Below are 56,984 nucleotides of genomic sequence, written 5' to 3'. Positions count from 1 at the left end.
TGCGCCGCCGTACCGCCCGCACCGCTGCCGTCGGCGCTCTCGCCGCCGCGGCCTGCGTCACGGTCATGGCGGGCAGCGCCGGTGCCATCGTCAACGGGTCGGACTCCGCCGAGAGTTACCCGTTCATGGCGGTCATCCCGGAGTCGGCCCCGGACCAGGGCCTGATCGATGGGAACTGTGGGGCGTCGCTGATCGATCGGCAGTGGGTGCTGACGGCGGCCCACTGTGTGAAGGGCGAGGGCCTCAAGCTGGACGGCATCGTGCGCATCGGCAGCAAGCACCGCAAGTCCGGCGGCACCGTCCGGAAGATCGACCGGACCTTCGTCCACCCCGGCTATGCGAACGGCGACAACAAGGTCGCCAACAAGAACGACATCGCCCTGATACGCCTGGACCGCCCGGTCGCCCAGCAACCCATCAAGATCGCCGAGCAGGTGGGGCGACCCGGCACGCCGACCCGAATCCTGGGCTTCGGCACCACCGTCGACACCGAATTCAGGTTCCCGGACCGGCTGCAGGAGCTGAACACCCGCAGGGGCGCCGCGTCCGAGTGCGCGCCCGGCTACGCGGACCGGACCCGGCTGTGCACGCTCACCACCGTGCCCAAGGCCATGGCGTGCTCCGGGGACTCCGGCGGGCCGCAGGTCCAAAAGGGCCAAAACGGCCGCTGGGAACTGATCGGCGTCACCTCGGGCCCCGGCGCCCCGAAGGTGCCGTGCTCGCAAGGCCCCGGCCTCTACACCAGCGCGCCCGCCTACGCGGGCTGGATCGCCAGGACCATGAAGACCAACAGCGCCCCGTCGACTGCGGCCAAGGACTCCGACCTCGCCGAAACCGGCACGAACGACAACACCGCGGCGATGGCCGGCATGGCTGCCGTGCTGATCGCCGCCGGTGGCGGCGCAGCCCTCGCAGTACGCCGCCGCGCGGCCCGCGACACCGCCTGAGCCAAGCCGTCACACCCAAAGGCGGCCCCCCGGTTACGGGGCCGCCGCCCTTTGCCGCGACACGGCACTGCCGTCATTTCCCGTGAACCTCCACGAGTCGGCTGGTGACCGGACAGCAGGTGGTCGGCTCACCGACCAACCACACCTTGACGTCACCGAAGTCGACCTCAGCCTCCTGCGGGGCTGGTGGGACTGAGGGACGAACGCCTCCGCCGCTGCCTTCCCGGACGCCGCCAGGAGCGCAGGCTTCCGGCCAGCCACGTAGCACCTGCTCGATCACCGACTGGTACGGATCGAGCGCGGTCGCACGCGACGGGAGCTTCTTCCGCGGCTCCGGCCATGCAAAATTCACCGCTTTCCGCACCGCCCGGTACGTCCCCCCGCACTTGCGCGGCCCGCATCGACATCCCAGCACGGTGGTCACGCCGGATCGCCGCATACCACTCGACCTACGACGTCTGCGGGGCCGCAGTGCTGATCCTCACCACCTTCGGGGAGCAGCAGAACGTGCTGCGCGCCCTGGCGGAGGGCAGTGCAGGCTTTCTGCTCAAGACGTGGACTCGCTGGCGTCCGGCCAGAGCGTGCGCCGTTCCGAGCAGGCCCGCCTTGAGTGGAGACCATATCGGACCGCGAGTTGGAGATGAGAAACGACGGCACTGCCGTGCTCAAGAACGCCGAAGGGGTCGTCCGCGGTCGGTCGGTGGGACGCTACGAAGGGCACAGGACACCTACGAATCTTGTCAGGGCGCCGTATCACGCAGGTCAGGGCGGCGGTCCCTGGGCAGTCCGAAGCCTGCGCTCTACGCGACATCCCGCCCTCCAGGCGAATCACGTCGAACGACTACCCAGCGATGAGGACACATCCCCGCTCGGGCCCGAATACGACCCACGCCGTCACTCATCCTCGCCCGAGCCAGGCGTGAACACCGTGCCGAGGTCGTACTGCGCGATCCCGAAAGGTTGAAAATCGGCATCGGCAAGGACGCGGTAGAGGAACTCCGAGGTGGACATGTCGTATCGGTGCCATGGGCCGCCGTCATGGGACCGCGCAAGGACGGGGTAGTCGCCAGGCCGCTCGGCATCGATCAGCCAGCAGTACTCGTCGGCCCACTCGGTGGAGCCCCACTCAACCAGTCCCTTGCCGCCCGGCGCGTAGACCGCATAGGGATCGACGGCGGAGACGCCTCCGAACGTGCTGTCCTGGTCGACCAACAGGTCGACCCGCCAGTGTTTCAGGAAGTCGAACGCCCCGCGGCCCTCGTCCCGCCCCAGAAAGTAGACGGAATCACTGAAGACGCCGCCGCCGAACGCCTCGTAGAGCTCCTTGTAGTCCGCCGGCAGCGGAACCCCCAGCTCTCCCTCGATCGCCGCCCAGTCTACGGAGATCCCGAGCGGCTCCCACCCGGTCAATTCGATCACTCGCTGAACCCACATGCACCCATCTTTTAGCACTGACCTTCCTTCCGCTGTCCTCCACGCCTACCACCGACACCCCTGACTGCGAAGAGCCGATGACCGTCGCCGATCAGTAAACGCAGACGTACTGATCGAGGACGTTGCTCGAAGGCGATGGATGGCTCTTACAAGCCATCTCAATTGGTAAGGCTGCCGTAGCAGATGAGGGTGCAGGAATGTACAAGACCGGCGTGCCAGTCCGGGCCAGTCCCTAGGGATCAACGCCCGAGGCTCCCCTCAACGACATCCCTTGAAGGCTTGAAAGAGGTCCACATGACCGTGCCCACTTCGCGCCCTACCTGTGTCGACGCGACTGAGGTCGACAGCCGCTATAAGTTCGTCGTCGCCCTCAAGGCGAAGCTTCCGCCCGGGGTGGCGGCCAACGCGGCGTCGCACCTGTGCCTGGGACTGGCCGCCAAGGCAGCCACCGAACAGCCGGAGCTGCTGCGCAAGATGTCGTTCCTTACGTTCTCGGACGCTGACGCCGGCAGCCACGCCCCCATTTCCGGGCTCTCCCTCGTGGTCCTCGAAGGGCGCCCGGCCTGGGTCCGGCGACTGCGCGACCAGGCCGACGCTTCAGGGCTGCTGTACACCGACTTCACCGCAGAGATGACCGGGGATACCTACGCAGAACAGCTCGACCGGATGAAGACCACGCCGGAGCAGGCGCTCGACTACTACGGAATCGCCGTCTTCGGGCAGCGCGATGTGCTGGATCCGCTGACCAAGAAGTTCTCCCTCCTGCGCTGACCTCCCGCCGAGCCCGACCACTTCGTCCAGTGCTCGCGCTGGACGAGGTGGCCTCGTCGTTGCCTGGACAAGCGCTCCGGCAAGGAGCCGCCGCGTCGTCGCGGGTCGCCTCAGCCGGCTGGCTGGGGCCGGGAGTCTCCTGCCGGATCGTACGCACTGGCAGGCACGAGAACTGGCGACAGTTGAAGAGGAGAGTCCACCAGTATCACGTCCGTTGCACACGCGTGGGCTGAAGTGCGGCTCAGCCGGCGGGGATCTTCGCGACGGCGGCCTCGATGTGCCCGTCGACCAAGGCGGGCGCACCCACAAGCGTCACCAGTACGTTGCCGCGGCGGACGGCGGCCGTCTTCAGCACTGAGGTCCCTGCCGGGCCGCTGAACGTGGTCGTGTACGCGTAGGCGTCGGGACCCGGGACGGGAGCGGCATCCTTGTGCACCGTGACGGTGACCGGGGTACTGCCTGAGGTCATGGTGTAGGTGGGACAGGCCGTCTGGGCATGCACGAGCCTGCGCAGCCCCGCCGACAGCTTGGACGGCGTATCGCTGTCCAACTCCTCTCCCAGCGTCGAATCCGCGCCGAACGTGAAGCCGGCGGAGGTCTTCGTCGCGAACTCGACTTCGTCGCTGTGTTTGCCCAGCTCTTCCAGAGCGGGGCACCCGCTCATGCCTATGTCGTCGTACCGATGAGGGTCGGCGGCCTTCTCATCCTCGGGTGTCTCGGTCTGGGTGTACCCCGGCCCCAGGTCACCAGTGGTCAGCAAGAGGTGACGCAGCCGTTGGCCCTGGACCGGCTTGAGGTTGGTGGAGGCACTCGGCGTGGCCGGGGAACTGGAATCTGCGGTGGCGGAGGCTGTCGGTTTGGTGTCGTGCTTGCCAGTGGTAGGAGTGTTGCTGCATCCGGACGCCAGGGCCAAGATTCCGCAGGCAGCCGCGGCTGCCGCCACGCTGATTCGACGCTTCTTGGTCTGCACTGGCCAACCCCCGTTATTCGACAACGGGCATGATCATATCGGCGTTCGATCATTCGACGATGCGAAGCCCAGTGAGGTGGCGTGATCATCGCTCTCCATCTGTCGAGATGTCGTGGCGAGCGGCTTTACGGCCCTCACCACCTCAGGGAGAAACGGGATCCACTTGCCGACGGCCTTGGTGGCTGTCTTGGACCGCCATGGTCGTCCCACCCCGCGCACCGAGCGGCGGCCCCCGCCCCCCCCGGCATCGCGCCGTCCGCCGCGCCAACCCTGCTTGGCTCCCTTGTGAAAGCCTGTGGATCAGTAGCTGTTCACGTTGCCTTGTGGTGCAGGGGGACGAGCCCTTCGATAGTGCCCAGCCAGGCCTGCAGAGCAGGGCTCGGGGCTGGGGTCGTGGTGAGCAACAGCGCCCGGGCCGCCGGATGTTCCGGAGCATAGAGGTCGTCTTCAAGGACTGTGAGCACACGCGTTGTGCTGGCGTGACGGCCAATGACCACATCACGGGAGTTGAGCCAGAACCTCTCTAGGAACAGCGTTGGCGACCGGTTCCTGAGGCAGTTGATGATCACCTGGCTCACGGATCTCGATGAGAAACGACGGCACTGTCGTGTTCCAAGAACGTGGGAAGGCCAGCCGTTCGTCAGAGCGACTGGCCGCCGAAGGCGTCGTCCGCGGGCGGTGGAACGCTGCGGAGGGGGACCGGACACCTACGAATCTTGGTCAGGGCGCCGGGTCACGCAGGTCACGGCAATTCCTGGGCACCCCGAAGCCTGCCATCTTCGAAGGTTAACGAACAACGGTGCAAAAACCGGCGCTTGTACTCTCCGTCACGATCCGCCCCGGGTACGACACACCGTCACTCACCCCTCGCCCGAGCCGGGCGTGAACGTCGTGCCGAGGTCGTACTGCGCGATCCCGAACGGCTGGAAATCGGTATCGGCAAGGACGCGGTAGAGGAACTCCGAGGTGGACATGTCGTACCGGTGCCATGCGCCGATGTCATTGGACCGTGCGAGGACGGGGTACTCGCCCGGCCGCTCGGCATCGATCAGCCAGAAGTATTCGTCGGCCCATTCGGTGGAGCCCCACTCAACCAGCCCCTTGCCGCCCGGCGCGTAGATCGCATAGGGCTCGACGGCGGAGACGTCTCCGAACTTGCTGTCTTGGTCGACCGACAGGGAGACCCGCCACTGTCTCAGGAAGTCGAACGCGGGGCCTTCGTCGCGCCCCAGAAAGTAGAGGGAATCACTGAAGACGCCGCCGCCGAACGCCTCGTAGAGCTCCTTGTAGTCCGCCGGCAGCGGAACTCCCAGCTCTCCCTCCATCGCCGCCCAGTCGACGGAGATCCCGAGCGGCTCCCACCCGGTCAGTTCGACCACTCGCTGAACCCACATGCAACGATCTTTTAGCACGGGCTTTCGTTCCGGTGTCCCTCAGCCCCCTCGTCGCTCACGTCAAGATCGGCAGCTATCGCAAGCAGCCGTCATCCTCGCATCGCTCCTGATGTGGGCGTGACATGTGAAGACAACTCCTAGTGGTCGGCGCCGGCACTGGGGCCGCCGTACTGGCTTTGATCTCAGCCGAGTTGGGGCGGCGCGGCATTGACCCCGTGTACGTGACCGCCCACCGCTTTCACCTCATCTACCTGTGCGGCGGGGCACTCCTGGTGGCGGCTGGCGGCCCCAGTCACCGGTGGGTGGCCGAGCCGTCCGCCCCGCTCCTGCTGGGCGTACTGGCGGTGGCTATCCCGCTGTTCCTGCTGCAGGCCGGTCTGCAGCGCGGGGATCCGATGGTGGCCATGGTGCTGCTGACCACCTGCCCGGCGCCACGTACCTAGCCGCGTCCGTTTTCCACGGCGGGTTCAACGTCACGTCGCTCGCGCTGATCTGCTGCCTGATCGCCGTGGCCCCGTGGTACGCCTGGCTGTCCAGGCAGGAAGCAACGGACCGCCGCGGTGGGGCTGTACAGCATTCGAAGTACAGCAACCATCGTGACCACAGGCACCTGAAGCCGACTGCCCGCAACGGCCCCGCCTCGCCCCTAACGGGCCATCTCAATTTGAGAGTCTGCGGTAGCAGATCAGGGTGCAGGCGATGCTGATGAAGGCCAGGAAGTGGTCGGCGTTGCGCTCGTAGCGGCGGTGGAGTCGGCGGCAGCCAGCGAGCCAGGCCATCGTGCGTTCAATGGTCCAACGGTGGCGTCCCAGCCGCTGTGAGGTCTCGATGCCCTTGCGGGCGATGCGGTGCCGGATGCCCCGCGTGGATAACCATCGCCGCAGGTGAGCGTAGTCGTAGCCCTTGTCGGCGTGGAGCTTGCCGGGCTTGCGCCGACGAGGACCTCGGCGCGAGCGGACCGGAGGTATGCCTTTCACAAGCGGGACCAGGGCCGGGCTGTCGTGGAGATTGGCACCTGAAATTCCGACGGACAGGGGCAGACCGTTCCGCTCGGTGATCAGGTGGATCTTTGAGCCGTACTTGCCTCGGTCGACAGGATTCGGACCTGTCAGCTCCCCCTTTTCAGGGCCCGCATATTCACCGAGCCGATCGCGCAACGAGACCAGTCCAGGTCGCCGCGGGAGCCGAGTTCGTCGAGGACCAGGCGGTGGAGCTTGGCCCACACGTGTGCCTTCGTCCACTCGGTGAAACGGCGGTGAGCCGTTGCCCCGGACGGTCCGAGAGACGCTGCGGGCAGCTGCTGCCACGTGCAGCCCGATGTGGCGACGAACACGATCGCGGCCAGAACCTCGCGGTCGCCGTGCCGACGTCGGCCGCCACCCTGAGGTCGCGTCGGCGCCTCAGGCACCACTCTCTGGAACAGCTCTCACAACTCGTTCGGCACCAGCCGCTCAACGATCCCCACCACAGCCGACAGCCTACCGAGCCAATTGAGATGACTTCTTAGTGGTGCCGTTGAGGTGCATCCAACGTGGCGGATGTGTCGCAGGCGTGGGGCTCACTGGGATGCACCGAGGTAACGATCACTCCGCTGATCTGAGGTTTTTGCGCTGGTTGGCGTGGAAGCGCGCTTTCTTCTGACGATTCCCGCACGTGTTCATGTCGCACCATTTGCGGGTGCGACTCTGGCTGGTGTCGAAGAAGGCGGCTTGGCAGGTCGGTGATGCACACAAGGCCAATTTTCCGTCTCGTTCGCCCGCGAGGATGCTGATCGCGTCGGCGGCGATCACGCTGAGGGCATCTTCGACGCGGGAAGCCGAGCTGAGCCGCCATTGCCGCTTGCCCTCGGGTGTCAGGATCGCTGCGGCCCGACCCTGAGCGCTGCAGTCATTGATGACTTGGACAGCAGACGCAGGGAGAGCGTCCTGGATCGCGGCCGCTGTCGCGGCGGCGTGAATCGACTCCCTCAGTTCCCGAGCGAGGTCGAGCTGGGCAAGGGTGCAGGAGTCCACGGCGAGGCCGTTCACCGCCAGCCAGTCGACGAGTCGGTGCGGCGTGGGAATGCGCTCCACGGCGTCGCCATGCCGCTCCGACAGGGTCCCCGTGAAGCTGGTTGCCAGCACCTTACCGAGGCGGAAGTCAGGGAACTCAGCGCGCATGGAACCACCTTAGCCGGTTGCGGCGTGGCTCGGAAACCTGCTAGAACCGGCTTAGCCGGTTCGCGATAGTTCGCAGCCGGTCCCGCGATGGCCAGGAGGTCTCATGCTCCGTCCAACCAGCGACGTGCAAGCATTTGAAGCCCACGCAACCGACGCCGATCTCGACGATCTACGCGCGCGATTGGCCGCGGCGCGACTACCGGAGGCCGAGACGGTCTATCGCGCCGCGCCCGACCCTCGCCGATGGGAACAGGGCGTTCCTCTCGCTGACCTCGTCGATGTCGTGAACTACTGGCGCACCGGGTACAACTGGCGGTCGTTCGAAGAGCGCCTCAACCGGATCGGCCAGTTCCGCACGACCATTGATGATCTGGGAATCCACTTCCTGCACTGCCGATCCCCGCGCGCGGATGCCACTCCTCTGCTCTTGACGCACGGCTGGCCAGACAGCATTGCCCGGTTCGTCGATGTAGTGCAGGAGCTGGCAGATCCGAAAGATGCAGACGCACCGGCGTTCCACGTCGTGGTCCCGTCGCTACCAGGCTTTGGTTACAGCGACAAGCCGGCCACCACGGGGTGGGGAACCGAAAAGATTGCGGCCGCATGGGTAGAACTGATGGGAAGGCTCGGCTACAGCAAGTTCGCAGCCCACGGCGGTGATTGGGGAGGTAATATCACCACGGTTCTCGGCGGCAGGTTCCCGGCGCACGTTCTCGGCATCCACACAACGTTCGCGGAGGGACCGCCCGGGCTGACAACGGACGGGCTGACGGCGGTTGAGCGTAAGTGGACCGAGGAAACCCGCGACTTCTGGCGCCACCGCGCGGCGTACGCGAAGCAGCAGGCGACCCGACCGCAGACCATCGGCTACTCGCTCGTCGACTCACCGGTCGGGCTTCTTGCCTGGATCCTCGACAAGTTCGCCGAGTGGTCAGACACCGAAGACAGCCCGTTCGAGACGATTTCCAGAGACCGCATTCTCGACAACGTCACCCTGTATTGGCTGACGCGGACCGGCGCATCGGCGGCCCGCATTTACTACGAAAGCCACAACTCGCTGGACCCCGAACTTCGGGTCGACGTCCCGTCGGCAATCACTATGTATCCCCGCGACGTCGAGAAGTGTCCGCGCGCCTGGGCACAGGAGCGGTACCGACAAATCGTCCGATGGAGGTCGCCCGAAAACGGGGGGCATTTCCCGTCGCTGGAGGTTCCCGACTATTTCGTCAAAGATCTACAAGAGGGCCTCGCGGCAGTGCTGGCCGCCAATCAGTGAACGCCGCTGGGTGCCAGCACTCGATCACCGCCTGATCCGCTCAAGGCGTTGCCCGACGGCCTCCAGACCGAGTTCACCGAGTTCACCGAGTTCACCGATTTCCTCGAGCCCATCGAGACGGCAGACGTGCACAGGCGTGCTCAGTGACTCTCCCACACACCGCGACACGAAGATCGGCAGTCACTCAAGGTAAGCGACCACCAGAAGTGGACCAGAGCCACTACTGCTCGATAAATCCAGACCCACCGTGGTGAGGTCGTAGATGGCGCTGCTGCTTGACGAAGTCCGTGGACTGACGCAACAGGTCCTTGGTTGCTCGTTTTTGCTGACCCAGGTCGCTGGTCACCTCGTCGTGGCCGGAGGCCAGATGCGGATCTTCCGGTGGATTTGGCGGTCATGGGCCGCGTAGGTGAGGGCGTCGACCGTCTGATGTACGAGGTCTGGGCCGAAGGGAAGGTCACCCAGCTCCGTGCGCTGCACGCCACATGCGTGGACGGTGACGACCTTGGCCGGGTCCAGGAAGCTCGTCCTCCACGGTGCTTGATGGGGGAGGGGCGGACGGAACGGTCGTGGAGACCTCTGCCCTGACCGGTGTGGCCGCCACCTGCGGCAATAGGGCAGAGGTCTGCACTGGCAGGGCAGGGCAGGGCAGGGTTCTGCACCGTCGGATGGTGGGGTGACGTTCTTCCTGCCCAACCTGGACCTCACTGCCCTGCGCCTGGAGCTGGGACGGTTGCGGGGCGAGCGCGGATGGATCCACGACGAACTCGCCCGCCGCAGTGGCCTGGCCAGACGCATTCTCATGCATCCTCATCGAAATCGAGCAGGGCTGCACCAACGGCCGCCTCAACACCTGGCACGCCTCGCTCACGCCCTCGACGTCCCCGTCGTCCCGTTTGAGAGACCGGGCTCCCGCCGCGACGGAAAGTCGGATGCGGGTGCTGCACTGCCACCCTAGGCTGCGCTCGCGGCAAGTGTGAGGAGCCGTGTGACCGCCGTGTGACCGTCAGTGGATCGGAGATGCTCGGGGTATGACCAGTCAACTGTTCGCGATCTGCTTCAATGCGACCCGGCCGGCGAGCCTGGCGCGGTTCTGGTCCGGGGTCCTGGGCTGGGCGTTGGCCGACGGTCCGGACGACGACATCGCGATCCTGCCCCCTGATGCCGCCGGGTTCCGCATCCGTTTCCTGCCGAGCCAGGAGCCGAAGATCGGTCAGAACCGAGCGCACTTCGACTTGACGAGCACCTCCCCGGAGGATCAGCAGCAGACGGTGGCCAGGGCCCTGGAGTTCGGCGGGAAACACATCGATGTGGGCCAACTACCGGATGAGGGGCACGTGGTGCTCGCCGATCCAGACGGCAACGAGTTCTGCGTCATCCAGGCGGGCAACAAGTTCCTCGCCGACACCGGCTTCATCGGAGCGCTGGCCTGCGACGGTACGCAGGAGGTCGGCTATTTCTGGAGCGAGGCGCTGGGGTGGCCGCTGGTCTGGGACCAGGACCAGGAGACGGCGATCCAATCGCCGAACGGCGGTACGAAGATCACGTGGGGCGGTCCTCCGGTGGCACCGAAGACGGGCACGAACAGGCTGTACCTCGAGCTGGCGCTCCCCACCGACGCCGACTGGGAAGCGGAGGTCGACCGCCTGGTCTCGCTGGGCGCGACGCGCACCGACACCGGTGCGGGCGACGGAGGCCGGGCGCTGCTGCTCGACCCCGACGGCAACGAGTTCTCTGTACAGAGGCCCCGGTAGCGGGACCGTTGTCCGGTGGGCTGTCGGGTTGGCGAAGCTGTGGAGGAAGTGAACCAGTACGCCGCGCCGATGAAGGACGCGACCGCGACCGGCGCCAGCTGCGCGCGGCCGACGCGGCCGAGATCGTAGATCAACAGAATCAGGCCGGCGGTGGCCACCAGCTCCCCCAGCCACAGGTGGCCGGCGAACCGGTCGTGGGTGGACCACTTCACCACTGGCTGGGCGAACATCGCGGAAGTGCGCCCCGGAGACCGGGCCGAGCAGAGCGATCAGCGTGCCAAGGCCGAAGAGGATCCCGGAGAAGACCGACAGTCAGGCTGCCCCGCTCGGGCCGGTCTGGGAGTGCCGTCTTATGGTTCCGGGATGAGTAACTCTGCTGCGGCTGCTGTCCTCACCACCGCTGACCTGCCTGAAGCGATACGTGCGGTGCGTACCTTGCTGGGCATGGCAGACATCGGTCAGGCAGAGGTCGACTTTGAAGCCGTGATCAGGTCTCCGGATGTCCTGGCGCAAGTACGTCACGTACTGCCTGACCTCGAATGGTGGGCGTCGGCCGGCAAGGAGCACGGTTCGTCGGAGGCCGGCGACAACCCTGCAGACTGCCTGCCGATCCAAGTGTTCGACTGGGGTCGTCCGCTGGACCGCGCCGAGCCCTTCATCGGCGCTCTGGGGCCAGATCCCGCGGCTGTTCGGTGGGATCTGAACGCATGGCCTGCGGTTCCCGAAGCGGGACTGGAGGCGATCTCGCAGAAGTACGCGTACCTCACCCTGACAGTGAATTCCCGGGACCTCTACCAGGACGAGCCGTCGCAGGACCACACCGTCCACGTGCACGTCCGGGACCGGAACGGCGACCAGATCGCCCGCGTCCATTGGCTCGCCGATCAAGTGGGTGGCCGCTTCGCAGGCAGGGTGGAATTGGCGCCTCTGTAACCGCTCAACAAACAGGCAAGACCGCCGTCTCCCGCTGCCTCTGTCACATGACCGGCCGGACAAGTCCTAGTCGTTCCTTCGCGTGCCGTGCCCTTCGCAGACGTGCCCCAGCGGGCACACGCAGGGCACAACCCACCGAAAAACCCTGCGGATTCTGCCATTTCCCTGCCATATTGCTCAAGTCAGAGAGGTCCCAGCCGCGTCAACGCCGGTCATCCTCGGCGTCGACGCTCTCCGATTGCTTGCCAGAGCTACGAGGGACGCCCGGACCGGCCGCGAAGGTATCCAACCCTGCTGGAGCACTGCGACAGCTTCATCGACGAGTTCGGCACGTGATGAGACTGGTCGATGCCGGTTCGCTGATCAAGTATGATCATGGTGCAGCTTCGGCCTGAGGGCGGGAGTCGCGCGTCTGTGGTCCAAGGAAAGACGTCCACCAACCGGTGGGAGATGCAGGTGCAAGGCCTGCCGGGCGCTCCACCAAAAGGTCTCTTACCCGTGCCGGGTAAGAGACCTTTTCCGTGTCGGCCTGCACGGCGTTCCGTGGCTGCGCCTGCGGGGTGTCCTTCTGGCACCGGATCGAGGCGGCGGCCAGTAGTAAGGGTCCTAAGGGCGCTGGTGAGCGTTGCGCTCTGCTGCGGCATGCCACCATCCGGGCGGAGATGAGCCAGTGACGATGGCGGTGGGCTGGTCGGGGTGGAGCCCGAGCCGCCGTAGCGCCTGGGCGCGGATGCGGACGTCGAACCAGCCGTGCCAGTGGCCGTCAGGACCGATGCCGCAGGCCAAGCCCCACTGGATTTCATGAGGATCGAAGGGCATCCAGTCAATGCCGCGGTCGCGCAGTCAAGCGCGTGCTGCTGCCATCGGCTGAAGACGCCCCGGGAGGTTCTCGTACGCGGCGATGGTGATCCAGTCGGTGCTCGGTGTATCCATGGCATCCATGATGCCGTGCGGCCGCGCACACCTCATCGTCACCCGCACATCCCCGGGCCTCAGGCATCCGCACACCGACCTGATTCAGTGAGCCATTGCTGAAGTCCTCCGCGACGCGGCCCACACCACGGGAGTGGTGGGTGAGATGCGTCCAGCGCAGCACCGCGAAGCCTGTAGCAGCCTGGGAATAGGGATCGGCACCGTGCCGGGGCCTGCTGCGGATACGGGCCCGTAAATGTCAGGTCAGAACGTCCAGGTCGTGTACCACGTGGCCTGACTGGTGGGTTGGGCCAGGTCGGTGGTGACTCCGGTGAGGCGGCCGTCGGAGCCGCGGGAGCCGATGTAGCGGCCCCTTGCGCCATCACTCCAGGCGATGACGAAGTAGAGGGAGCCGCCGTCCACGAACCCCTGCTCGATGGTGCCTGTCGTCGAACTTCCCGTCCTGGCGGTGCCGGTGAGGTTGCCCTGGGCGTCCTGAGTCACGGAGAGCGTCGCATTGGCCGAGTTGCTCTGGTAGATGGTCCAGAAGCCCCCCACGTTGAAATCGGCGGCCGCCGCCCTGACCAGCGGTGCCACGGAAGGCTGGTGCGCCGTCGCTGCCTGGGCGGCAGGGGCGAGGGTGAGGCCACCCAGGGCGACGGTGAGCGACACGGCAGCCGTGGCGAGTCTGGCACGCATGAGGATTCCTTCCCATAAAGGGTCATTTGAGCGGCATGGGTGCTACTGCGAGCCCTGAGCCTGGCAGTAGCGGCTGTGCCCGGACAGACGAGAACCGGTCATTGCGGCGCGGACGGTCTCGTCCTTGGTCAACGACGCGCTCACCGGCGGCACATACGACATCGACGCGGTCAGTAGCTCCTCCAGCCGCACCAGTCCTACGGTCATTGCCGGAGTGACGACTGGCCTCCGGGCCGGTCCCGCTTCTGCCCCCGCTCTACCCATCAACATTCCGCCAACTGCCGCCATACTGAAGTCATTTGGTCGCCACGCAGGCATGAACGGTGAGGGGGCAACGTGGTGCCGCAGCACTCCGAGCACAACAGACCGGACTTACGGACCGACGCCGAGGCCAGGACGACGTCCGACATCGAAACCACGACCGGCATCGAAACCACGACCGGCATCGAGACCACCCCCCACATCGACGCCGACACCTACCTCGTCCGTGTCTCGCGTGATGAGTTCGCCCGGCGGGTGGTGGCTCGGGTCGCGCCCGAGGAGCTGCCGGCCTTCGCGCTGCTCTCCCGGCCGCGCGCCCGTACGCCGAAGCTGCGGGACACGCCGTTGGGCAGTGGTCTGGACGAGATGGTGGGGGTCGTCACCCCGGTGGGAGTGCTGGTCAGCGGTTGGGCGCTGACCGCAGTGGCGGGAGGCGCCGCCGACGAGATCAAGAACCGCAGTATGCGCCTGACCCGGACCCTGCTCGACCGGCTGCCCCAGCGCCTGCGGCGCCGGGCGGAGACCGAGGAGGTGGCGGTGGCCGTCGCGGCGCTGAGCACGGAGCAACTGACCAGCGTACGGGCGTCGGTGCAGGCAAAGGCGGTGGCGCTCGGGATGCCGGCGGACCAGGCCGGGCTGCTCGCCGATGCCGTGGTCGGCGAACTGGCGCTGCTGAGACCCGACGGGGAGGAGGAGCCGACGCGATGAAGCCCTCTGCCTCGCGCCCTTCGTACCCTCCGCGCCCGTCGGGCCCTTCCGGCTCCCTCGACATCGAAGCGTTCCCCTCCGACCTGTCGCTGATGCTGCTCCTGCTGGTGGTCACGGTCCTGGCCCAGGACCTGTTCTTCGCCCTGTGGATGGCCACGTTGCAGGCACCCGTGAGGGGGCTGTGCACCGGCTCGTCCCTGGACTGTTCCAGGGAAGCCGGTGCGATGGTCAGCGGCACGGTGAACTACCTTCTGATGCTGCTCACGCCCGGGCTCGTGATCGGGGCGAGCACCACCTGGCGTCGGCACCGGCGTTCCACGCCGCTGGCCGAGACCCCGTTCCACGGTGCCGCAGAGGCGGTGGGGAGCCTCATCCGGGAGGCCCGACTGAGTCGGAAGCCGGTGGTGATGGTGGACCGGCGGCTGGCGTCGGGAGCGTACGTCACCGGTCAGCAACGTCGGCCCCTGCTGATGCTCGGCCCGGAACTGCTGGTGTTGCGCGAGAAGGGCGACCACGGCCGGCGGATCTTCGAGACGGTGGTCCGGCACGAGCTGGCGCATCTGCGCGGCAGGGACCTGCAGACATACCAGATGCTGACGGTGTTCCGCCCCTCCAACCTGTTCGCCGGGGCCTTCATCGCGTTCGCCATGACCCTGGACGTGCTCAACCGCAACGTCACGCCGGGCGCGCTGCTGGTCACCCTGCTCCGGGTCCTTCTGCTCACGCTGCTCGGCGAGCTGATCGCCCGCGCCTACCTCCGGATCCGCGAACACCATGCCGACCTGCACGCCGGAATGACCGACCGCGACGGACTGCTCGCCGCCCTCGGCGCGGACAGCGGCCGGGCGGACGGAACGGGCGCGGCACGGCTGCGGTCCTGGCTGCGCCACCACCCCCTGGGCGACGAACGGCTGGGCGTGGCCAGGACACCGGGCCGGGTGCTGGCCTCCTCGCCGGGGCGGGTGTTCCTCGGTGCGACCGTCGCCGGTGTGCTGCTGCCGACGCTCCAGGACATGCTGCTGCGGTTCTACGGGTCCGAGAGCGGGGCCTTCACGGTGATTCCGTGCGGGGTGCTCGTCGGGTTGGGTTTGACGCTGTTCGTGGGGTTCACGCTGTGGCGTCACCAGTGGTACGCGGCAGGTCTGGCCCGGCTCGGCCGGTCGGCGCTCACCGGCCTGATCGTGGCGGTGGGGGTGCTTGCGGGCGGTTGGCTCGCCCTCTACACGCGGGTGGCCGGCTTCGGTTTCTCCGGCATGCCGCTGGCGCCGTCGTTCCTCGCCGTGTTGGTCGTCGCGGCCGTGCTGCTGTGCGGCTGGCTCACGGTCGTCGGGGCGCAGTGGTACCGGGGCGACCCCGAGGCGCAACGCGTTTCCCGGTTCCTGAAGTTGGCCGTTGTGCCGGCGTGCCTGCTCGGCGGGTGGCTGATGGCCGGTGTCTGGACGTGGGGAGTGGTCCTTCAGAGCGTCCTGACCGCTTGTTCGACCAAAGGCTATCGGTGTGTGACGCATGCGCCGGAGCGGGACGTCGCCAAGGCGGTGGCCGGGCTCTTCGGACCTGGACCGGTGCTGGTGGCGGTCATCCTCATCGCTCTGGGCGTCCCGCTGGCCGCCCGTTTCGCCGCGCCGGTCACCGCCAGGATCCCGCGGGGAAGCCGGCCGCCCGGGCGCACTCCATGATCGGCGGCGGACTGGCGCACGGCGCCACCCGTGGAGGCGGCCCCGTGGGTGTTGCCCTTGGCGACGGTCAGCGCGAAGTCCACGGTGACCGGCTTGGCCACGCCGCGGATCGTCAGGTCACCGGTGGCCCGAAAGCCGGTGCGGGCGTGCGGTTGGTCCGTGTCGGGGGGAAGCCGAGGGACGGGCGGTGGCTGCATGGAAGAGGGTGTCGCGCAGGTGGTCGTCCCGTAGGCGGTTGTGAGTCTGGATGCTCTTCGCCCGGATCGCCAGCCGGATGCTGGACCTCGACGGGTCGTCGCCAGCGACGTTGAACTCATCGACATATGAAGCCCGTTGAGAGTTACGCAGCCAGCTGTGGTCGCTGCCGGACCTGCCGGACCTGCCGGATCTGCTGGACCTGCTCAACAGCGGGGGGCCATCGAAGCTCTCCGTGCTCGCCCGGGACGGTGATCTCGGGTGAGGGAGGGCGCTGGTCACAGCCGGGCGATGATCAATGCGATGTCGTCGAGGCCGCCGCCGGCCAGGCCGAGGCGGGCCAGGACGGTGTCGGCCAGGTGCTCCGGGGTGAGCTGGCTGGACTGGCCGAGGGTGTCTACCAGCCGGGCCAGGCCGGTGTCGATGTCTTCGTCGCGGCGTTCGATCAGGCCGTCGGTGTAGAGCACGAGGGTGTCGCCGGGGCTGTAGGTGGCCGTGGCCTGGGGGCGGGGGACGTGTAGGGGGCGAACCCCCAGGGGCGGGTCGGTGGCCTGGTCCAGCAGCTCGCAGGTGCCGTCGACGTGCACCAGGACCGGGGGCGGGTGGCCGGCGTTGCTGTAGATGATCAGGCAACTTGTGGGGTCGACCAGTGCTTTGACGGCGGTGGTGTTCAGCGCGCCGTCGACCGAGCGGGCGTACAGCCCCAGTACCTCCAGCGCCTGGGCCGGCCGCTCGAGGGCGCGGATGGCTGCGCTCAGCGCGCTGCGGAGCATTCCCATGACCGCGGCGGCCTCCAGGCCGTGGCCGACGACGTCGCCCACCGCCACCGAGAAGCGGCCGTCGGTCAGGTCTGCCACGTCATACCAGTCGCCGCACACGTTCAGCGACCCGGCCGCGGGCAGATAGCGCACGGCGACGTTTTGGTGCCGGGCCAGGTCCGGTGACTGGAGCATGCCCTCCTGCAAGGTGACGGCCACCTGGCGCTCGCGGGCGTGGGCCTGCCGCAGCTCCTGGTTCAGCCGCTGCAGCTCCCGGGCTCGCGCGTACAGCTCGGCCTCCAACGCTTCGCGCTCGGTCAGCTGCTCGGTCGGCGGCCGGGCACCGGTGCGCGCTTGGACGAACGCGGTCACGTCCTCCACCCGGTGGATGATCCACACCACCGTGCCGTCCGCGGCAAGGATCGGCGTGTTGACCGGGGACCACCACCGCTCCTCAAACACCCCCGGCCGGCCCATGATGGGGATGTCGTACTTCTGCAGTGCCATCGGGTCGGGCTCGCCCGTGGCCAGGACCCGGTGCAGCGAGGCGCTCAGGTTCCGTACCCCGTCGGCCTCGGGGTCGTCCGGGTTGTCCGGGAAGGCATCGAAGACGTATTTCCCGATCAGGTCTTCCCGCGTGCGGCCGGTCGCATCGAGGTATGCCTGGTTGACCTCCACGATCGCCAGATCCGTCCCCAGCACCAGATACGGGCTCGGCGTCGCGGCGAACAGCGCTGCGTAATCCATATCCGCCATGGCCGCCGTCCCTTCCGCGCCCTTCGCCCCGGCCCACCCCCGACCGGTCCTTTCACGCTACGGTCCGTCCCACTCACCCGCCTGCCAGGACGACGTCGGCCGTTCTCTTGCGCCCCAATGGCTTGCGGGGCAGGCCAGGCGGTCCAAGCTCGTGCGTCTGTGTCTCAGCCTGGCGGCTGGGCGCATGGGAGGCACGGGCGCATGAAGCGACCTGGGCGCCCTGTCCTGGAGCCCCGGGTGCTGTCACGGCTCGGGCAGGATCGGCCACGCACTGTGCCGGCAATCTGTGCTGGGATGAGCGAGCAATCGCGGGCTGAATGCCCGGCGGGAGAGGGAGGATGGCGACGGGGCGTCGCTATGACTGCCCCGGGGATCCCGGCGGTGGCAGCCAGTGCGGGCGCCGGTCGGTCGGCGAGATCTTTGACGAAGGCCCGGCTGGTCAGGTCAGCGGCTGCGTGTCGGGGATCTGGGCGGTGAGGACTCGTGCGGCTTCGAGGGGCAGGCGGGCGGCCCGGGCGGTCCGGGCGGCCCGTTTCGGCACGTTCGTCGCCGGTCAGCTGGCGTCCCAGTCCCGCGAGGGAGAGGCGGACGGCTTCCTCGGCGTTCTCACGGGTTGAGTAGGCGCCGTCGAGCGGACCTTCTCCAGCATCTGCTCGTACGCTACGCCCTGTCACAGGGCAGGGCTGGAGCGGTGCGCTCTGGTCAGACGTCGCTGTGGTGGTTGCCTTGTCGCCGCGGTGGTTGGCTTTCTGTCACCGGCTCGTGGTGGACGGTGTGCGGTCACCGCGGGTGGGCGCTCAGGTGGGTTGAGGGTGGCCGAAGAGGAGGTCGTAGCCCGCGGGAAGCTGGAGCAGGACCTCCTTGAGGAGGTCGTCGCCGGCCGCGTCGGCGACGGTACTGAGGACGGCGCTGACGTCCCAAGCCGCGGTCTGTTCGGTCGCGCCCTCGATCCAGGCCGCCGTCGCCCGCACGAACCGCTCAGGGGGCAGCGGCTCGGCGCTCTGCAGCGGGTTGAGGAGGATCAGCGCGAAGCCTTCCGGTAGACGCGCCGCCAGCTGGGCGCGTACCTCGCCCACCAGGTGTGCGCCCAGCAGGGCGAGCACCACGCGGGCCGCGCGTTCGGCTTCCTGCAAAGTGTCGTACTCGCCGCGTTCCTTCACATGGTCGAGAAACGCTTCACGTCGTACAGTCACGGCGGCCGCCACCCCTTCCTCGGTCCACGGGGCGCGGAGGACGGGTGAGGGGGAGATCAGAAACCCGTCCTCCGCCGCTGTTCAGCCCTCGTCTGTCCTGCTCAGCCAGATATCTCCGTGCGGCCGGATCCGACGCCGATGTCGATCTTGCGGGGCTTGGCGCGCTCGGCGATCGGGATCCGCAGGGTGAGCACGCCTGCGTCGTAGTCGGCCTGGATGCGCTCGGTGTCCAGCGTGTCGGCCAGCACGATCTGGCGGGAGAAGACGCCCTGCGGCCGTTCCGACAGCTCCATCTGCGCGTCGTCGGCCTTCGCCACGGACCGACGCTCGGCCTTGACGGTCAGCATGTTCCGCTCGACATCAATGTCGATCGCGTCCGCGCTGACACCGGGGATGTCGAAGGCCACCACGTACTGATCACCCTCGCGGTAGGCGTCCATCGGCATCGGGGACGGCCGCGACCAGGTGCCCGGGCCCACCAGCTGCTGCGCCAGCCGGTCGAGCTCACGGAAGGGGTCGGTGCGCATCAACATCGGAAAACACCTCCAGGAAGGTTCGGGCAGTGGCTGCCCATGCGCCTCACTGAAACCGTTGTACCATGTCGTCCAGTGGATGACAAATGTTGCGTCATCCAAAGGATGACCACCTGAAGGAGGTGCCATGACCCCAGCTGACCAGCCGGCATCGTCCAGTGCCGACGCGCAGAGCCCGGCGTCGTTCCTCTCCGCCGCGGCAGCCCTTCGAGCCATAGACGACGCCCTGCATGCCGCCCGGCACGACGTGTCCGGCACTGCCGAGACTCACGACGTCGGCCCGGAGCAGGCCCTGGCTTCCCTTCTGCTGCTGCGGCAGGTACGCGAGCAGCTCGCCGGATGGGAAACCGGCCTGATCGAAACCGCCCGCGACGCGGGTGCCAGCTGGGCCGACCTCGCCCACCCCCTCGGCGTCGCCAGCCGCCAAGCCGCCGAACGCCGCTATCTGCGCAACCGGCCCGGCCCCGCCGGAACCACCGGCGAACAACGCGTCCAAGCCACCCGCGAACGCCGCGCCGCCGCACGCACCACCGCCACCTGGGCCCGCCGCAACGCGGCCGTCCTGCGCAGCATCGCCGGCCAGATCACCGCCCTCACCGACCTGCCCACGGCGGCCCACTTCCCGCTCAGCGAACTCCACGCGGCTCTTGCCCACGACGACCCCGCAGAGCTCATCCGCCCCCTCCATGCCACCCGCCCCCACCTGGCCACCACCCACCCCGACCTCGCAGCGCAACTCGACAGCCTCACGCCCCCCGAACCAAGGACGTAAAGGATGTAACGGATGTAATGGCCGCCGCCGAGGCGCAGGGAGCTGGTGGTGAGTTCGTAGCCCGTCAGGGATGGCCAAGGTTTCCGCGGTCCGGGGCAGGGCCGAGTCGAGGCTGTCAGCAAGAGCACGGGCGACGTCGCGGGCGCGAGGGGTGGTGGTGGGGCTGTCGTCTTCAAGGGCAACAGGGGGACCTGCGGCCTGACCTGCCGGGCTGTACGAGAGGTACGCCGCCGGGGGCTGCGACATCGGCGGCTTCGTCTCCAGCCAGCTCGGCCACAAGTACGACGTCGAGCTCTATGGCATCCACATCGGCTCCGGGCTGCCGCTCGGCTTCTTCGCCGGCCCCGTGCCTGGGACTGCGCCCGGAATCGGTCCCTCACCGACGACCAGCTCGCCGACATCCGCGCCCGCATCATCGAGCTGGACCACCGCTCGGCGTCCCACCTCGCCGTGCACATGCTCGACGGCGCCACCCTGACTCACGGGCTGAGCGACTGGCCCGCCGGACTGCTCGCCTGGCTGCTGGAGGGTTGGAATGCCTGGAGCGACAACGGCGGCAACGTCGAGTCCGTCTTCACCAAGGGCGACCTGCTCACCCACGCCACGATCTACGGGGTGAACAACTCCCTCGCCGCGTCGATGCGTTACTACGCCAACGCCAACCGCTGCCCCTGGACCCCGCCCTTTCCACGGCCGCAGGCCCTGAACGACCCTGCGGACTCGTCTGGCGACGGGCCAGGCAAACGTTGCCTGGCGGTGGCGTGCGCGTCGGCCGGCCGGCCCGCACCGCCGCCCGATGATGGAGCGGCCGGATTTCTCTGCGGGGCGGCCTTCCCAGCGCTCGCCCCCACCCTCGCCGACGCCGACGCCGATTCTGGGAGTCCACGCGAAATCCCCTTGCGCAATGGTCAAGAATCGTTGACCATTGCTCGCATGCCTACCGATGATCTTCCCGAGACATTTCACGTCACGACTGACGAGCAGCTGCGCGCCGTCTCCAATCTCACGCGTCACCGGATCATGGCCGTGCTCCGCTTCGAGCCGGCGACGATTACGCAGATCGCCGAGCGGGTGGGTATTGCGAAGGGGAGTTCCAGCTATCACGTGCGGCTGCTGGAGCGGGCCGGCCTGGTGAAGGTGGTGCGCACGCGGAAGGTGCGGGGGGTCACCGAGCGGTACTACGCGATGGCCGCGCGGGCGATCGTGTTGCCGGATCCGGGCGAGGGAGGGCCGGATGTGTTGATGCGGCATGCGGTGGCGGATCTGGAGGCGTCGCCGGTGGATGGCGAGCGGCACGTACGGATGGCGCATCTGCGGCTCACCGACGAGCAGTTCGCTCAGCTGGGGGCGCGGCTGGAGGCACTGGCGGATGAGTACCGGGAGCTGTCCGATCCCTCGCTGCCGGACGCGACACTCGTCTTCGCGCTCTTCCACCCGGCGCCGCGCGAGCAGGCCGAGGGAGACTCCCAGTGATCAAGGACAGACAGAAGCTGCCGACCGGGTTCGGGCGGCTGTGGACCGCGCAGACGATCTCCTCGCTCGGTGATGGGGTAACGCATGCCGCGCTGCCACTGCTCGCGTTGACGTTGACGCGGGATCCGATGGCGCTCGCCGTCGTCACGGCCGCGGGGACGTTGCCGTGGTTGCTCTTCGGGGTGCTCGGCGGTGCGTTGGTGGACCGATGGGACCGCCGGCGCACGATGTGGGTCGCGGACACGGCACGTGCGGTGCTGCTCGCGATACCCGCGGCGGCGGCCGTGCTCGACGTGCTGAGCATTCCGTTGCTCGCGGCCGTCGCCTTCCTGCTCGGTCTCGGCGGACTCTTCTTCGATACGGCTGCCACGGCCTATCTGCCAGATCTGCTCCGCCGCGATCCCGCACTCCTGGAGCGCGCCAACTCCCGCTTGCGCGGCGCCCAGACCGCCATGTCGGGCTTCGCGGGGCCGCCTGCGGGCAGTGCCCTGCTCGCGCTGGGGCGGGCGATTCCGCTGCTCGCCGACGCGGTGTCGTTCATGCTCTCCGCACTGCTCGTACGTACGCTGCCCGCCATGCCGCGGCCCGTGCCGGAGGTCCGCGAGTCGCTGCTTCGGCAGGCGCGGGCCGGGGCCTCGTACGTCTTCCGGGACCGGGTGCTGCTCGGCCTCGCGCTCCGCCCGGCGGTCGGGAACGTCGCCTTCCTCGCCGTGGAGACCGTCCTCGCCCTCTTCGCGCACGACCGCCTCGGCATCGACACCTACGGCTTCGGCCTGCTCCTCACGGCGGAGGCCACCGGCGGCCTGCTCGGTGCGGGCATCGCCTCCTCCCTTGGCCGACGACTCGGCACCGGCACCGCACTGACCTGCACGGCCGCCGTCGAAGGGCTTGCCATCCTGGGCCTGGCCGCTGCCCCGAACCCGTATGTGGCCGGCCTCGCGCTCGCCGTCTGCGGGGCCGGCATGGGCGCCACGATGGTGCTCGGGCCCTCCCTGAGGCAGGCGATCGTCCCTGCCCACCTGATGGGCCGGGTCGCCTCCACCTCCCGCATGTTGGCCATGTGCGCGGCCCCTCTCGGGGCCTTCCTGGGCGGCTGGCTGGCCACCACCTACGACGTCCGTACCCCGCTCTACGCGGCCGCCGTGCTCCTCCTGGCGATGACGGCCGTCACGGCATCCATGACCAGCAACCGCCGGGTCGAAGCGGCGCTGCGTGCCGCCGCCCCGGCCGGCGGTCCAGATCACTCAGCAGGCAAGGATCCCGCCAAGGAGAGTGCACCCGACTTGTTGTGACGCCTGCCGCGACGGCGTCACAACGAGTCGAGTGCCAGGCGCCGGTGGGGCGCAACGAGTAGTCGGGTCGGTCAGCGACGTCCTGGTGTGGCGACTTCGCCGTCTCGTCGACCTGACTGCCGCAGCACCGTCCCGGGCCCCGCCCGAACAGGGCGGACCCTGCCCTGTTCGGGCGGCGAGCAGAGCACTCCCCAAGCTCTTCCCGGTGTCACTCTGGGCCTGGGCCTGGGCAAGGGCTGAAGAGGAGCCGCCCGTGGGGCTGCGAAGCGACGAACCCCCGCCGGCCCCTTGACCGCGGATGCCCCTTCATTACGGGCAGGGCGTCGTGGGAGCGGTGGCTCAGGCCGGCAGTGGTGGCTCAGGCCGGCGGCAGCTTTCCGTGGCCGAAGAGCTTGCGCTCGTCGTGCAGGGCGAACGGCGTGGTCCTGAGGTCGACGATCTGGATGCCGAAGACCTTCAGTTGCAGCATCAGTTGGGTCTTCAGGTCGTAGCCTGCGCTGAGCGCCCACGCCGGGGCACCGCCGCCGGTGGCCGCCGCGGCCCGCCCGGTGAGGTGGACGGACAGGTCGCCACCGACGCCTGCGGTGTCGTAGAGGAACACCTGGGCGTGTGCGCCGACGCGGGCCGTCGCGGTGGCCGCGCCCTCGACGCGGGGTGTGCCGCCCTTGGTCTGCTGGTGTGCCTCGTGGAGCGGCTGCCAGCCGTGCCCGCGGTCGTACTTCGCGCCGACGGCGAACGAACCGGTGGTGCGCTGGTCGGCGTCGAGGACGATGCGGCCGCCGGCGGTGAAGCGGTAGGTGAAGGTGACTTCGGTGCTGACCACGACGGGAACGGGGCCCACCCAGAAGACGTGCCGGCCGGTGACCGCGGCCAGCGGCACCGAGACCTGCCCGGTGTCGGCGGTGCCGCGCACCTTGCCGTGCACCTGCCAGCCGTAGGAGTAGGAGCCGCCGAGCCCGATGGCGGCGCGCTCCGGCAGCACGTTCAGTCCGCCGCGCTTGTTGTACTGGAAGATCAGCTCCGGCCGGAACGTCACCTCGCCGGAGAGCCGGGCGGGAGACTTACCGGTCGCCTCCACCCCCTTGGGCAGCGGCACGTTGACGCCCAGGCGCAGGGTGGTGAGTCCCTTCCGCGCCTCGGGCGGCAGCGACTCGCCCGGGGCGGTGGCGGCCGCGCCGGCGCCGGTCAGCCCGTTGCGCGGCGTGGTCGAGGCGGTGGCCGACGGGCTCGGGGAGGCGCCGGCCGACGCGTCCGGGCCGTCGCCGGCGGGCGTGCTCGGCTCGCCGGACGGCGTGCTCGCACCGTCGGACGGGGTGGCCGGGCCGGTGCCGGGGGAGGGGTTGCGCACGCTGACGCCGGACGAGAGCGGCTTGACGGTGAGTTCGCCGGGCCGCAGTGCCGCGCGCCGGTCCACCTTCTGGTCGCCGAGCAGCTCCGGGAGGGTGGCCGGGACGGTGGTCACCTGGACCTCGCCGCCGTGGGAGCCGGTGACCTTGCCCACCTTGAACAGCGCTCCCGAGGGGGCGTGCCGGTTGGGTGCGGCGGCGATGACGTCGCCGGTGCGCACGGTCTTGCCGGCGGACGGCTTGAGCACCGCCTGCCTGCGCTGGGTGTCGTAGGACGCCAGCTGTACGGAGACGGAACGGCCGGATCCGGCGGGCGCGTTGGACGGCTTGGCGACGACGGCGCCCTCCGGGCCGGAGGCTCCGGCACCGTCGTCCGCCGCGGCATCCGGGGCGGCGGACCCGTCGGCCCGTATACCGGCCGGGGGCGTGCCGGGGTCCTTGGAATCGGAGAGCAGGGCGTGGGTGCCGAGGGCGGCGGGGACGAGTACGCCGACCGCGGCGGCGGGAACCGCGATACGGCGCCAGGAAACAGCCATGGAATTCCTTGGGGTGCGGGGGTGGTGGGAAAGCGGGCCGCCTACCGGTCCCCGACGGATCCTGACGACGGCACAGAAGTCGTCCGCAGATCGAACGTCTGTAGGGGTTCGGGCGGCTTCCTCGTAGCATGGCGACGAATGATCGCTTTCGCCATGGGGAAAGACACCGAGTCGGGAGGGGACGGGTGGAGACTTCCACAAGGGTGCCGGAGGCCGTTGCCGCACTGCATGCCGCCATCGACGCCCTGACCAACGAGGTCATCCACGCCCTGCGGGCCCAACTCCCCTCCTACGCCGAACTCTCGGCGGACCAGCTCCGGCCGCGGGTGACGGTGTCGCTGCGCAACGGCCTGACGCTGGTGCAGCACTGGTCCGGCCAGCGGCAGCGCTCACCGAAGGCCACGGTGCACGGCAGCGTCCCGGCCTATGACCTCCCGGCCTATGACCTCCCGGCCTATGACCGACCGGCGTACGAGCTCCCGGCCGGACACCTCGCCGAAGTGACGGCGCTGGCCCGCTCTGTGCCCGTCGAGGACATCATCTCGGCCTACCGGATCGGCTCGGACATCGTCTGGCGGCGGTTCGGCGAGGAGATGGCGGCGCGGCAAGGCACGGCCGAAGACCTCCTGCCGATCGCCGAGACGCTCCGCGCCTGGGCAGCGGCGACCACCATGCGCATCGTCCGCAGTTGCCGCGCCGACCTCCAGCGAAGAACGGTGACCGATCGGCGGCGGGCGGCGCTGGTCCGCGCGCTGCTGCTCGGCGAGGCGCGGTGGGCCGACACCGGCGCCGACGGCCGGCCGCAGGACGGGGAACTGGACGCGGAGTTGGACGGCGCCTTTGACCGCAGCGCACTGCACCTTGCGTTCCGGGCCCGGCTGCCCGGCCCTCCCGGGCCCGACACCCCGACGTACACCCCGGCCCCCGGCCCCGCCCCGCGCGGGCCCGCGGAGGACCCCGACACCGCCGACGGCACCCTGGCCCGCACCGTCGATCTGCTGCGCCCTTGGCTTGCCCTGGATGCCTCGGGGAGGCCACTGGTGACGACGGTGGACGGGGAGGTGGCGGGGCTGCTGGCGGCGCGTCCGGAGGGGCTGTGCCGCAACCTGGTGGTGGGGCTGGGCGCCCCGGCGCCCGCTTCCAGGCTCGCCACGGAGTTCGTCCGGGCCACCCAGGCTCTGCGCGCAGCGGTCGGCTCCGGGCTCGTGGGGGTGTTCACCCACGAGGAACTGGGGCTGCGGGCCAGGGTTGTGGCGCTGCCGGACGTGGGCGAACAACTGGTCCGGCTGCGTCTGGCGCCGCTGGCCGAACGGGGCGAGGACGGCGTCCAGTTGGAGGAGGCCGTCGCCGCCTACCTACGGCAGGGGATGCGGTTGGAGGCCGCCGCGCGCGCCCTGTACGTCCACCCCAACACGCTGCGCAACCGGCTCCGGCGCTTCGAGGAGATCACCGGAACGAGCCTGCGCGATCCGGCCGACCTGGCGGAGGTCTGGTGGGCGCTGGCCCACCGCCGGATCCACGGCCCGGCGAGCTGACGTCCGAGCATTGCGGCCAGATGTACATTCCCCTCCAGGTTCTGTGGCAGGGACGCTCCACGTGGCCGGTTCAACTGGCCGCCCCAACGTCGTGACATTCATGGCGAGTTGCGGCTTGCCGCCGGTAGTGGCTGGCGCGTGATCGCTGCGGCGGGCGCGGGTGCCGGTCGAACGAGTCGAGCCGGTGGGCCATGTCGTGGAGGGGTTGGACGGTCTTCGTCGGCGCGCAGGACCGCGGGGAAGGCGTGGGCGAGCATCGCCCGGGTGACCAGAAGCGGGGCCGCAATTCAACGCGGGGTCGGAGACCCGGGGTCACGAACGGGCTGACCGACGTCGGATGGCCAAGTGGGACGGAAGCGTTCGACGAAGTCTGTGAAGTCATTCCGCAGATAGCGAGAGTCGGACGGTTTCAGCCGGATCTGCTGGCGGCTGTCAGCCCACCAGATCTCGAAATCGGCAATTGTGCCTTCCACTGGCCAGTCAGTGCTCTGTTCCGGAAGCAACGCGACATCGACGAAGCCCCCGACACTGAGGCCGATGTCCACGAAGATCCCGATCGCACCGGGCCGAGGAACCTTTACGACGGTGCCCTCGAAGACCTGCCCGAAGCGCAGGCCCCTCCGCATCCGAACCCACTCGGCATCTGTCACCACGAGCGCATCCTCGCACTTTCGCCCGGGCCGCATGAAGGTGACGGAATCGACCGGTACCTGAGATGGCCGGCAGCCGTGACCGAAGGTGACGCCAGCGCCCGCTAAGGCGTGTCCCGTAAGGGGGCCCTGTGCTGGAAGGGGCGCGACTCGATCCGCCTGCTTGTCCCTGCCCACCCGTCCCCTTGTCAGATCCATGTGACCCTCATTATCTTGACGTCAAGATTTCCGCCTAGAAGGTGAGGAGGAGAGATGACTCAAGAAGCGCTCGGATACGCCTTGGGCGGCCTGCATCACGTGCAGCTGGCCATCCCTCCAGGAACTGAAGAGCTCTGCCGCGACTTCTGGGGAGGCGTTCTCGGGATGACAGAGCTCAAGAAGCCGCCAGGGCTAGCGGCTCGCGGTGGGTGCTGGTTTGGCGGCGGTGGTCTGGAGGTCCACTTGGGGGTGGAAGAGGACTTCCGTCCGAACCGGAAGGCGCATCCGGGCATCCTTGTGACCGCGCTCCAAGCGCTTGCCACGCGATTGGAAGACCACGGGGTGAGCGTCACTTGGGATGACAACTTCCCTGGACATAACCGCTTCTACGCGTTCGACAGGCTGGGCAATCGGCTTGAGTTCCTTGAACCTGTCGGCGATCGCTGATGGAGGCATGACTGCGGGATGACCCGTAACTGCTGGTTACGAGAGAGATGATCGCGCCGTGACTGAAGTGATCACGGGGTCGAGGCCGTCCTGGATGGCGCCCTTCACTGGGCTGAGACCACGTCAGTTGGGCAAGCTCATCACCGCCTTGCGGAACGGTGCTCGCACTCCAGCCACGTAGGCGGTGCCGCAACAAGGGCACCGTGCTGATCGTGGACGGAACCCTAGCCCCCAGTGCGACCACACCGTCGCCGAGCAGTCGAAGAACCATCGATACTCCACCAACCACCAGGTCGTGATCGACGTCGATACCCGGCTCGTCGTCGCAGTCGGCCGGCCGGTGACCGGCAACGGTCCGGGAGCAACGGCTCCCTCCGCATCCACTGCGTATCAGTCAACGACCCACCCGAGCCAACGACGGGGTGTTCCCAACGAAACGTCCTAGGTGTCCGCGTTGGGCGGCATGTGGGCCGTCCTACCGCTTGCGCTCCGAGTCACAGGCGGACGGTGATCAGGGCGATGTCGTCGCGGGCGCCGCTGCTGACGTCGAGGTCGGCCAGTAGGGCATCGGCCAGGTCTTCCGGGGCGAGTCGGCTGCACGGGGCCAGGGCGTCGGTGAGGCGAGCGAGGCTGGTGTCGATGTCTTCGTCGCGGCGTTCGATGAGCCCGTCCGTGTAGAGCACCAGGGTGTCGCCGCAGGTGTAGGAGAGGCCGGCCTGAGGGCGGGGGACGTGCTCGGGGCGGGCCCCAAGCGGCGGGTCGGTGGCCTGGTTCAGCAGCTCCCAGGTGCTGTCGGCGTGCAACAGGACCGGCGGAGGGTGACCGGCGCTGCTGTAGATGATCAGCTGGCTGTCGCAGTCGACCAGGGCGCTCACGGCGGTGGCACCCAGGGCCCCGTCGATGGAGCGGGCGTACAGCCCCAGCACCTCCAGCGCCTGCGCGGGGCCGGGGACGGCCCGGATGGCCGCGCTCAGCGCGCTGCGCAGCATGCCCATCACGGCGGCGGCGTCCAGACCGTGACCGACCACGTCGCCAACCGTGAGAGCGAACCGGTTCCCGGACAGGTCGACCACGTCGTACCAGTCACCGCACACGTTCAGTGACCCGGCGGCCGGCAGGTAACGCATCGCGATGTCCGGATGCCGAGCCAGGTCAGGCGAGTGGAGCATGGCCTCCTGCAACGTCACGGCCACCTGGCGTTCGCGGGCATGGGCCTGCCGCAGCTCCTCGTTCAGCCACTGCAGCTCCCGCGCCCGGGCGTACAGCTCGGCCTCCATCTCCTCCTCCCGCCTGCTCGGCTCCGAGCCTGGCGGGCGGCGGCGGGAGCGGCGGGCTTGAACGAACGCGGTCACGTCCTCCACCCGGTGGATGATCCACGCCACCGTGCCGTCCGGCCCCAGCACGGGGGTGTTGATCGGGGACCACCACCGCTCTTCGAACACTCCCGGCCGGCCCCCGACGGGGATGTCGTATTTCTGCAGTGCCATGGTGCCGGGCTCGCCGGAGGTCAGGACCCCCTGTAGCGAGGCGTTGAGGTTCCGGACGCCGTCGGCATCGGGGTCAGCGGGGTTGTCGGGGAAGGCGTCGAAGAGGAACTGCCCGACCAGGCCCTCCCGAGTCCGGCCCGTCGCCTTCAGATACGCCTCGTTGACGTCCACGATCACCAGGTCGCGGCCGAGCACCAGGTACGGGCTCGGCGTCGCGGCGAACAGCGCCGCGTAGTCGATCTGCGGTGTCGTCACGTGCTCCCTGCCAGGCCCCCTGGCCGACGGACCTACTGTTCAATCTACGAGGCAGGCGATGTCTCCGCGCGTTGCAGTGTCCGGGGGACGGGGCGTACCCCGTGCGCACTTGTCCTCGGCGGGCAGCCACAGCACGGTGCTACTGGGAACATCAATAAGCCAGAAATCTATGTCAAACCCAGGAATTGGTCAAAGCTGCCGTTCCACAATTGCCACATCCCGAGCTCGCCCCGCTCGGGCAAAGGCGCCCTTCGATGCTGTTGCCGCACATACCAATCGTGATCCTTTATCACGCTTCCGAGTTTACTCGAACCGCCTGGATATTCTTGGGGCGCTAGGATCTGGCCGACTTCGCCAAGACCGGCGGGAACGTACTTGAGCGCCCATGCCTCAGCGTCGCTTTTCGTCGCGTATCCGGCTGTGTGCAATGTGGCGAAGGCCGAAGTTGCAAGCTTCCGATAGCGAGGAAATGTTCGCTTGGCGACGTCATTGATCATGTAGGCGTTGACGGCGTCGGCGAATCCGCTGAGCCTGGCCCTCCCGCCTTCGGCCTCGATGGCGCCGAGAACTCCGGTCCTGAAGATGCGTACCGCCCTTGATGGCGGAACCCCACCCGTCGTCGACCTCTCGGCCAAAGCGAACGCGCTGACAAGGCTCACCCCCGCAAGATCGAATATTCGTACCTCGATGGACTCCGGGTCAGCAGGCCAGTTCTTACCCGTCCAGTCGATCAATTTGTCCCTGGCGAGTTTGGTATGCATTCCGTGGACGAGCTCGGAAGCGAATTCTCCGAGCAGTCCGGAAATTGCTGATCCGCCACCGCTCGACTCGCCGGACGAGGTCGAAGAAATGTCTTCCAGATGCCTCTGAAATACCTCGTAAGGACCGCTTCGATCGAGAGGCATGACCGCCACCATGTGTCTGGAACGTTCGGGCGTCACCAAGAATCCTACTGCGGATGAGCGTCATCGCATGATGGCATCAACGGCCCCATGAGCAGCGCCAAGGATGAGCAGCGCCAAGGGGACTGGATGCGGGTGTCGGAGCTACCTGGCGATCACCCAACCTCTTGCCGCCAGCATCTGGGTGCAGGAAGGCTCCGCGCCACTCGCCTTCGCGCGAAGGAGGCGCTGCTGGGCGCGGCGCGGGTGGCCGCGCTGCACTTGGTACGCCGCCGCAGTGACGTCTGCGCCGATACCTGAGCAGGCCTGTTCGCTCGGCGGAACTCACAGTCCCGGGTTGACCCGCAGCCACGGGTCTCGGGAGAGCCGACCTCAGCGGGCTGCCCGGCAGCCGCCCGCGCCGACCGGTAGGTGCCGTGCAGAGGCGCGGTCCGCCCACGACGCGGGGGCCCGTGGGGTTCGGGTTACCGTCTTGTCCGGCCCCTGCGGGACCCGCTCACCACCGTGCACCCGTGTTGGCGGCGATGTCCTGCTCCGTCCAGATGATCTTGCCGGTCGTCGTGTAACGGGTGCCCCATCGCCGGGCGAGTTGGGCCACGATCAGGAGGCCCCGTCCTCCCTCGTCGGTGGTTCGGGCATGGCGCAGGCGCGGCGAAGTGCTGCTGGCGTCGGAGACCTCGCAGATCAGGCCGCGGTCCCGGATCAGGCGCAGACTTACCGGTCCGGTCGCATGGCGGATGGCGTTGGTGACCAGCTCACTGACGATGAGCTCCGTGGTGAACGTCAGGTCGTCCATGCCCCACTCCGCCAACTGCCGGCCGGTGAGGGCGCGGGCGTTCGCCACGGCCGCCGGGTCGCTGGGCAGGTCCCATGACACGACCCGGTCCGGAGCCAGGACGTGGGTACGGGCGAGGAGCAGGGCTGCGTCGTCGGACGGCGGACCGGTCAGCAGGGCGTCGACCGCACCCAGACCGATCTCCTCCAGCGTCTGGGCGGGCGCCACGAGGGCGTCGCCCAGTCGGGAGAGCCCGACGTCGAGATCCCGGTCGAAGGTCTCGATGAGGCCGTCGGTGTAGAGGGCGATGAGGCTGCCTTCGGCCAGCTCCAGTTCCACGGACTCGAAGGGGAGGTACCCGAGACCGAGTGGCGGTCCGGCGGCCAGGTCGAGGACGTTGGTGGTGCCGTCGGGGCCGACGATCACCGGTGGGAGGTGACCGGCCCGGGCGAGCGTGAACCGTCTGCTGACCGGGTCGTACACGGCGTACAGACAGGTGGCACCCATGAACGCGGCACCCGCGGGCTCGTCCTCGGCCTCCGCCGGCCCCATGAGCCCGATGACCAGGTCGTCCAGGTGAGCCAGCAGTTCGTCCGGGGGGAGGTCCAGATCGGCGAGCGTGCGTACCGCGGTACGCAGCCGCCCCATGGTCGCGGCCGCGTTCATGCCGTGTCCGACGACGTCCCCGACGACCAGGGCAACCCGGGCGCCGGAGAGCGGAATCACGTCGAACCAGTCACCGCCCACACCGCTGGGGGCATCCGCCGGGAGATACCACGACGCCACCTCCAGAGCGGACCCTCCTGTGAGCTCCTGCGGCAGCAGGTAACTCTGCATGGAGCGGGCCGCGGTGCGCTCGCGGGTGAAGCGGCGCGCGTTGTCGATGCACACCGCCGCGCGGGAGACGAGTTCCTCGGCGAGACGCACGTCGTCGTCCTCGAAGGGACCCCGACGCCGGGAGCGGGCGAACGTCGCCACGCCAAGGGTGACGCCGCGCGCCCGCACCGGAACCACCATCAGCGAGCGGAAGTCGAACTCGCGGATGGAGGCGCCCAGCGACTGGTCTTCGGTCACCCAGGCGCTGGTGGAGCGGTCCAGGATCCGTTCGACGAGAGTCCTGCTTTCCAGCAGGCAGCGGGTCACGGGCGACGAGGAAGCCCGCCGGACCGTTTCGCCCACGGCCAGAGACGCCTCCGGACAGCCCTCGCGCACCGACTGCTGCCCCGCTCGGCGGATGACGGGCGTCATGCCGACCGGTCCGGGAGCCGGCTCCTCGCCCCTCATGACCGAGTCCAGCAGGTCGACGGCGACGAACTCGGCGACGGACGGTACGACCTCGTCGGCCAGTTCCTGCGCGGTCCGCGTCACTTCCAGTGTGCTGCCGATACGGGCACCGGCGTCGTTCAGCAGAGCCAGGCGTTCCTGGGCCCGCCAGCGCTCGGTGACGTCGATGACCATGTACCAGAGGCCCACGTACCGGTCCTGACGGTCCTTCATGGCGAAGAACGAGGCGGAGGCCGCGCGCGAGCGGTCCGGATCGGCGTAGCTGGGGCCGCGGAACTCGTAGTCCAGCACCGGGTCCCCGGTCTCCAGAACCCTGCGCATCCGCTCCTCGAAGGCTTCCGCCTCGGCCTTCGGCAGTACCTCTCCCACCTGCCGTCCAAGGCGTTGTTCCAGGGGGATCAGGCGACCCAAGGGTTCGTTCACCCAGACGTAGCGCAGATCCGTGTCCAGGATGGCCATGCCGACCGGTGCGTGGGTGAGGAACGGCGTGAGCATCAGCTGGCTCATCCCGCCTCCCGGCATCCGCCAGAAGGCCCGTTTCGGCGGCTGGCCGACGAACCGGCCGAAGACCAGTGCGGCGACCGTGGCGACCAGTACACCCGGGACCATTTCGTAGATGCCCGATTGGAGTGGCCCGAGCAGCGCATTGATCTTTTTCCAGAGAAGCACCGTGGTCGCGCCCGACACGATCCCGGCCATGGCTCCCGCCCACGTCATACGCGGCCAGTACAGCGAGAGGAGGATGACCGGCCCGAAGGCGGCCCCGAAGCCCGCCCAGGCGTAGGCGACGATGCCCAGCACCCCGCCGCCTTTGAGCGCGATCAGGAAGGCCACGAGGATCACCGCGACGATGGCCCCGCGGCCGACCCGCACCAGCACCCTGTCCGGGGCGCGCCGGTTGAGGAACGCGCGGTAGAAGTCCTCGGTGAGCGCGACGGACGACACGAGAAGCTGGCTGTCCGCGGTCGACATGATCGCGGCCAGTACGGCGATCAGCATCACCCCGGCGATCCAGGGATTGAGCAGGAGGCGGCTGAGGACGATGTAGACCGTCTCGGGGTCGTGGAGCGGCGTACCGAGCCGCCCGATTCCCACGAGGCCGACGAGTGTGGCACCGGCGAGTACGACGATGACCCATCCCGTTTCGATACGACGGGCCGCGGGGATGGCACGCGTGCTGCGGATGCCCATGAAGCGGGCCAGGATGTGCGGCTGTCCGAAGTAGCCGAGCCCCCAGGCAAGCAGCGAAACGATCGCGACGGCGCCGAGCGGCCCGCCTGCCGACCACTGCCCGTCGGCGTAGTTGACCTTGGACCCCATGTCCAGCAGGCCCGGCGCCTTCTTGTGGAGGGCATCGGCCAGTTCCCGGAAGCCTCCGAGGGCGCCGATACCGGTCAGGGGGACCACGAGCAGGGCGAGGAACATCAGCGTCGCCTGCATCACGTGCGTCAGGCTCACGGCGAGGAAGCCGCCCAGGCCCGAGTAGATGACTATGACCAGGGCCATCAGGGTCACCCCGAGCCCGAAACGGACGTCGAAGACATGCTCGAACAGCAACCCGCCGGCCACCAGACCACTGGCGACGTAGACGGTGAAGAACACGAGGGTGACCACCGCCGAGACCATCCTGAGCATCCGGGTGCGGTCCTCGAACCGCTCCTCCAGGTAGGCCGACAGGCTCAAGGCGTTCTCGGCACGCTCGGTGTAGGTGCGCAGCCTCGGCGCGACGAACCGCCAGTTGAGGTAGGTGCCGACCGCCAGGCCGACTGCGATCCAACTGGCGCCGATGCCGGCCGCGTACACCGCTCCGGGAAACGCGAGAAACAGCCAGCCGGACATGTCACTGGCCCCTGCGGACAGGGCGGCGACCAACGCGCTGAGCCCGCGGCTCCCCAGGGCGAAGTCGGCGAAGGTGCGAGTGCGGGTGTACGCCCAGACACCCACTCCGATCATGGCGACCGCATACACGAGGAACGTGGTCACGATCGGTGCACTCAAATCGAACATATTCTCCTCGCCTGCGAGGTTGATGAGCACCGGGCGCGACCAGAGGCGCGCCTGGGAGCCCGGTCCACCCTGGCGGGTAAATGTACCGATTTGTGTGGCCAGGCGGCGGCCGCCACCTCCACGCCGGTGTCGAACGGCCTATCCGCGCCACAGTCGAGCGCAACGCTGCCGAAGGGTTCAGCTCTACCCGCGGTCGGTGCCCTCGCCGGCCGGCTCGGAACGCCGGTTCGCCGTCAGAGCCAGCCGTTGCGGCGGAAGGCCCGGTACAGCAGTCCTGCTCCCAGCGCCATCACGGCGAGCGCGCAGGGGTAGCCGTAGCGCCAGTCCAGTTCGGGCATGTGGGTGAAGTTCATGCCGTAGATCCCGGCGACCATGGTGGGGATGGCGAAGATCGCCGCCCATGCGCTGATGCGGCGCATGTCGTCGTTCTGCCAGGTGCCCACCTTCGCCAGATGGGCGTCCAGGACGGAGACGAGCAAGTCATCCAGGGCGCGGACTTCGGTGTCGGTGCGCGTGAGGTGGTCGGTGACGTCACGGAAGTACGGCACGACCTGCCGCGGCCAGTCATCCCGCGCCGTGGTGAAGGGCTGCAGCACCGGGACGAGCGGCTGGACGGCGTCGCGGAACTCCACCACCTCACGTTTGAGGGAGTAGATCCGCTCGGTCAGGTCCTCGTGGGCGGGTGAGAACACGCACCGCTCCAACTCCGTCAAGTCTGCGCGTACTTGGGCGGCGGCCTCGGCGTAGGCATCGACGATCACATCGGTCACCGCGTGCAGGACGCCTACCGGACCGAGCCGTGCCATCTCCGGCTGCTGCGAGAACCGGCGCGCAGCCTCCACCGTGGGGTCGTCCGCGCCGTGGCGTACGGTCAGCGCGAAGGACGGGCCGAGGAAGATCATCACCTCGCCGGTTTCCACATCCGCGGTCTGCTCGACGAACCACAGGGTCTTCACGGCGACCGCCAGAACGTCGCCGTAGCGCTCCTGTTTCGGTCGCTGGTGGGCCTGGACCGCGTCCTCGATGGCCAGCGGATGCAGCTTCAGGTACTCGCCGAGCCGCTGCAGTTCCTCCTGGCGGGGATCGTCCATGCGGATCCAGGCGAACTCATCCTGCTTCAGTCCAGCCAGACGGTCCAAGGCGGCCTGGTAACCCCCGTCCTGCTGCCGGCAGTCGATCGGCTCGCCTTCGCCCGTCCGCTCCTGGTAAATCACACACTCCATACCTTCTCGGATGCTTCCGCCGCCGCATTCCATGCTCATGCTTTCGAACGGCGGCATCCTTCACCGCCCGTCCACACCTGGCCGTCACCGGGCCTTCACGGGGGGCGACTGCCGGCCACCGGGGGGCACGGTCGACAAGAGCCCTAAAGAGTCGATTGTCCACTTTCGTCGGGGGTAGATGGCCTACATGGTCACCACGTGTAACTTTGTGCCGGGAGCCCTTCGTCAGAGCCTTCATGGCCGCCGACGGCCACGGCACAGGCGTCCGGGCCGTCGACGCGGCAAGCTCCACCGGCGGGTGTTGGCCTACCGGGATGTGGCCATCTTCCATTCCCCGCACCCGACGCGTAAGCAGGCTCAAAGTCTGCTGCTGGTGTACATCCGCCGCGTCGTCGGCGAGGTCACCTACGAGGTATGCGAACTCTGTGCGAGTGGCCTGATCACCCAGGTCCGCGTCGCTTCGCCCTTGCAGGACAGCGGCCTGGGTACCCGCGCCGTAGCGCACCTGCGCGCCTGCTACCCCGATGTCACCTGGCGCAGCTGCCTCACCCAACGCATGACGCGGGACCTGGCCCACCGCATGCGTCTGCCCAACGACCGGACCGCCCTGTCGTGTCCACACTTCACCCGCGCTGCCTTCGAGGACTGCGGGAAACCTGGCCGCGCATGACGCTGATACGTCCTGTCGGGACGGCTCCACGTTCGGGCCCACAGTGCGTGGCAGTTCGTCCTCTCGTACGGCGTGCTCGGGTTGGGCCGTGGATTGGTCTGTTCGGGTGACGTCGGGTCAAGGGCGTGGTGTTGTATTGGTTATTTCGGGTTAATGGTGGTGACCGTTTTCCGGTGGGTTGCCCATCTCTCCGGGGAGAGAGGCAACCCTGTGGTGCGCCGCTGCGCGGGAGCGCGGGCGCGTGTATCGGTGCGTCCTCTCTCTGTCCCGGTGTGCAAGCGGTGATCCGGTTCGCGAATGCCGGCGCCATGCGACGCGGGCCCCGGTGGGAGTTCTTGGGCGGCCCTCTCAGCTGAGAGAGGTTTGTCATGGATCCAAGTACAGGTTGGTTGGGAGCTCCGGCGGTGGCTCGCGGAGCACGGCCGGTTGTTCCGGCCGGTGGATCTGAGGTAGCCGCTGTACGGGGGCTCGCGGCCACGCCGTTCAGTGCGGCGTTCTCCACGGTGACGATCCCGGCGGGCACGACCCCGCTGGCGGTGGCGGTGGCGCCGAACGGCAACGTCTACGTCGGCAACGCCAATTCCGGCAACGTCACGGTGATCAGCAGCACCACGAACACCGTCCTGGCCACCGTCCCCGCCGGCTCGAACCCGGCCATGATTGCGGTGGCGCAGAACGGCAACGTCTACGTCACCAACCAGAGCTCGAACAACGTGACGGTGATCGACAGCGCCACCAACACCGTCCTCGCCACCGTCCCCGTCGGCGGGGGCCCGTTCGCACTGGCGGTGGCGCCGAACGGCAACGTCTACGTCGCCAACAGCACGTCGAACAACACGACGGTGATCAGCAGCGCCACGAACACGGTCCTGGCCACCGTTCCCGTCGGCGCGGTCCCGGACGCGGTGGCGGTGGCGCAGAACGGCAACGTCTACGTCGCCAACCGGAACGCGGGCACCGCGACGGTGATCAACAGCGCCACGAACACCGTCATTACCACCCTCCCCACCGGTGGTTTCCCGGGCGCGGCGGCGGTGGCGGCGAACGGCAACGTCTACATCGCCAACCAGACCTCGAACAACGTGACAGTGATCAACAGCGCCACCAACACCGTCATTGCCACTGTCCCCGCTGGCACGGTCCCGGGGGTGATCGCGATCGCGCCCAACGGCAACGTCTACGTCACCAACACCGTTTCCAACAACGTGACGGTGATCGACAGCACCACGAACACCGTCCTGGCCACCGTTCCCACCGGCGGGGGCCCGTTCGGGGTGGCGGTGGCGCCGACCGGCAACGTCTACGTCGGCAACAGCAATTCCAACAACGTGACGGTGATCAGCAGCACCACGAACACGGTCGTGGCCACCGTCCCCGTCGGTGCGTTCCCGTTCTCGGTGGCGGCGGCGCAGAACAGCAACGTCTACGTCAGCAACGCCAATTCGGCCAACGTGACGGAGATTTCGCCGTTGACGGTGACGACCTCGCCGGCGTCGCCGGTGTGCGGGCAACCGGTGACGTTCAGCATTTCCGGGGGGACTCCCAACGGGACCGCGGTGGTGAACTTCGGGGACGCCAGCCCCACGGTCACCGTCCCCCTGGACGCCACCGGGAGCGGGCAGACCACCCATACCTACACCGCCGGTACGTTCACCGCGACCGTGAACGGCAACCCCACCTCCGTCACCGTGAGCCCCAACCCCACAACGACGACGCTGTCGGTGACGCCGAACCCCTCCACCTGCGGGCAGAGCGTGACCGTATGCGCCACCATCATCCCGGCGCCGGCCACCACCTCGGTGCCGACCGGCACGGTCACCTTCACCCTCCCCAACAGTCAGACCCAGGTGGTCCCCGTCAACGCATCGGGGCAGGCCTGCTTCACCACCACCGCCCTGACCACCGGCACCCTCACCGCCACCTACAGCGGTGACGGCTGCTTCACCGGCTCCTCCACCAGCACCTCCGTCACGGTGAACCCCGCTCCGACCACGCTGACCGCGCAGCCAGGCATCATCCGGCTCCGGCTGACCCCGCTGCCCGAGTTCTACATCCCCACCCTCAGCGCCACCCTGACGACCACCTCGGGGATGCCGGTGGCCGGTCAGCCGGTGACCTTCACCGCCACCACGCTCTTCGGCCCGGTCAACCTCGGCACCGCCATCACCGACGCCAACGGCACCGCCACCCTCCACAACGCCGTCGTCCCCGTCTTCGCCGTCGCCACCCCCTTCTACACCGCCACCTTCCCCGGCAATGCCTGCTACACCGGCGCTACCGCCCACGGCATCCTGGTGTTCATCCCCCTCCCGGGCTGAGCTCATTGGCTCCGAAAACCCCAGGTCACCTGGTCTGCGGCCACGGTGATCCAACAGACCACGGCGCTGGAGGGGTGGCAGAACAACCCAGGTATCGGCACGTGCTCGGTCGCCTGCGCCACACACCACGGAGGTGAACCCCGTTACGTGGCTACGACATACCCGACTTGAGTCATTGTCAGCGCCCAAGTAGGTTCGCCACGAATCGAGTTCTTCTACGCACCGGCGTCCCTTCGCCGGAAGGATGGACGCCGCATGGGTTCCCACGCCCGCCCGAACCGCATACACCGCACCGGAGTCCGGATCGCGATGGTTGCACTTGTCGGTGCCGCCCTGCCGATCACCGCCGGCGGTCTCGCCGAGGCGGCCACCCCCGGCGCCACGCACTCCGCTGACGAGAACGACCGGCAGGGCGGCGCGGCCACCACACCGGCCGGCCAGAAGCAGGGAACGCAGCGGCAGTTCCGGTCTGTCCAGGCGGCCCGGCACGCTGTCCAGGACAAGGCAGCCGATGCGCAGAACGCGAAGGATCAGGCCGCTCCCCAGATCAACGCCGATCACGCCTTCCTGCTGGACGCCGGCGACGGCAGCCAGGAGCGGGAGCTGTGGGGTGGGGCCAAGGCGGACGAGAGCGTGTCGATGGCCAGCACCACCAAGATCATGACTGCCCTCGTGGTGCTCAAGCACCCGGAGTGGCTGAGCCGGCAGATCACGGTGAAGCAGGAGTACCGGGACTACGTCCAGAAGGTCGGCGGCAGTACCGCCGACCTTCAGACCGGCGACACGCTGACTGTCGAGCAACTGCTGCACGCCCTGCTGATCCCGTCCGGCGACGACGCCGCGATGGCCCTGGCCGACAACCTCGGCTCCGGGGACACCGCGGACGCGCGGATCGCCGACTTCGTGTACCAGATGAACACCGAGGCGCAACAACTGGGCCTGATCGGCACGCACTTCGACGGCTTCGACGGCATCTCGCACGGCAACAACCACAGCACCGCCCGCGACCTGGCCAAGCTCGGCCAGCGCGCCATGCTGCAGCCGGTGTTCGCCGACATCGTGAAGAACAAGCAGTTCAAGACCGAGGCACCGGCGGCCAACGGTCGCACCCGGTACTACACCTGGAACACCACCAACAAGCTGCTGAGCAGCTACGACGGCGCCCTGGGCATCAAGACGGGCAGCGGCCCGGAGTCCGGGTACGCCCTCGTCTTCGCCGCCAAGCGGGACAACCGCACCCTGGTCGGCGCGATCCTCAAGGACGACGAGGGCCGCTTCGAGGACGCCACCAAGATGCTCGACTGGGGCTTCGCCCACTGAACAGACAGCGCCCCCGGCGCTGAACGCACACCGCGTGCGGCGCCGCCGACCCTGCCCCAGCCCTTGTCCCGCCCCAGCGCCACGGCACCACCAGTTTTTTGTCTGTTGGTGTCATCCTCGCCCCACGTGTCCCGGCCGCTGGCCAGAAATCCGCAACGCCGCGTCGTCCCCCGACAGGGCCGTGCTCAGGGCGCTGCGTCGATGGATTCCCAACTTGCGGTAGCTGTGCGTCAGATGGGTCTCCACGGTTCGGCGGGCCAGATGCAGCAGATCCGCGATCTCCGCGTTGGTGCGTCCCCCCGCGGCCAGTTCGGCGATACGGCGCTCGCTGTCGGTGAGCGAGGCGGCACCGGTCCGTGTCGCCGGACGGCGCGCGCCGCCCGCCCGCAGTGCCTCTTCCGCCAGGTCCCGCAGCCGTATCGCACCCAGGCGTTCGGCGAGTCCGGCCGCCTCCCGCAGGATGTCGCGGGCGCGGGACGACTCGCCCGACGCGGTCAATTGACGGCCCAGGGCCAGCAGCGCCGCCACGATCTCCGGTCCTGCCGGGCCGCTACGCAGCAGCCGTACCGCCTCCTGCGTCAGCTCCAGACCCCGGCGCCCACCGGTCGCGGTGCCGAGGACACGCAGTGCCCGGCCCACCGTGCGGGGCGTGTTCCACACCCGGGCCAGGCGCAGCTCCTCCTCGGCCAGGGCGAGCGCCTCCCGAGGGACGCCCAGGGCCAGATGGCACTCGGCGGCCGCCGTGCGCCACGGGGTGACGACCGGGCTGAACACCTCCCGGGCCGACTGGCGGCGCCCGCACTCCAGGAAGTCGTGCAGGGCTCCCGCCAGGTCACCGTTCGCCGCGCGCAGCTCCCCGCGCGCGTACAGGAACCGGTTCAGCTCCCAGGAATCCGGCGCCGTCCGTAAGTCGAAGGCCGCGGCCAGGCGTTCGGCCTCGGCGGCGCGGCCCGTCGCCACGAGTGCCGTCAGCGCGTGGGCATGGGCGTTGGTCGGGGCCGCGGCGGCGGGCGGCGGGTCGGCCAGGAGGCGTGTGTAGTCGGCCCGTGCCGCGACGATGTCCATACGGGTGTTGAGCAGCGACCCGTGCATGGGATGCAGGAAGTCGGGGCGCTGCCCGGCCAGACCGCGTTCCACCAGCCGTTCGGCCTCGTCGAGTTCGTCGGCCCACTGAGCGACCGCGGCGACCGTCCCCAGCAGGTACGGCTCGGACAACGGGTCGGCCGGTTCCGCCAGCAGACCGCGCAGGCGCAGCATCGCCTCCCTCGCCGAGCTCAGACCTGCCGCGACCGCGTACTTCACCAGGTACGCGTGACCGGCCGTGCTGATCGACTCCGGCGAGCGCTCGGCCACCTCGGCCAGCCGCTTGTACGCCTCCTGCCGCACCAGCTGCTCGTTGTCGGACAGTTGCAGGAACGCCTGCCGCAGGATGCGCACCAGGTCGGGACGGTCGTCGAGCGCGTCGTACAGCGAGCGCAGCACCTCGACCCCCGCGCTGGTCCTGCCACGGCCGGTCAGCGCAGTCCCCAGGGCGACCGCGGCGCGCACCCGTTCCTGCGGCGGCCCCGGCAGCCGCAGCGCCTCGGTGAGCCGCAGGATCGCGGCCGAGGAGCCGGGCACCGCGTACTCCAGTGAGCCCAGCTCGGTCAGCAGGCGTTGTCTGCTCTCATCGGAGAGGGGTTCGTCCAGAGCGCGGCGCAGGAAAGCCACCGCGTCCTCGATGTGCCCCTCACGCAACGCCAGCGAAGCGGCGTCCTGAAGCACCGGCAGTGCCCAGGGCGCGTCCACCACGTCGGTGAGCAGCAGTTGACGGGCGACGAGCTCGCTGGAGACACCGCGGTGCAGCATCGCCTCGGCGGTCGTCCGGTGCGCGGCGCGCCGCCGGGCCGCGGGCACGCCGGTGAGCATCTCGTCCCGCAGCAGCGGATGGGCGTAGCGGGGGCGACCCATGCCGTCGGGGCGCAGCAGGCCGAGACCGGTCATCGCGGTGATCCAGCCCGCGACCCGGGCCGGGTCGGCGCCGGAGAGTTCGGCGAGAAGTGAGGGAATGTGGAGGACGGGGAACCCCGCGCCGGGGGCGGGTCCGTGGTCCCAGCCCTCGTCCAGGATCGCCAGCGTCCGTGCCACCTCCGCGGTGCCCGGCCCCGCGCAGTCCAGCCACCACTGCACGGCCGCCGAAAACGCTCCCGGGTACAGCGCGGCCGAGGTGTCCGGCACGACCGGGTGACTGCCGTCGGAGAGGTCGTCCAGCAGGGCGCGCAGCAGCAGGGGGTTGCCCGCGCTGGCCCGAACGCAGTCCTCGATCCAGGCGTCGTCGGCGTCCGGGAAGGCCGAACGGATCGCGGTGACCGCCGAGGTGTCGGACAGCGGGGTCAGGGTGTGGGTGGTGACCAGGGAGGGGGAGAGGCTGTGGGCGAGGCCCTGTGCGGGCGGGTCGACGTCGTACTGGCTGCGTTCGGTGGCCGCCAGGACGATCGGCAGCCGGTCCACGAGCCGGGCGGACTCCACCAGCCAGCGGCGGGACGCCGGGTCGGCCAGGTGCACATCGTCCACGGTGATCAGCAGCGGCGACTGCTCGGCGTACGCACGCAGTACCCGTCGCAGCCCGGTGCCGGTCGCCCGTTCATCCCCGTCCCATGCCGGATCGGCGAAATCGGGTATGGAGCAGAAGAGTTGAAGGACCGTGGCGAAGGGGATCGCGGAGTCGCCGGCGGAGCAGCGGGCGCGCAGCACCTGCATTCCGCGGGCGGCGGCGTCCTCGGCGGCGGCCTCCAGGACCGTGGTGCGGCCCGTACCGGTGGCACCGCGCAGCAGGACCAGACGACCGGTGCCCGCATGCGCGCGCTCGGTCGCGGTGGCCAGCAGCCGTGCCGCTTCCCGTCGTGCACATGCCGGTCGGGACATCCCTGCCTCCTTGGGTGGACGTGAGCGTCCTCACACACGAGGACGCAGTGCGCCGGACATCGGTGGCGTGACCTCCACCGTGAGAAGAACCACCATGGCCGCGCACCGGTGCGACGGAACCGGGATGTCGCTTTTGCCATCACGTTCCCACTGTCGTGGTTCTGGCCGTCCGATCTCGTGGTCCGTGTTGTGGTGCTCCACGATTGCGCTGGTCACGGGCGTCACATGAAGGTGAACAGCCTCCGCACGCTCTGACCTCACAGAAGTGGCGGGGTCGTGGACAGGAGGCAGGGTGCTCAACTCCATCCGGATGACACACGCCGGTACACCAGACGGCACCGCCGTGCCGCCGGCTCGGATTCCCGCGGCGGTGCAGCGCGCCGGCGTGATGAAACGCCGTCAGCAGACGGGCTGTTTACGTCCGGCGTGCCTCGTGACGGCGAGCACGCAGCCCTGCCCCGAGGACGAACCCCGACTCATCTCCGCCGTGTTGGTCGGCCCGATTCCCGGAGACGCGCTCCCCACCACCGAACTGCTCGGCCCCTTCGGTGCCTTCCGGCCGGACCCACCGAAAGCGAAGCCTGGCACCACGCCGGTGGCGGAGATCGTCATATTCGTGTCCTTGCTGCCAAATGACACGGCGGGCCATGATGATTCGGTGACCCAACGGCGCGTCGTCTTCCTTGTCTATCCGCAGTTTCAGGTGCTGGACCTGGCGGGACCGCATGAGGTGTTCGCGCAGACGGAACGGTGGGTGCCCGAGGGTGAGGGCTATGCCGTGGAGATCGTCGCGGGCCGGGCCGGAGCGGTGCGGGCCTGTCACGGGATCGACGTTGCGGCCGGCAGTGGCGTCCAGCAGTGTGAGGGACCGCTGGACACGCTGGTGGTCGTCGGTGGGCCGGGCGATCGGGAGGCGGTGGACGATGAGGAGCTTGTCGGCTGGCTCAGGGCGGCGGCCGGCCGGGCCCGGCGGGTCGCTTCCGTGTGTACGGGCGCGTTCCTGCTCGCGCGGGCCGGGCTGCTCGACGGACGGCGCGCGGTGACGCACTGGGCGGCCTGCGAGCGGCTGGCCCACGAGCACCCGGACGTCACGGTCACCCCGGACCAGATCTTCGTACACGACGGGGCGGTGTGGACCTCCGCCGGCATCACGGCGGGGATGGACCTGGCGCTCGCCATGGTCGAGGAGGACCACGGGCCCGAGGTCTCCCGGGCCGTCGCGCGGATGCTGGTGATGTTCGTCCAACGCCCGGGCGGCCAAGCACAGTTCAGCACCCAGCTCGCCGCGCAGCGGCCCACGCGGAAGCCGCTGCGGGACGTTCAGGCATGGGTCACCGACCACCTCGCTGACGACCTGACCGTCCGGGTGCTCGCCGAACGCGCCGGTATGAGCGAGCGCAACTTCACCCGCGTCTTCCGCGCCGAGACCGGACTCACCCCGGCCGCCTATGTGGAGACCGTCCGCATCGAGGCTGCCCGGGCTCTGCTGGAGACGACGGACACCACCATCGACGCGATCGCCCGGGCCTGCGGATTCGGCTTCGCCGAGACCCTGCACCGCCGCTTCAAACGCACCCTCGGCGTCACACCGGGCCAGTATCGCCACCACTTTTCCAGAGCGGGGTGAAGGAGCGCCCGGGCCTGGCCGTCGCGGTGAGAAGCCCGCGTGCCACCGGCAGGTCTCCTCGGGCGCCTTCGGGCACTGTGGGTCGTAAAGCACCGTTGGCCCTCCGCTGACCCGGACGCCGACCTGGTCGTGGGACTGCACGTCAACGGCCGCACCTGGCACGAACCGCACATGGAGCGCACGTTCCAGGTCAGCGCGACGCGATACACCACGACCTCGGTCTCATCCCGCCGCGCACACCGCTCCCTTTCCTGTCCACCGTCCCGGTACACCGCTGATCGGAGCAGTCTCGATGAACGACACCACGTCGGCAGAGTTCTCCCCGCCCCGGAACACAACGGCGGGTGGGCACCCGTGGGACTCCACCGGGCGACGGTCGGCGACGGCCGAGCTCTTGGAGGTGCAGGGCGACGCAGTCAGTGGTTACGGCTGAGTGGCCAGGTCGGTCTGCGTTCCGTTCCACTTTGCAAGCCGGACACATCGCCTGGCTGATAGCACAGAAGCAGGTTATGCATGGCAGTCTCGTCAGGTTACGACGGTAGTGGCGTAGCGGCAGCTCCTTTCCGGGTGCTCGGGCCGCTTGAGGTGTGCGGCGAGCGGGGGGCCGTATCCGTGGCACCGGGGCGTCAAGAGATCGTCCTCGGGGCGCTGGTGCTCGAACTGAACCGGGTGGTGGAGACGACCCGCCTGGTGGATGTCATCTGGGCACACCGTCCGCCGAAGACCGCACGCGCCCAGGTGCAGATCTGCATCTCCCGGCTCCGCAAGGCACTTTCGGACGGGGGAGTCGACGCCACCATCGAGACCCGTGCCTGTGGGTACATCCTGAGGGCGCCGGAGGATGCGACCGACATCGGCACCTTCCGTCGCCTGGTCACAGAGGCGCATGCGCTGGCCCGTGACGGTCTGAAGATGCCTGCGGTGGACACGCTGCGCTCGGCGATAGGGCTGTGGCGGGGGCGGTGCCTGGCCGGTGTACCCAGCGAAGTCCTGGCCGGTACGGCAGCGCAGTGGGACGAGAGCCGCCTGGAAGCGGTGGAGACCTGCATGCGGCTGTTGCTGGAGCTGGGCCGGCACGAGCACCTGGTCGGCGAGCTGATGCAGCTTGTCGCCGACCATCCGCTGCGTGAGCGGCTGCGGGGGCACCTCATGGTGGCGTTGTACCGCTCGGGCCGGCAGGCGGAGGCGCTGGACGTCTACCACCAGGGCCGCGCGATGCTCACCGAAGAACTGGGCCTGGACCCGGGAAGGGAACTGCGCGACCTGGCGCAGGCAATCCTGACCGACGACGCTGACCTGGCACTGGCCGAACCGGACGAACCGGTCGAACCACGTTCTCTCGCGGTGACGCCGCTGACTGAGGCGGTGCAAGAGCGCAGTGCCGATCCCGACCCGGTCGTCACCCCCAGGCAACTTCCCGCCGACATCGGCGACTTCGTAGCCGACGACACGATCGTTTCAGCGGTCTGCGACGCCGTCACCGCGGGACAGGAAAGGGGGCAACTGAACGTGGTCCTGGTGCTCGGCAGACCCGGTGTCGGCAAAAGCACGTTGGCCAGGCACGTGGCGCACCGACTCGCGACCGAGTACTTCCCGGACGGACAGCTCTACTGCGACCTCCGAGGGCCGGGCGGACAACCGGTGGGCCCCGCCCAGGCGTTGGGCCGGTTCCTCCGAGCGCTGGGCGTACCGGGCCAGGCCATACCCGATGCGCTTGATGAGCGCGCGGAGATGTACCGCAGTCTGCTGGCCGGTCGCCGGATCCTGGTGTTGCTGGACGACGCGGTGAGCGAGTCGCAGGTGATGCCGCTGCTGCCCGGAACCGGCAGCAGCGGCGTGCTGGTCACCAGCCGCGGCCAGCTCACGGCGTTGCCGGGCACACGCCGGTTCAACTTGGAGCCGTTGAGTCCGGAACAGGCCATCCAGCTCCTGGGGCGGATCATCGGAGAGCACCGTGTGGAGAGCGAGCGGGAGGCAGCGCGGGTCGTCATACGCTTGGTGGGCGGGCTGCCCCTCGCGCTGCGTATCATCGGCGCGCGCCTGGCCGCGCGCCCGCACTGGTCACTGACCTCCATGTGTCAGCGGCTTGAGGACGAGCACCGCCGGTTGGACGAGCTGGCACACGGCGAGCTGTCGATCCGGGCAAGTCTTTCGCTCAGCTACGACGGCCTGGCGGCGGCCGACCGTCGCCTGTTGTGCCTGCTCAGCCTGGCCGAGGGGACGGAGATCCCGAGCTGGCTGGGTGCCGCCCTTCTCGACGACCGCACGCCGCACCCCGCTGACCTGCTGGAACCACTCATCGACAGCCGGCTCCTCGACATCACCGCCATGGACCGGGGCGGGGAGTTCCGATGCGGACTGTCGCAGATCGTACGGATGATCGCGCACGAACGGCTGCCCGCGGAGATTCCCGAGGCAGAACGCGCCGGAGCGGTGCGGCGCATGGTCGGTGGCTGGATGGCGCTCGCCGAGCGGGCGCACAAAGAGATCTACGGCGGTGCGTACACCCTCGTGACGGGCCGGGGTGAACGGTGGCATCCGCCGGAGGACCAGGTCCAGCGGTGCCTCCGCGACCCGCTCGGGTGGCTGGAGAGCGAGCAGACCAACCTGTTGAACGCGGTCGAGCTGGCGGCCCGGTCCGGGCTGGACGAGTTGTGCTGGGAGCTGGCCACGACTCTGGTGACGCTCTTCGAGGCCCGTGGCTATCCCGAACTCTGGGAGCGCACCCATCAGGTGGCGCTGACCGCGGTACAGGAGGCCGGCAACGAACGGGGCCGGGCAGCGGTACTCGGCTCGTTGGGGACCCTGCACCTGTACCGGGGCGAGCATGAGGCAGCAGGCCCTTACCTCAGCACCGCTCTGGAGATCTTCGAGCGCATCGGGGAGCCGAGTGGCCAAGCGCTGTGTCTGCGTGACCTGGCGCGCATCGAGCGGCACCATGCTGACGAGGATCGGGCGCTGACCCTCTACGAGAGCGCCGAGCGCAACTTCGTGCGGGCGCAGGACGTCATCGGCCGGGCATACGTGCTGGGCGAGATGGCACACATCACGATGCGGCGAGCGGACTTCGCGCGAACCCGTTCGTATCTCGACGAGGCGCTCGGGATCTGCCGGTCAGCCGGCTTCGACCGGGGCCAAGCCCTCGCACTGCGGCGGCTGGGCCACATGCTGATGTACCAGCAGCGGTACGAGGCGGCGGAACGGACCCTGCTGGAGGTCCTCGCCATGGTCGGGGCGAGCGGCGACCTGGTCGGAGAGGGGTATGTGCTGCACGACCTCGGCCGGGTCAACACCCACCTGCGTCGGGTGGAACAGGCCGTCGAGTACTACTCCCGATCGGCCAGGATTCGGGAGCGGATCCTGGACCACAGCGGGGCCGCCGCCGTACGGGCTGACATCGTTGCCACCCTGGGCAGGACGATGACGCCGGTCGGCTGATACCAGGAGGCATGCCGGCCCGTCACGACCACGGCGTGTTGTCGGTGGGTGGTGCGCCCGCCGACAACACGGCGATCGGGCCCTGCTCCACTCCGTGCTGATGTCCCACAGCGCCGAGGACCGGCACGACGACGTCCCCCGTGGCAGCCGGCAACTTCTTGATGGCCATCTCCGTTCTCCTCCCTTCGCCACCCGTTTCGCAATCCGTCCGGGTGTTGCTGAAACCAGCGTGAACCAGGTGCCCATCGCGGCCGCATGCTCGCGCTATCACCGATTTACCCCGCACCCGTCCCGCGGTGGATGCGCCGTGATGCCGGGCCGATAGGGCGACATCGGAGATTGGGTCCTGCCGACCTCGGCGGCCCCTTCAGGGGACGGCCCTCAAGGAGTGGTCCGAATGACCGTATTGACCCGGGACGCGGTGACACCCGCCGCGTGCGGCGTCCCGGAAACCGAATCGCAGCGCAGCGCAAAGATTCAGGGGAAGGTGCACGGCCGATGACGATGGACGCGGAGTTCTACTCCCGGGTGGCCGAGCGGTTCGGCGGCTACCTGAGCGATGCGCGGAGCACCGACGTATTCGCCGACGGCCGCCCGGACGCCGTCTTCGATGAACTGGCGATCGCCCTGGGAGCGCCGGACGCCCGACTGCTGGATGTCGGCTGCGCCGACGGGCGTAGTTTGCTGCGCATCTCTCGTGCGTACGGCGCCGTGACCGGTATAGATCTGTCGCCCTCGATGCTGGAATGCGCCGCGCGGTACCGAGCGGAGGCAGGTCTGTCGCACGTCACGTTCGAGCTGTGCGATGCCGCCCACACGGGGCTGCCCGATGGGTACGCCGATGTGGTCACTTCCCGCCGCGGTCCGCTGATCCCCCGTGAATTCGAGCGGGTGCTGCGCCCCAGCGGGGTCGTGATGTACATGGGGATCGGGGAGCAGGACGCGCGAGAGCTGAAGGAAACGTTCGGTCGCGGCCAGAACTTCGACAGCTGGAACGGCAGGCCCTTGTCGGAGGAGATTGCTCAAGAACTCTCCGATGCTGGTTTCGTCGTGACAAGAAACCAGGCGTTCCGGTTCGAGGAGTTCTACCACTCGGCGGGCGATCTGGACACCTTTCTGCACCAAGTGCCGATCCTCGACAACTACGATTCGGCGGCGGACAAGGAGGCATTCGATCGATATGTCGCCGCGGTGACCGTCGAACAGGGCGTCCGGCTGAGTCGGCATTGGTTCATAGTCCAGGCGCAGAAGCCCGCGGCCGTCGAGCCGTCCCACTCATAGGAAACGGTGCGCCATGGAGCAGGATCTCGTAGTCAACGAAATCTTCGGTCCGACCGTCCAGGGTGAGGGCCGGTCCCTGGGACGCAGGTGCGCGTTCCTGCGACTCGGCGGGTGCAACCTGTCGTGCTCGTGGTGCGATACGCCCTACACGTGGGACTGGACCGGAGCCGGTGAGAGCGGGGTCGCCCACGATCCGCGTAAGGAGCTGCACCGCCGCCCGGTCGACGAGGTCGTCGCGGAATTGCTCGGATTCGACACCGAGCTGATCGTGATCTCCGGCGGTGAGCCCCTGGGCCAGCAAGAGCGGCTGATTCCTCTGGTGGCAGCACTGACCGGACGCGGCAAAGAGATCGAGATCGAGACCAACGGGACGCACGCCGCGCACCCCGAACTCGTTGCCGCCGGCGTCAGGTTCAACGTCTCGCCGAAGTTGTCGCACTCGGGCGACACCCTGCAGCGCAGGATCGTCCCTGCCGCCCTCGCCAGTCTTTCGGCACTGCCGGAAAGCACGTTCAAGTTCGTCTGCCAGAACACCCGTGATCTCGACGAAGTGGCCCAGCTGGTTGCCGCTTTCGACCTGCCCTCGGTGTGGATCATGCCGATCGGGCGCAGCGCCGACGATGTCACCAAGCATATGAGCGAGTTGGCCGACGCGGTGGTAGAGCGCGGCTGGAACCTGACGACCAGACTGCACACCTTGGTGTGGGACGACAAACGCGCCGTGTGAGCAACGGTGCGCGCAAAGCAGAAGGGAACTCGGATCGATGGCATTTCGCATCACCAAGAAATTTGAATTCTCGGCCAGTCATCGGCTTGCCGGCCTTGCTCCTGAGCACCAGTGTGCCCGAATGCACGGGCACAACTATGTGATCGAGCTGGAGCTTGGAGCCGATGATGCGGATCTGTTGCCCGTGGGCTTCGTTCGGGACTACGGAGAGTTGTCCGCATTCAAGGCATGGCTGGACGATCACCTTGATCATCGGCATCTCAACGATGTGATGGACGAAAATCCGACGGCCGAGAACATGGCGGCCTGGCTCTACAAGACATGGTCGATGAAGTTTCCCGAGTTGACCTGCGTGCGTATCTCAGAAACTCCCAAGACCTGGGCCGAGTACCGGCCGTGAGGCCGGTAACTCCGAAGCCCGGACGAAAGGTGACCACATGTCGATGACAAAATTGGACCTCGATGGTGACCCGTCAGCGTCGAGGACGACCGAGGACCCCCTGGTCGAGATCGCCCGCCAACTGTTGGTGGAGATCGGCGAGGACCCGAATCGCGACGGACTGCGCGACACACCGGCGCGGTTCGCCCGCTGGTGGCGAGAGTTCATCAACTACGAACCGGGTTCGCTGGGCACGCTCTTCGAGTCCATCGGCACGAGCCAGCTCGTAGTCGTCTCAGACATTCAGGTCTGGTCGCTGTGCGAGCACCACCTCCTGCCGTTCAACTGCTCCGTGACGATCGCGTACCGCCCGACGGGGCAACTGCTCGGCCTGTCGAAGTTCGCCAGGGTCGCCCATCAGTACGCGCACAAGCTGCAGGTCCAGGAACGCCTCGTGGACCAGATCGCGCTTGAGATCAGCACCCTGAGCGGCACCCCGGACGTCGCTGTCATAGCGAAGGGCGAGCACCTCTGCATGTCGATGCGCGGCATCAAGGCTGCCGCGCAGATGACCTCGACCGCATATCGCGGGGAGTTCAGCACGGACCCCGGGCTCCGGGGCGAGCTGTTCGACCTGCTCCGGGCGTGACCAGTCATCGGACTCCGAAAGTGCGGCGTCCGGCGCGGCGCTCGGGACGGGCGTGACGCTGCTCGCGAGCTCACTCTCCGGACCGCTGCGGGGGCCGACTGGTCGATCGCGGCCGATGGCACACAGGGGAACCCGGTCCGGTCGACATGAAGGGACAACGATGAACGAAAACGATTCCTCGACGCCTGCGGAAGCGGCTCGGCTGCGCCCCGTGCTGGACGCCGACCGGCTGGTGGCCGACCTCATGACTGCGCGCGACCACCTGTGGGATGAGCAGAGCTCGCACGAGAACGGGCGAGTGTCCAGGTGGGCCGAACAGGACTGGCGCTGCCTCCCGGTGCGCAGCCCCGGTGGCGACAAGACACGTACCGACCCAGGGGGCCCTGGCAGTGCGGAGTTCGCCGACACCGAGTGGCTGGACCACATGCCGTACGTGCAGGAGGTCCTGCGCTCGATCCCCGGACCCCTCTACGCAACCCGATTCATGGATCTCGGGCCCGGCGTCGTCGGATACCGCCACTGCGATCCCAAGTTCGCCCCGGACTGGGGCATGGCCCGGCTGCACATCCCGGTCATCACCCACGAGGAAGCCTCGCTGGACCTTGACGGCGGGATCTATCGCTGGCAGCCCGGTGAGTTCTGGTTCGGCGACTTCAGCCGCAAGCACCAGATCCAGAACCTCGGTACCGAGCACCGGGTGCATCTCGTCGTGGACGTGCTCGTCACACCGGAACTCGCAGGGCTGTTCCCGGCTGACTGGGCCGACTACTTCAACGGCCCGGATGTGCTCTACAACCGTCCGGCCGTGGCCACGACCGACCAAGAGCGGGAAGCGGCGCGGTGTTCGTTCGACGCGCCGGCGCACCTGCTGGAAATAGAGGTGTTCGGGTCGCTCATCGGCCCGCAGCCGCAGGCCACCTTCAGCATCGTCGACACCGGCACGGAGCTGGCCATTCGATCTCCCCAGGACCACCTCTTCCCGCTGGTGGCCCTCGGCGGAAACGAGTACCGCTTGGTCGGGTGGAGCGAGGAGCGAACCGTCACCACGAGGCTGGACGGTCCGCGGCCCGAAGTCGAACTGACCTACCGCAAGGGCCACCGATCGACCCGGCTGCTCGTCCCGGCCACACCGGCACCGTGACACGCGCCCGCACGTCCGCCACCGCTTCGGGGCACAGCACACCGCAGCCCTGATCCTCAAGCACCGATCCTCCATCCCTCTCCGTCTGCCGGAAGGCGACGCATGCCGAAAACTGTCGCAATCGTGTCCGGCGGCCTGGACTCGGTCACCATGGCCTACCACCTCCAGGCACAAGGACACACCCTCCACCTGCTGTCCGTGAACTACGGCCAGCGCCATCTCGTCGAGCACGAATTCGCCGCGAAGGCGGCTCGATCACTCGGGGTGCCGCACGACGTCGTCGATCTCAGCCCCGTAGGCAAGCTCCTGAGCGGCTCCTCGCTCACCGACCCGACCGTCGACGTGCCGGATCACCGGAGTGGGGCGTCCGGCGGGAGCCCGAACGTCGTACCCAACCGCAATGCCCTCCTGCTGTCCGTCGCCTTCGCGGTCGCCGTCGCCCAGAAGGCGGAAGCGGTGGCCGTCGGGGTGGTCGACGACCTCCAGGCCGCGCCCGACAGCAATGCCGCGTTCATCGATTCCTTCCTCGCCATGGAGCGGATCGCGACCCGCGGATACGCGCACCCCGACCTGACCCTGACCGCGCCGCTGGTCAGGCTGCGCAAGAGCGACGTGGTGTCGCTCGGTGAGGAACTCGGCGTCCCCTGGACCGAGACCTGGAGCTGCTTCCGTGGCGATGCGCTGCAGTGCGGACGGTGCGCCGCCTGCCGGGAGCGGCAGGAAGCGTTCCGGGACGCCGGCGTGACCGACCCGACGCACTACCAGACCAGCGAGGCGAAGGAGCTGCCATGACCGACCGCTTTCCCGTGCTCGACCTCCGTGACGCCGCCGGTTCACAAGAAACCCGGGCAGCGTTCCTGAACCGGTTGCGCCAGGCCATCCACGAGATCGGCTTCTTCCAGCTCGTCGGCCACGGCATCGAGGACGCCGAGGACATGCTCGAACTGTCCCGCCGGTTCTTCGCCCTGCCCGAGGCCGATCGGCTCGCGCTGAACATCCTCGATTCGCCGCTGTTCCGCGGCTACTCCGAACTCGGCCGCGAACACACCAAGGGCATCCCCGACCAGCGCCAACAGCTGGACATCGGGCCGGAGCAGCCCGCGAGGACGCCCGCGCCCGGCGAACCCGCCTACCGGTGCCTGATCGGCCCGAACGAGTGGCCCGCGGCGATGCCCGAGCTGCGTCCGGCCATCGAGTCATGGATCACCCGGCTGACCGATCTGTCACATCGGCTGCTCCGGCTGATGCTCGAGTCGCTCGACGCCCCCGCCGACTTCCTGGACGATGTGGTCGATCCGGATCCGCAGATCCACCTCAAACTCCTGCACTACCCCGGCCCCACGCAGACGAGCGAGAACGCCGGCCCCGGCCAGGGCACCGGCATCCACAACGACCTCGGACTGCTCACCCTGCTCGTCCAGGACGGCAACGGCGGCCTCCAAGTCGCGGTCGAGGACGACCAGTTCGCCGACGTGCCGGTGATCCCGGGGGCGTTCGTGGTCAACCTGGGAGAGCTGCTGGAGGTCGCGACGAGGGGCTATGTGCGTGCCACCCTCCACCGGGTGGTCCGGCCCGCCCCGGGCGTCAACCGCTACTCCATCCCCTTCTTCTACAACCCTCGGCTGGACGCCACGATGCAGCCACTGCCCAGCCCCTACGTCGAGGGCGCCGGCGGAGTCATCGACGTCGCCGGCAACCCGTTGTTCGCCCTCTACGGCGACAACGTCATGAAGGGGCTGATCCGCTCCTTCCCCGACATCGTTGCCCGGCACCACCCGACCCTGGCCGCGGTAGCCGGGGCCAGGAGTTCCTGACACCCGGCGGCCGAGCACCTCCTCACCGCCCGGCCCGAGCGGGCGGGCCTGGCGGTGGCGTCGCCGGCCGGTCCGGCGGGGACCGAACGAACATGAGACAGGGCGAATTTCATGAGAATCAACCTTCTCGGGCCGCTCCAGGCCTACGGGGACGATCACCGCGTCGACATGGCGCCGGCCGCCCAGAAAGTACGTCAGACACTGGCAACGCTCGTGCTGAACGCGGGCCGGGTGGTGCCCTTCGAGCAACTCATGGACGAGCTGTGGAACGACAACCCGCCGGCCAGCGCACACACCGCGCTGCAGACGTATGTGTACCAGCTCAGGAAGCGGTTCTCCCTCGGCAATCCGAGGAGCGGCGGCGCGGTACGGGCGGCCGGGCCGCTGCTGGGCACGGTCGACGGCGGCTACCAGCTGTCGCTGCCCGCCGACCACGTGGACGCCTTCCGGTGCGAGCCGTTGCTCGACCGTGCCCGGGCGGAGTTCCGTGCCGAGGACTTCGCCCAGGCCCGTGACACCGCCGCCGCCGCGCTGCAGCTGTGGCGGGACGATGCCCTGGTGGACGTGCGCAAGGGGCCCACGCTGAAGGCCGAGGCGGCCCGCCTGAAGGAGTTGCGTACCAGCGCACTCCACCTGCGGATCGAATCCGACCTGCACCTCGGCCGGCACCACGAGGTGCTCGGCGAACTCACCTCGATGGCCGGGCGGGAACCGACGGACGAGCGGGCCCAGGGCAATCTGATGACGGCTCTCTACCGCATGGACCGGCGGGCGGAAGCGCTCCAGGTCTACCAGCGCGCACGCGAGCGGATCGCCACCGAGCTGGGCCTCGACCCTTCGCCCCAACTCCAGGCCCTGCACACGGCCGTGCTCACGTCGGACGAGGCGCTGCTGCGCCCCGCCGGGCGGCTCACGGCGGTGACCGCCGCCACCCGGGTGCCCTGCCATCTGCCCGCCCCGCGCGAGCGTCTGACCGGACGCGCCGGCCAGCTGGCGCGCCTCACCGCGGTGCTGGCCGGCCGGGCGCGGGAGGACCGGCCGCTCGTGATCGTGGGGGGCGCCCCCGGCACGGGCAAGAGCGAGCTGTGCCTGCACGCCGCGCATCAGGTGAGCGGTCACTACCCGGACGGACGGCTCTATGCGCGTCTCCGTGACGGCGCCGGCCGGCGGGTGCGGCCCGCCGAGATCCTCCGCTCGTTCCTGCGGGGACTCGGCGCGACCGAGGAGCAGTTGCGACTGGGCACGACCGACCTGAGCCTGCTGTTCCGCACCTGGACCGCCGACCTCCGCGTCCTGGTGGTGCTCGACGACGTGTGCGACGTACGGGACTTGACCCCACTGCTGCCCTCCGGCGCCGGCTGCGGCGTGGTGATCGGCAGCCGACGGCGGCTGTTCGTGTCCTCGTCGGCGGTCCACGTCGAACTGGCCGGACTGCCCTTCGACGACTGTCTGCACCTGCTGGCCTCCTCCGTGCCGAGACACCGGATCACCATGGACCCGGAGGGGCTGCGACGGCTGGCCCGGTTGTGCCGGGGGCTGCCGGGCGCGCTCTTCGCGGTCGCTTCGCAGTTGCGCCGCCGCCCGCACTGGACGGCCCGGCAGGCCACTGCCTGGGTCCTCGCGTCCGGCGGCGCCGACAGCGATCCGCTGGGCGTGCGGGCCGGATTCGACCGGACGCTCGCGACGCTGCCCGCCGAGTCGCGGCCCCTGGCGTACGCGCTGCTGTCTCCCGGCGTCCCCGACCGGCTCACGCCGGCGCTTGTCGCAACGGCCCTGGGGATCAGCGACCAGCAGGCCGAGGACCTGCTGGAGGAGCTCGCGGAGAACTACCTGCTGCGCGCGCAGCACCCGTGCGTGAACGGCCGGTTCTCCTACGAATGGGAGCCCGGGATACGCCCGTTCGCGGCGCGGCCGAGCAGCGCGCCGGTCATGTGCTCCGCCTGACGGCCACCGCTCCCGTACCACCTTGCCCGAACCCGTCCCGCAGCCGATCCTTGGAGAATCGTCATGCCGCAGCGCCCGAAACTCGTCCTCGCCGGTCAGTTGTCCGTGTTCCCCTGGGTGTTCGATGCCGCCGAGCGCGCCGGTATCGACCTGATCCTCATCCCCAGGGGGGACGACTCGGCGGAGTCCGCCGGGCGGGCCAACGCGGTGGTCGAACTGCTGCCGCTGGACATCGACGGAAACCCGGACGGTGCGTTGTCCGCGCTCGCCGACCGCTACCGGCAAGAGCCCTTCGACGGCATCATGTCGGGCAATGAAAGGGTCATACCGTTCGTGGCGCGGGCCGCTCGGGAGCTGGGACTCACCGGGCTGACCGAGGAGGCGGCGGCCGTGGTGCGCGACAAGCGCAGCATGCGCCAACGCCTGCTGGAAGCGGGTCTGGGCGTGCCCGGCTTCGTGGTCATCAAGGATCCGGACGGCTGGACCGACGCGCTGACCTTGCGGTTCCCCGTCGTGGTCAAACCGGCGAACGGCCACTCCAGTTTCGGTGTGATCCGTGCGGACGACAGGGACAGCCTTGAGCAGGCCGTGGCCCGCACCTGGAAGCTCGTCGAAACCCACCTGGGCGCCGCCCACGGACCGGACCCGGACACCGGTGTGCTGGTCGAGGAGTACCTGGACGGGCCGGAGATCTCCGCCGAATCCCTCGTGTACCACGGGCAGGTACGTGTCTGTGCCGTCAGCTGGAAGGGACAGCTGACGGGGCCCTACTTCGAGGAGACCACCTTGCGGGCCCCCGCCCAGCTGCCGGCCGAGATACTCGCCGCGATCGAGGCGGAGGTGATCGGTGCCCACCACGCCTTCGGCGTCACGGCAGGCACCACGCACACCGAACTGCGGCTGGTCGGCGGGGTGCGGCCGGTGCTGCTGGAGATGACCGCGCGCCTCGGCGGCGGGGGCAATATGCACCACCTCGCCCACGTCAGCAGCGGGATCGACCTGGCCGCCGAGGCACTGCGCATCCACCTCGGCCAGGAGCCCCTCTGCTGGCGTGAGGAGCCGGCACCGGCCGGCCACGCGGCGGCGTACCTGGTGCCGATCGGCAGCGGCGGACGGGTCAAGCAGATACGCGGCTTGGACGCGGTGCGTACCGACCCGCAGGTGGACTACGTGGTGCAGACCGCGGGCCCCGGCGCAGTGCTGCGCCCCTATCCGGACTGGTCCGGAAACCCGGCGGTCGTGCTCTCCCACCACGCGTCGG

Annotated in this window: 48 protein-coding genes and 8 pseudogenes (2 of these 56 only partly in view); 33 read left to right on the top strand and 23 right to left on the bottom strand. The window is 68.7% G+C overall.

Annotated elements, in window-relative coordinates; all coding sequences use genetic code 11:
- Together ACZ7MX_RS01105 and ACZ7MX_RS01100 are read left to right on the top strand one after the other, a co-directional pair.
- A protein-coding gene (locus ACZ7MX_RS01105; RefSeq protein ID WP_472128074.1) for a S1 family peptidase crosses the window boundary here: on the top strand, positions 1-947 show its 3' portion. It extends 19 nt beyond the left edge of the window; 947 of the gene's 966 nt are visible here — the last part of the coding sequence; the start codon falls outside the window, past its left edge; it ends in the stop codon at positions 945-947.
- Positions 948-1,418: 471 nt separating this feature from the next.
- A pseudogene (locus ACZ7MX_RS01100) lies at positions 1,419-1,499 on the top strand (DNA-binding response regulator); the annotation flags it as partial.
- Positions 1,500-1,841: 342 nt separating this feature from the next.
- On the opposite strand, the gene ACZ7MX_RS01095 reads toward ACZ7MX_RS01100, so the two are convergent.
- Complete coding sequence (locus ACZ7MX_RS01095; RefSeq protein ID WP_472128072.1) at positions 1,842-2,366, bottom strand: SMI1/KNR4 family protein; 525 nt, start codon at positions 2,364-2,366, stop codon at positions 1,842-1,844.
- Between the two features lie 309 nt (positions 2,367-2,675).
- Here ACZ7MX_RS01095 and ACZ7MX_RS01090 point away from each other — a divergent pair, with 309 nt between their 5' ends.
- Positions 2,676-3,152, top strand: coding sequence for a DUF2000 domain-containing protein (locus tag ACZ7MX_RS01090; protein ID WP_472128070.1), 477 nt, complete (start codon positions 2,676-2,678; stop codon positions 3,150-3,152).
- Between the two features lie 241 nt (positions 3,153-3,393).
- Here ACZ7MX_RS01090 and ACZ7MX_RS01085 read toward each other — a convergent pair whose 3' ends face one another.
- From ACZ7MX_RS01085 to ACZ7MX_RS01075, 3 genes are all read right to left on the bottom strand, one after another.
- Positions 3,394-4,122, bottom strand: coding sequence for a hypothetical protein (locus ACZ7MX_RS01085; RefSeq protein WP_472128068.1), 729 nt, complete (start codon positions 4,120-4,122; stop codon positions 3,394-3,396).
- 311 nt (positions 4,123-4,433) lie between these two features.
- Positions 4,434-4,700, bottom strand: coding sequence for a hypothetical protein (locus tag ACZ7MX_RS01080; protein WP_472128066.1), 267 nt, complete (start codon positions 4,698-4,700; stop codon positions 4,434-4,436).
- A gap of 282 nt (positions 4,701-4,982) precedes the next feature.
- The gene (locus ACZ7MX_RS01075; RefSeq protein ID WP_472128065.1) at positions 4,983-5,516 is read right to left on the bottom strand and encodes an SMI1/KNR4 family protein; all 534 of its coding nucleotides are present in this window, start codon (positions 5,514-5,516) and stop codon (positions 4,983-4,985) included.
- A gap of 221 nt (positions 5,517-5,737) precedes the next feature.
- Here ACZ7MX_RS01075 and ACZ7MX_RS01070 point away from each other — a divergent pair, with 221 nt between their 5' ends.
- Positions 5,738-5,959 (top strand): hypothetical protein, encoded by a 222-nt coding sequence (locus tag ACZ7MX_RS01070; protein WP_472128063.1) that lies wholly within the window; start codon positions 5,738-5,740, stop codon positions 5,957-5,959.
- A 216-nt stretch (positions 5,960-6,175) separates the two neighbouring features.
- Here the strand turns inward: ACZ7MX_RS01070 and ACZ7MX_RS01065 are convergent.
- Positions 6,176-6,939, bottom strand: a protein-coding gene (locus tag ACZ7MX_RS01065; RefSeq protein ID WP_472129241.1) for an IS5 family transposase whose coding sequence is annotated in 2 segments (ribosomal slippage) — positions 6,176-6,637 and positions 6,640-6,939 — 762 coding nt in all. Because the reading frame shifts where the segments join, the coding sequence is not laid out codon by codon here.
- Positions 6,940-7,099: 160 nt separating this feature from the next.
- Complete coding sequence (locus tag ACZ7MX_RS01060) at positions 7,100-7,675, bottom strand: CGNR zinc finger domain-containing protein (protein ID WP_472128061.1); 576 nt, start codon at positions 7,673-7,675, stop codon at positions 7,100-7,102.
- 103 nt (positions 7,676-7,778) lie between these two features.
- Between ACZ7MX_RS01060 and ACZ7MX_RS01055 the strand changes: the two genes are divergently transcribed.
- The 3 genes and pseudogenes from ACZ7MX_RS01055 (at position 7,779) to ACZ7MX_RS01045 (ending at position 10,705) form a co-directional block, all read left to right on the top strand.
- Positions 7,779-8,951 carry an epoxide hydrolase family protein gene (locus tag ACZ7MX_RS01055; protein ID WP_472128059.1) on the top strand — a complete coding sequence of 391 codons (1,173 nt, stop codon included), beginning with the start codon at positions 7,779-7,781 and terminating at the stop codon, positions 8,949-8,951.
- A gap of 676 nt (positions 8,952-9,627) precedes the next feature.
- Positions 9,628-9,909 (top strand): annotated as a pseudogene (locus ACZ7MX_RS01050) (XRE family transcriptional regulator).
- Positions 9,910-9,982: 73 nt separating this feature from the next.
- Positions 9,983-10,705, top strand: coding sequence for a VOC family protein (locus ACZ7MX_RS01045; protein ID WP_472128057.1), 723 nt, complete (start codon positions 9,983-9,985; stop codon positions 10,703-10,705).
- A gap of 35 nt (positions 10,706-10,740) precedes the next feature.
- On the opposite strand, the pseudogene ACZ7MX_RS01040 reads toward ACZ7MX_RS01045, so the two are convergent.
- Positions 10,741-11,017 (bottom strand): annotated as a pseudogene (locus ACZ7MX_RS01040) (antitoxin); the annotation flags it as partial.
- Positions 11,018-11,068: 51 nt separating this feature from the next.
- Here ACZ7MX_RS01040 and ACZ7MX_RS01035 point away from each other — a divergent pair.
- Both ACZ7MX_RS01035 and ACZ7MX_RS01030 read left to right on the top strand, forming a co-directional pair.
- Entirely contained in the window at positions 11,069-11,638 is a 570-nt protein-coding gene (locus ACZ7MX_RS01035; protein ID WP_472128055.1) for a hypothetical protein, read from the top strand.
- 408 nt (positions 11,639-12,046) lie between these two features.
- Positions 12,047-12,118: pseudogene (locus tag ACZ7MX_RS01030) on the top strand.
- Positions 12,119-12,244: 126 nt separating this feature from the next.
- Here ACZ7MX_RS01030 and ACZ7MX_RS01025 read toward each other — a convergent pair.
- The 3 genes from ACZ7MX_RS01025 to ACZ7MX_RS01015 form a co-directional block, all read right to left on the bottom strand.
- Positions 12,245-12,457, bottom strand: coding sequence for a hypothetical protein (locus tag ACZ7MX_RS01025; RefSeq protein ID WP_472128053.1), 213 nt, complete (start codon positions 12,455-12,457; stop codon positions 12,245-12,247).
- 357 nt (positions 12,458-12,814) lie between these two features.
- Entirely contained in the window at positions 12,815-13,249 is a 435-nt protein-coding gene (locus ACZ7MX_RS01020) for a hypothetical protein (RefSeq protein ID WP_472128051.1), read from the bottom strand.
- Positions 13,250-13,291: 42 nt separating this feature from the next.
- Positions 13,292-13,456: a hypothetical protein gene (locus tag ACZ7MX_RS01015; RefSeq protein WP_472128049.1), complete on the bottom strand. Its 165-nt coding sequence runs from the start codon at positions 13,454-13,456 to the stop codon at positions 13,292-13,294.
- 132 nt (positions 13,457-13,588) lie between these two features.
- Here ACZ7MX_RS01015 and ACZ7MX_RS01010 point away from each other — a divergent pair, with 132 nt between their 5' ends.
- Both ACZ7MX_RS01010 and ACZ7MX_RS01005 read left to right on the top strand, forming a co-directional pair.
- A complete protein-coding gene (locus tag ACZ7MX_RS01010) occupies positions 13,589-14,218 on the top strand; it encodes a hypothetical protein (RefSeq protein ID WP_472128047.1) in 630 nt (209 codons plus the stop codon).
- Entirely contained in the window at positions 14,215-15,894 is a 1,680-nt protein-coding gene (locus ACZ7MX_RS01005; RefSeq protein WP_472128045.1) for a M48 family metalloprotease, read from the top strand. Before ACZ7MX_RS01010 ends, ACZ7MX_RS01005 begins: the two co-directional genes overlap by 4 nt.
- A 20-nt stretch (positions 15,895-15,914) precedes the next feature.
- Here ACZ7MX_RS01005 and ACZ7MX_RS01000 read toward each other — a convergent pair.
- The 5 genes and pseudogenes from ACZ7MX_RS01000 to ACZ7MX_RS00980 all read right to left on the bottom strand — a co-directional run.
- A pseudogene (locus ACZ7MX_RS01000) lies at positions 15,915-16,091 on the bottom strand (YceI family protein); the annotation flags it as partial.
- Between the two features lie 276 nt (positions 16,092-16,367).
- Complete coding sequence (locus ACZ7MX_RS00995) at positions 16,368-17,603, bottom strand: PP2C family protein-serine/threonine phosphatase (protein ID WP_472128044.1); 1,236 nt, start codon at positions 17,601-17,603, stop codon at positions 16,368-16,370.
- Positions 17,604-17,953: 350 nt separating this feature from the next.
- Positions 17,954-18,252, bottom strand: a pseudogene (locus tag ACZ7MX_RS00990) (DUF2267 domain-containing protein); the annotation flags it as partial.
- 148 nt (positions 18,253-18,400) lie between these two features.
- On the bottom strand, positions 18,401-18,796 hold the full coding sequence (locus tag ACZ7MX_RS00985) for a DUF2267 domain-containing protein (protein ID WP_472128042.1): 396 nt from the start codon (positions 18,794-18,796) through the stop codon (positions 18,401-18,403).
- Positions 18,797-18,897: 101 nt separating this feature from the next.
- Entirely contained in the window at positions 18,898-19,329 is a 432-nt protein-coding gene (locus tag ACZ7MX_RS00980; RefSeq protein ID WP_472128041.1) for an Hsp20/alpha crystallin family protein, read from the bottom strand.
- A gap of 127 nt (positions 19,330-19,456) precedes the next feature.
- Between ACZ7MX_RS00980 and ACZ7MX_RS00975 the strand changes: the two genes are divergently transcribed.
- The 4 genes and pseudogenes from ACZ7MX_RS00975 (at position 19,457) to ACZ7MX_RS00960 (ending at position 22,866) form a co-directional block, all read left to right on the top strand.
- Positions 19,457-20,101, top strand: a complete 645-nt coding sequence (locus ACZ7MX_RS00975) for a type III effector protein (protein ID WP_472128039.1) — start codon at positions 19,457-19,459, stop codon at positions 20,099-20,101.
- Between the two features lie 214 nt (positions 20,102-20,315).
- Positions 20,316-20,815: pseudogene (locus tag ACZ7MX_RS00970) on the top strand (epoxide hydrolase); the annotation flags it as partial.
- A gap of 219 nt (positions 20,816-21,034) precedes the next feature.
- A complete protein-coding gene (locus ACZ7MX_RS00965; RefSeq protein WP_472129240.1) occupies positions 21,035-21,574 on the top strand; it encodes an ArsR/SmtB family transcription factor in 540 nt (179 codons plus the stop codon).
- A 17-nt stretch (positions 21,575-21,591) separates the two neighbouring features.
- On the top strand, positions 21,592-22,866 hold the full coding sequence (locus tag ACZ7MX_RS00960) for an MFS transporter (protein ID WP_472129238.1): 1,275 nt from the start codon (positions 21,592-21,594) through the stop codon (positions 22,864-22,866).
- Between the two features lie 358 nt (positions 22,867-23,224).
- Here ACZ7MX_RS00960 and ACZ7MX_RS00955 read toward each other — a convergent pair whose 3' ends face one another.
- The gene (locus ACZ7MX_RS00955; RefSeq protein WP_472128037.1) at positions 23,225-24,748 is read right to left on the bottom strand and encodes a hypothetical protein; all 1,524 of its coding nucleotides are present in this window, start codon (positions 24,746-24,748) and stop codon (positions 23,225-23,227) included.
- 185 nt (positions 24,749-24,933) lie between these two features.
- Between ACZ7MX_RS00955 and ACZ7MX_RS00950 the strand changes: the two genes are divergently transcribed.
- Positions 24,934-26,283 carry a PucR family transcriptional regulator gene (locus ACZ7MX_RS00950; protein WP_472128036.1) on the top strand — a complete coding sequence of 450 codons (1,350 nt, stop codon included), beginning with the start codon at positions 24,934-24,936 and terminating at the stop codon, positions 26,281-26,283.
- A 287-nt stretch (positions 26,284-26,570) separates the two neighbouring features.
- On the opposite strand, the gene ACZ7MX_RS00945 is transcribed toward ACZ7MX_RS00950, so the two are convergent.
- Positions 26,571-26,936 (bottom strand): hypothetical protein, encoded by a 366-nt coding sequence (locus tag ACZ7MX_RS00945; RefSeq protein WP_472128034.1) that lies wholly within the window; start codon positions 26,934-26,936, stop codon positions 26,571-26,573.
- 249 nt (positions 26,937-27,185) lie between these two features.
- Between ACZ7MX_RS00945 and ACZ7MX_RS00940 the strand changes: the two genes are divergently transcribed.
- Positions 27,186-27,578, top strand: coding sequence for a VOC family protein (locus ACZ7MX_RS00940; RefSeq protein ID WP_472128032.1), 393 nt, complete (start codon positions 27,186-27,188; stop codon positions 27,576-27,578).
- Positions 27,579-27,636: 58 nt separating this feature from the next.
- Positions 27,637-27,930 (top strand): annotated as a pseudogene (locus ACZ7MX_RS00935) (IS5/IS1182 family transposase); the annotation flags it as partial.
- A gap of 142 nt (positions 27,931-28,072) precedes the next feature.
- Here the strand turns inward: ACZ7MX_RS00935 and ACZ7MX_RS00930 are convergent.
- A complete protein-coding gene (locus ACZ7MX_RS00930) occupies positions 28,073-29,320 on the bottom strand; it encodes a PP2C family protein-serine/threonine phosphatase (RefSeq protein WP_472128030.1) in 1,248 nt (415 codons plus the stop codon).
- A 167-nt stretch (positions 29,321-29,487) separates the two neighbouring features.
- Positions 29,488-30,261, bottom strand: a complete 774-nt coding sequence (locus tag ACZ7MX_RS00925; RefSeq protein ID WP_472128029.1) for a hypothetical protein — start codon at positions 30,259-30,261, stop codon at positions 29,488-29,490.
- A gap of 51 nt (positions 30,262-30,312) precedes the next feature.
- On the opposite strand from ACZ7MX_RS00925, the gene ACZ7MX_RS00920 reads away from it, so the two are divergent.
- Complete coding sequence (locus ACZ7MX_RS00920; RefSeq protein ID WP_472128027.1) at positions 30,313-30,522, top strand: hypothetical protein; 210 nt, start codon at positions 30,313-30,315, stop codon at positions 30,520-30,522.
- A 196-nt stretch (positions 30,523-30,718) separates the two neighbouring features.
- Here ACZ7MX_RS00920 and putP read toward each other — a convergent pair whose 3' ends face one another.
- Positions 30,719-34,288 carry a sodium/proline symporter PutP gene (gene putP / locus ACZ7MX_RS00915; protein WP_472128025.1) on the bottom strand — a complete coding sequence of 1,190 codons (3,570 nt, stop codon included), beginning with the start codon at positions 34,286-34,288 and terminating at the stop codon, positions 30,719-30,721.
- Positions 34,289-34,521: 233 nt separating this feature from the next.
- Positions 34,522-35,511 carry a magnesium and cobalt transport protein CorA gene (locus tag ACZ7MX_RS00910; protein WP_472128023.1) on the bottom strand — a complete coding sequence of 330 codons (990 nt, stop codon included), beginning with the start codon at positions 35,509-35,511 and terminating at the stop codon, positions 34,522-34,524.
- A 316-nt stretch (positions 35,512-35,827) separates the two neighbouring features.
- Between ACZ7MX_RS00910 and ACZ7MX_RS00905 the strand changes: the two genes are divergently transcribed.
- The 3 genes from ACZ7MX_RS00905 to ACZ7MX_RS00895 all read left to right on the top strand — a co-directional run bounded on the left by ACZ7MX_RS00905 (position 35,828) and on the right by ACZ7MX_RS00895 (position 39,819).
- Positions 35,828-36,181 (top strand): N-acetyltransferase, encoded by a 354-nt coding sequence (locus tag ACZ7MX_RS00905; RefSeq protein WP_472128021.1) that lies wholly within the window; start codon positions 35,828-35,830, stop codon positions 36,179-36,181.
- 503 nt (positions 36,182-36,684) lie between these two features.
- Positions 36,685-38,499 carry an Ig-like domain repeat protein gene (locus tag ACZ7MX_RS00900; protein WP_472128019.1) on the top strand — a complete coding sequence of 605 codons (1,815 nt, stop codon included), beginning with the start codon at positions 36,685-36,687 and terminating at the stop codon, positions 38,497-38,499.
- 255 nt (positions 38,500-38,754) lie between these two features.
- Entirely contained in the window at positions 38,755-39,819 is a 1,065-nt protein-coding gene (locus tag ACZ7MX_RS00895; RefSeq protein WP_472128017.1) for a D-alanyl-D-alanine carboxypeptidase family protein, read from the top strand.
- Positions 39,820-39,930: 111 nt separating this feature from the next.
- Here ACZ7MX_RS00895 and ACZ7MX_RS00890 read toward each other — a convergent pair whose 3' ends face one another.
- Positions 39,931-42,723: an AAA family ATPase gene (locus tag ACZ7MX_RS00890; protein ID WP_472128015.1), complete on the bottom strand. Its 2,793-nt coding sequence runs from the start codon at positions 42,721-42,723 to the stop codon at positions 39,931-39,933.
- Positions 42,724-43,381: 658 nt separating this feature from the next.
- On the opposite strand from ACZ7MX_RS00890, the gene ACZ7MX_RS00885 reads away from it, so the two are divergent.
- Both ACZ7MX_RS00885 and ACZ7MX_RS00880 read left to right on the top strand, forming a co-directional pair.
- Positions 43,382-44,350 (top strand): GlxA family transcriptional regulator, encoded by a 969-nt coding sequence (locus ACZ7MX_RS00885; protein WP_472128014.1) that lies wholly within the window; start codon positions 43,382-43,384, stop codon positions 44,348-44,350.
- Between the two features lie 612 nt (positions 44,351-44,962).
- Positions 44,963-47,788 carry an AfsR/SARP family transcriptional regulator gene (locus tag ACZ7MX_RS00880; RefSeq protein WP_472128012.1) on the top strand — a complete coding sequence of 942 codons (2,826 nt, stop codon included), beginning with the start codon at positions 44,963-44,965 and terminating at the stop codon, positions 47,786-47,788.
- Between the two features lie 22 nt (positions 47,789-47,810).
- Here the strand turns inward: ACZ7MX_RS00880 and ACZ7MX_RS00875 are convergent, their stop codons facing one another.
- Positions 47,811-47,957, bottom strand: coding sequence for a hypothetical protein (locus tag ACZ7MX_RS00875; protein ID WP_472128010.1), 147 nt, complete (start codon positions 47,955-47,957; stop codon positions 47,811-47,813).
- A gap of 329 nt (positions 47,958-48,286) precedes the next feature.
- Between ACZ7MX_RS00875 and ACZ7MX_RS00870 the strand changes: the two genes are divergently transcribed.
- The 9 genes from ACZ7MX_RS00870 to ACZ7MX_RS00830 all read left to right on the top strand — a co-directional run.
- Positions 48,287-49,069 carry a class I SAM-dependent methyltransferase gene (locus ACZ7MX_RS00870; RefSeq protein ID WP_472128008.1) on the top strand — a complete coding sequence of 261 codons (783 nt, stop codon included), beginning with the start codon at positions 48,287-48,289 and terminating at the stop codon, positions 49,067-49,069.
- 13 nt (positions 49,070-49,082) lie between these two features.
- Positions 49,083-49,796 (top strand): 7-carboxy-7-deazaguanine synthase QueE, encoded by a 714-nt coding sequence (locus ACZ7MX_RS00865; RefSeq protein WP_472128006.1) that lies wholly within the window; start codon positions 49,083-49,085, stop codon positions 49,794-49,796.
- 37 nt (positions 49,797-49,833) lie between these two features.
- Complete coding sequence (locus ACZ7MX_RS00860) at positions 49,834-50,196, top strand: 6-pyruvoyl trahydropterin synthase family protein (protein WP_472128005.1); 363 nt, start codon at positions 49,834-49,836, stop codon at positions 50,194-50,196.
- Between the two features lie 43 nt (positions 50,197-50,239).
- On the top strand, positions 50,240-50,824 hold the full coding sequence (gene folE, locus ACZ7MX_RS00855) for a GTP cyclohydrolase I (protein WP_472128003.1): 585 nt from the start codon (positions 50,240-50,242) through the stop codon (positions 50,822-50,824).
- Positions 50,825-50,984: 160 nt separating this feature from the next.
- On the top strand, positions 50,985-51,965 hold the full coding sequence (locus ACZ7MX_RS00850) for an aspartyl/asparaginyl beta-hydroxylase domain-containing protein (RefSeq protein ID WP_472128001.1): 981 nt from the start codon (positions 50,985-50,987) through the stop codon (positions 51,963-51,965).
- 102 nt (positions 51,966-52,067) lie between these two features.
- Positions 52,068-52,757, top strand: a complete 690-nt coding sequence (locus ACZ7MX_RS00845; RefSeq protein ID WP_472127999.1) for a 7-cyano-7-deazaguanine synthase — start codon at positions 52,068-52,070, stop codon at positions 52,755-52,757.
- On the top strand, positions 52,754-53,779 hold the full coding sequence (locus ACZ7MX_RS00840) for an isopenicillin N synthase family dioxygenase (protein WP_472127997.1): 1,026 nt from the start codon (positions 52,754-52,756) through the stop codon (positions 53,777-53,779). Before ACZ7MX_RS00845 ends, ACZ7MX_RS00840 begins: the two co-directional genes overlap by 4 nt.
- Before the next feature lie 111 nt (positions 53,780-53,890).
- Positions 53,891-55,723 carry an AfsR/SARP family transcriptional regulator gene (locus ACZ7MX_RS00835; protein ID WP_472127996.1) on the top strand — a complete coding sequence of 611 codons (1,833 nt, stop codon included), beginning with the start codon at positions 53,891-53,893 and terminating at the stop codon, positions 55,721-55,723.
- A 63-nt stretch (positions 55,724-55,786) separates the two neighbouring features.
- Positions 55,787-56,984, top strand: the 5' portion of a protein-coding gene (locus tag ACZ7MX_RS00830) for an ATP-grasp domain-containing protein (protein ID WP_472127994.1). It continues 71 nt past the right edge of the window; 1,198 of the gene's 1,269 nt are visible here — the first part of the coding sequence; it begins with the start codon at positions 55,787-55,789; the stop codon falls past the right edge of the window.

Source organism: Streptomyces sp. NPDC107765 (assembly GCF_055657085.1).
This window is presented reverse-complemented; position numbering and strand designations above follow the sequence as displayed.

Bases quoted from the DNA above. Each gene is read 5' to 3' on its own strand.
- ACZ7MX_RS01035 (WP_472128055.1), top strand. From the start codon at position 11,069: ATGAGTAACTCTGCTGCGGCTGCTGTCCTCACCACCGCTGACCTGCCT.
- ACZ7MX_RS00940 (WP_472128032.1), top strand. From the start codon at position 27,186: ATGACTCAAGAAGCGCTCGGATACGCCTTGGGCGGCCTGCATCACGTG.
- ACZ7MX_RS00895 (WP_472128017.1), top strand. From the start codon at position 38,755: ATGGGTTCCCACGCCCGCCCGAACCGCATACACCGCACCGGAGTCCGG.
- ACZ7MX_RS00860 (WP_472128005.1), top strand. From the start codon at position 49,834: ATGGCATTTCGCATCACCAAGAAATTTGAATTCTCGGCCAGTCATCGG.
- ACZ7MX_RS00850 (WP_472128001.1), top strand. From the start codon at position 50,985: ATGAACGAAAACGATTCCTCGACGCCTGCGGAAGCGGCTCGGCTGCGC.
- ACZ7MX_RS00975 (WP_472128039.1), top strand. From the start codon at position 19,457: ATGACCCCAGCTGACCAGCCGGCATCGTCCAGTGCCGACGCGCAGAGC.
- ACZ7MX_RS00920 (WP_472128027.1), top strand. From the start codon at position 30,313: ATGAGCAGCGCCAAGGATGAGCAGCGCCAAGGGGACTGGATGCGGGTG.
- ACZ7MX_RS01025 (WP_472128053.1), bottom strand. From the start codon at position 12,457: ATGCCCTTCGATCCTCATGAAATCCAGTGGGGCTTGGCCTGCGGCATC.
- ACZ7MX_RS00995 (WP_472128044.1), bottom strand. From the start codon at position 17,603: ATGGCGGATATGGATTACGCAGCGCTGTTCGCCGCGACGCCGAGCCCG.
- ACZ7MX_RS00955 (WP_472128037.1), bottom strand. From the start codon at position 24,748: ATGGCTGTTTCCTGGCGCCGTATCGCGGTTCCCGCCGCCGCGGTCGGC.
- ACZ7MX_RS01075 (WP_472128065.1), bottom strand. From the start codon at position 5,516: ATGTGGGTTCAGCGAGTGGTCGAACTGACCGGGTGGGAGCCGCTCGGG.
- ACZ7MX_RS00840 (WP_472127997.1), top strand. From the start codon at position 52,754: ATGACCGACCGCTTTCCCGTGCTCGACCTCCGTGACGCCGCCGGTTCA.
- ACZ7MX_RS00910 (WP_472128023.1), bottom strand. From the start codon at position 35,511: ATGGAGTGTGTGATTTACCAGGAGCGGACGGGCGAAGGCGAGCCGATC.
- ACZ7MX_RS00980 (WP_472128041.1), bottom strand. From the start codon at position 19,329: ATGTTGATGCGCACCGACCCCTTCCGTGAGCTCGACCGGCTGGCGCAG.
- ACZ7MX_RS01045 (WP_472128057.1), top strand. From the start codon at position 9,983: ATGACCAGTCAACTGTTCGCGATCTGCTTCAATGCGACCCGGCCGGCG.
- ACZ7MX_RS01060 (WP_472128061.1), bottom strand. From the start codon at position 7,675: ATGCGCGCTGAGTTCCCTGACTTCCGCCTCGGTAAGGTGCTGGCAACC.
- ACZ7MX_RS01090 (WP_472128070.1), top strand. From the start codon at position 2,676: ATGACCGTGCCCACTTCGCGCCCTACCTGTGTCGACGCGACTGAGGTC.
- ACZ7MX_RS00865 (WP_472128006.1), top strand. From the start codon at position 49,083: ATGGAGCAGGATCTCGTAGTCAACGAAATCTTCGGTCCGACCGTCCAG.
- folE (WP_472128003.1), top strand. From the start codon at position 50,240: ATGACAAAATTGGACCTCGATGGTGACCCGTCAGCGTCGAGGACGACC.
- ACZ7MX_RS00835 (WP_472127996.1), top strand. From the start codon at position 53,891: ATGAGAATCAACCTTCTCGGGCCGCTCCAGGCCTACGGGGACGATCAC.
- ACZ7MX_RS00965 (WP_472129240.1), top strand. From the start codon at position 21,035: ATGCCTACCGATGATCTTCCCGAGACATTTCACGTCACGACTGACGAG.
- ACZ7MX_RS01015 (WP_472128049.1), bottom strand. From the start codon at position 13,456: ATGACCGTAGGACTGGTGCGGCTGGAGGAGCTACTGACCGCGTCGATG.
- ACZ7MX_RS01055 (WP_472128059.1), top strand. From the start codon at position 7,779: ATGCTCCGTCCAACCAGCGACGTGCAAGCATTTGAAGCCCACGCAACC.
- ACZ7MX_RS00890 (WP_472128015.1), bottom strand. From the start codon at position 42,723: ATGTCCCGACCGGCATGTGCACGACGGGAAGCGGCACGGCTGCTGGCC.
- ACZ7MX_RS01020 (WP_472128051.1), bottom strand. From the start codon at position 13,249: ATGCGTGCCAGACTCGCCACGGCTGCCGTGTCGCTCACCGTCGCCCTG.
- ACZ7MX_RS01005 (WP_472128045.1), top strand. From the start codon at position 14,215: ATGAAGCCCTCTGCCTCGCGCCCTTCGTACCCTCCGCGCCCGTCGGGC.
- putP (WP_472128025.1), bottom strand. From the start codon at position 34,288: ATGTTCGATTTGAGTGCACCGATCGTGACCACGTTCCTCGTGTATGCG.
- ACZ7MX_RS00870 (WP_472128008.1), top strand. From the start codon at position 48,287: ATGACGATGGACGCGGAGTTCTACTCCCGGGTGGCCGAGCGGTTCGGC.
- ACZ7MX_RS00875 (WP_472128010.1), bottom strand. From the start codon at position 47,957: ATGGCCATCAAGAAGTTGCCGGCTGCCACGGGGGACGTCGTCGTGCCG.
- ACZ7MX_RS00845 (WP_472127999.1), top strand. From the start codon at position 52,068: ATGCCGAAAACTGTCGCAATCGTGTCCGGCGGCCTGGACTCGGTCACC.